The sequence below is a fragment of the Acinetobacter sp. LMB-5 genome (assembly GCF_001541635.1).
In the GTDB taxonomy this organism is placed as follows: domain Bacteria; phylum Pseudomonadota; class Gammaproteobacteria; order Pseudomonadales; family Moraxellaceae; genus Acinetobacter; species Acinetobacter pittii.
Map to the genome: position 1 here is coordinate 576,714 of NZ_LRDR01000001.1, position 57,671 is coordinate 634,384.

Below are 57,671 nucleotides of genomic sequence, written 5' to 3' on the forward strand. Positions count from 1 at the left end.
CTGGGGAGCATCAGAAGCTTCTGTTCTGCCAAGCTACAATAAGAATAAAAATGCTTTCGACCACATTATTAGACAAGCTGCACAACAACATGGTGTTTCAGAAGGTTTAATTAAAGCCGTTATGCATACCGAGTCAGGATTTAACGTAAGAGCTCGTTCGCCAGTAGGTGCTCAAGGGTTAATGCAGCTCATGCCTGCGACTGCCCGTCGTTTTAATGTCTCTAACGCCTATGACCCGCAACAAAATATTTTTGCAGGCGCTAAATATTTAAGCTGGTTACTCAAGCGTTTTAATGGAAACACGCAAATGGCACTTGCGGCTTACAATGCCGGTGAAGGTAATGTCGACAAATATGGCGGTATTCCCCCTTTCCGTGAAACACAAGATTATGTGCGCCGTGTAACAAGTCGATACCAAAACCTATATGCATCAGGTTCAGGTTTTTCATCTTTTACAAATACTTCAGTACAAACCGTTTCACATCCTTCTAATTTGGCAGAAAACACAACAGCTCAAATCACGACTCAATCACCTAAATATTCATCTTCTCGTCAAATCGTGACTTTATCTGACGGTACATATACCGATGCACCAACGGGCACTTATGTCACCAATAATGCCACCGCAATTGCCCATATACGAATTGAATAAACAGTAAAGAAGAACGGCGGCTCGCAGTTCTATTTAGGTAAGTTCAGATGTTTTAAATTGTAATGATCTATTACCTGATCTTTACCATTTTGACGAATTTAGCCAATTATTCTTTAAATTTAGGCACATTCTGCTAAATGAAAGAATGTATCAATTCCTTATTTTTTTCTTGAATTTTTCCCCCAAGCCCCGCATATTAGCTTCATGATTTCGAATTTGTAAATCAGATAACATTTTATTTATAAGAGGATTTTCTCAATGATGCGGATTGGTTTGTTTTTGCTTACCAACCTCGCGGTACTGGTTGTAGCTGGCATTATTTTGTCACTCTTCGGTGTCGGTAGTTACCATGGCGCGGGTGGCTTGAATCTAGGCAACCTTTTAGTGATCTGTTTTGTGTTTGGTATGGTGGGATCTTTAATCTCGTTATTCATGTCAAAATGGATGGCTAAGAAAACGACCGGTACAGAACTGATCGACCCGAATGCTCCTCGTAACCAAGCTGAAAGCTGGTTATTGCAAACAGTCGCTGAACTTTCTCAACGTGCTGGTATCAACATGCCAGAGGTTGGTATTTTTCCATCATATCAATCCAATGCCTTTGCAACAGGTTGGAACAAAAATGATGCCCTAGTTGCCGTTTCCACCGGCTTACTTGAGCGTATGAACAAAGATGAGCTACGTGCTGTGCTTGCGCACGAGATCGGTCACGTTGCGAATGGTGACATGGTTACCCTAGCGCTCATCCAAGGTGTTGTGAACGCCTTTGTTATGTTCTTTGCTCGTGTCGTTGGTGACTTTATCGACCGTAATGTTTTTGGTCGTCAAGATGATGAGGCCCCAGGTATGGGTTACTTCATTATTACCATGGTATTGGATATCGTCTTTGGTATTCTCGCTTCTGCCATTGTGATGTGGTTCTCTCGTTATCGTGAATACCGTGCTGATGAAGCAGGTGCACGTTTAGCAGGTAAACAAGCAATGATTTCTGCATTACTACGTCTCCAAGCTGAGACAGAAATGCCAGATCAAATGCCAAAAGAAATGAAAGCCTTCGCAATTGCGGAAGGTAAAGAACAAGGTTTCAGCTTAGCTGCTTTGTTCCAAACCCACCCAACAATTGAACAACGTGTGGCAGCTTTACATCAATTAGATTGCCCATAAAACGTTTAATGTAAAAATAAAGCCTCCAAATGGAGGCTTTATTTTTTATTACATTGTTTGATAGAGACCCCACAGGTAACTTGCGCCCCACCAAACAGCTAAGCCAATTAAAAGCAGTACTAATGCACCTACTAAATCGGGAATATGCAACCATAACCAACTGACAACAGGATTTCGCCAGAAAGCTGAGTTCTGCTGCTTCTTTTCAAGCTTTTCATGCAAATAGGGATGAACAACATGGATATCGCTCTGAATCGCATATTCTTCGCGTATATGCGTGTGAACTACATCTAGTGCTTTTCGACTTGGTCTTATAAAAATATCAAAAATAGTCCCAGCCACAGGAACAAATCCGACTACGGCATCTACAACAGCCAGTTTGATGACTGGCGTTAGCTTATGTTGAGGCACACCAATTTGTTTGGCTTTATAAATGGCATAACAGGTCAATGCAAAACCAGCGACATCACCGGCAATCGGAATAGTACTCAGTGCAGCATCGGCACCAATACCCTGCTTTGTAAAAGGAATACGAACTGCGCTATCCATCATGGTTGCAAACTTGGCCAGATCTCGTTCTAGTGCGATCACCTGTTGCTCTGTTAATTTTTTTTCTTGAGGCATTTAAATCAAATATATAAAGAGAAAGTTAATCTTAATATACTTGATTTAATACCTCTTTTTAAATTGTTTACTTTTAACTAGTAGCTTTCGATCTGAACAAGGAACGCAGCAACACGTACATGACGGGAATAAAGAAAAGAACCAGTACTGTACCAAACATAACCCCACCTAAAATACTAATACCGATTTCTTGACGGCTTACAGCTCCTGCACCTTGTGCAAATACAAGAGGAATCACTCCTGCACCAAAAGCCAAAGATGTCATTAAAATCGGTCTTAAACGTAAGCTCGCCCCTTCTAAAGCTGCTTCAATTGCACTCTTACCTTTTTCCTGAGCCAAAGCAGCAAACTCAACAATTAAAATTGCATTTTTACATGACAAGCCAATCGTGGTTAACAGTGCGATCTGGAAATACACATCATTGGGTAGTCCGAAAATATAAGAGAAAATGACACTTCCTCCAACACCTAACGGAATAGAGGTCATTACAGCGGCTGGAATACTCAAGCTTTCATATAGAGCAGCTAAACATAAGAAAATAAAGCCTGCCGAAATTAAATATAACCAGACGGCCTGATTTGTCGACTTCTGCTCTTCAAAAGATAGACCTGTCCACGCCAAGCCAACATCCTTTTGCTGATTTACAAGTTGTTCAACATCTTTCATTGCCTGACCTGAACTGCTGCCACTCGCAACATCTGCCTGTAACTGCAAGGCACTATAACCCATATAGCGCTTTACGATTTCAGGAGCGCCGCCCCAGCTAAAGTTAGCAAATGAACTAAAAGGCACCATTTCATTTTGGTTGTTACGCACAGACCAGTTATATAAATCTTCTGGTTTTGATCTGAACTGGGCATCACCTTGAATCATAACGCGCTTGATACGACCACGGTCAATAAAGTCATTCACATACGTTCCACCCCACGCACTCGATAAAGTGTTGTTAATCGCAGGAAGCTCTAATCCATTTGCTAATGCTTGTTTCTGGTCAATTTTGATATTGAGGTTTGCTTTACTATTAGTAGATTGCTTATCAAAGTTTTCAAAACTTGAATAGCTTTTACTCTGCGTTTGCAACTGACGGAAGGTGTTATCTAGAAAATCTTGCCCTTGCCCATTCAAATCTTGAATCCATAAATCCAGACCATCTGTTTGGCCCAAACCATTGACTGAAGCAGGTAATGTCACATTAATTTGTGCATTACTAAATTGACTGAAATATTTCATCGCACGCTTTTGTATAGCGTCAGCCGAATTTTCCTTACCTGTACGTACATCCCAAGGTTTTAAGGCAATAAATCCCTGAGCCAAGTTCTGGCCTGTACCAGAATAATTTCGGCCATAGCGAATCAAAACCAGATCCACATTCTTATCTTCTTGAGTTAAGAAATATTGACGGACTTGTTCTCCAATTTTCTGACTTTGCGAGATTGGCGCACTATCAACAAGTTTAATTTGAACACTTAAAATGCCTTGATCTTCTTTAGGAATAAATCCACTTTTTAAACCACTATAGAACAGTGCAAAAACAGCAATCAAAGCCACAAAAATCACGATAACCGATTTACTATACCGAATGCTTGTCTGGACGATCTTGATATATTGATTTTTAAGTTGATCAATTTTTTTGTTAAACCAAACTGCCCAGCGCATAGGCTCTGGATTCGGTTTTAAAATTAAGGCACATAAAGCGGGTGTTAAGACTAATGCCACAACGAGTGATAACGCCATAGCGGCAACCAAAGTAATAGAAAACTGACGGTAAATCACGCCAATTGAACCACCTAAAAACGACATTGGAATAAAAACAGCAGTTAAAACCAATGTAATTCCCACTAAGGCACCACTAATTTCTCCCATCGACTCAATCGCTGCTTCTTTCGGCGTTAAATGCTGTTCATGCATGAGCCGTTCAACATTCTCAACCACCACAATCGCATCATCGACTAGCAAACCAATGGCGAGCACCAATGCAAACAGCGTTAAGGTGTTAATACTAAAACCGAGTACATATAAAACAGCAAAAGTTCCTAAAATAACAATAGGAACGGTAATACTCGGAATGAGTGTAGCGCGCCAGCTTTGCAAGAACAGGAACATCACCAAAATAACTAAAATAATGGCTTCAATAAGCGTCTTTACAACTTCTTTAATAGACTCTTGAACAAACGGCGTATTATCTCGTGGATAAACAATTTTATAGCCAGCAGGTAGCTTAGTTGTAAGCTGATCTAGAGTTTGATGGATGAGTTTCGAGGTCTGAATCGCGTTTGCACCAGAAGATAGTGAAATGCCTAAACCAGCAGCCGGATAACCATTAATAGTGTTAAAAGACTGATAATTTTCTGCACCTAACTCGACTCTAGCAATATCTTTTAAGTAGACATAGCTCGCTGTTTGATTTGCTTTCACTACAATATTTTTAAAATCTTCGACTGTTTTTAGTCGAGACCCTGCGGTGACTTTAGTATTTAAATATTGTCCATCAATGACAGGTAAATCACCGATTGCACCTGCAGCAACTTGTGTATTTTGAGCAGTGATTGCACTGGCAACATCACTTGGCATTAAATTGTATTGTTTTAATTTTTCTGGATTTAGCCAGATTCGCATTGCATATTGCGAACCGAAAACATCTGACTCACCCACCCCTTCAATACGGTTCAGGTCATCTACCACATGCGTAGTTAGATAGTCCGATAGCTCAATATTGCCCGATTTACCAGTTGAGTCATATAAGCCTACCACCATAAAAGTATCGCCGAGTGACTTACTCACGGTCACCCCTTGGCGTTGTACTTCATCGGGTAAACGTCTTATGACACCACTAATACTATTTTGTACTTGGACCTGTGCTGTATCTGGATTTGTTCCATTATCAAAACTAATGGTAATTCGGCTACGTCCTGATGAATCACTGGTAGAGCTGAAATAAAGTAAATTATCAATACCTTGTATTTGTTGTTCTAAAATCTGAGTAACACTTTGCTCAACCGTTTGTGCATCCGCACCACTATAACTTGCCGAGACTGTAATTTTAGGAGGGGCAATATCAGGATAGCGCTCTACGGGTAAATTCAGCACCGAGAAAATACCAAATGCCATAACAATAATTGCGAGTACACTGGCAAAAATGGGACGCTGAATAAAAAATTTAGATAGCATGGCTGCTCAGAATTAGGTCGTCAATTAACAGATGGCAATACCAAATTTGCCCTCTTGATCATCAACGAGTGATATAAAAAAGACAAGTAGAATTAACACAATAAATGCAATTAGAACAAAAACAAAGCAAGAACTGGCATTTCCTACAAACCCATAAACAAGGTTTTAACAAGTGTCACTGAAAATTCATGAATTCTTCATGATCACGTCAAGTTCAATCATCAGACTAAATGCGCTTCGACTAAAACAATATGAGTAGAATTATGTTTAAAAGAGCACTTTTATGCTTAAGTTTAATTAGTTTGGTTGGTTGTAATGATGACGATAAAACGGAAAACTCACCAACCACACCAGAATATCAACTTCCTAAAATTTTAGTGGTAGGACACCGCGGTGCGAGCGCTTTACGTCCTGAACACACATTAGCTTCATATCAAAAAGCGATTGATGATGGCGCAGATTTCATTGAACCTGATCTAGTCTCTACAAAAGATGGCGTATTGGTTACTCGCCATGAAAATGAGATTGGTGGAACAACCAATGTAAGCACTTTAAGCCAGTTTGCAGACCGTAAAACTACAAAAAATATTGATGGTAAAGACTTAACAGGCTGGTTTACAGAAGACTTCACTTTAAGTGAATTACAGCAGCTTAAAGCGCGTGAACGCATTCCAGAGTTCCGACCAGCAAACACAGCCTATAATGACCTCTACCCTGTCCCGACTCTAGAGCAAGTGATTGAACTGGCTGAAGCAAATTATAAGAAAACGGGAAAAATTATTGGTTTATATATTGAAACCAAACATCCGACTTACTTTAAAAATCAGAAACTGGCAATGGAAGATACCCTTCTTAAAACCTTAGCCAAATACGAATATACACGTGATATTGCACCTGTCTATTTACAGTCTTTTGAAGTGAGTAATCTAAAATATTTAAAAGATCAGCTCGGCCTTCATAAAACGATTAAACATGCACAAATTATTCAATTATATGACGCTAAAACTTCGCAACCAGCCGACTTCGTTGAATCTGGTGAAACTAAAACTTATGCCGATTTAGCCACCGCACAAGGCTTAAAAGACGTGGCTAAATATGCAAACGGTGTAGGTCCAAGTAAAGGCTATATTCTTAACTTTAATGACAGTGGCTCGGTTCAAACGACTTCGTTTATTACTGATGCACATACAGCTGGCTTGAAAGTACATCCTTATACTTTCCGCCCAGAAAATAATTATTTACCAACGCCTTTAAAGTGCAGTCAAGATAAACCAGCAGAGCGCTGTCCATCTGGTGCTTTAAAAGAGTTTGAAGCCTATTTTAAAGCTGGTGTTGATGGTGTCTTTACAGATGACCCGGCACTTGGCCGTGAAGCCTTTATTAATTATGAAAAAGCCACAAAATAAATAAAGTTTTTAATAAAAAAACAGGGCAATAAATGCCCTGTTTTTTTATTTCTCTACAACATTATCAAAATAAAGTGGGATCCACTGATATTGCTCAGCATTTACTTTATAAACATGGCCAATGCCCGGAAATGGTAAATGTGGTGCGGCAACCCATTGTTGCTTATTTGAAATTTCAGCAAACATTTTTAGACGGGTATTAATTGCCTGCTCAGAATTCACATCAAAATCTACCCCAGTTTTTGGAGCATCAAATTGCAATGAATGTGAGTGGACAATGTCTCCAACAAAAATGATTTGCTGATCATTACTTTTTAAGCGGAAGCTATGATGACCTGGTGTATGACCACGAGTATCGATTACCTCAAAACCTTGAATGACATCGCCGTCTTTAAATGTCTTGAATGCTTTTTTTACTTGGTATGGAGCAAGAGCAGTTTTTACGTTTTTAACAGTACCTAAATAATTTTCTTTTTTGTCTGCTGGCACTGTTTTTTCAGAAGCTGGATTTAACCAGTAATCAGCTTCACGCTCATGTGCATATACAGTTGCATTTGGAAATACAGCTTTTCCATTTTGAGCAATACCACACACATGGTCTGGGTGTAGATGAGTAAGTAAAACAGTTTTTACATCAGCAAGCTTATAACCTGCTAATTCAATATTTTTTGCAATCGAGCCAAGTTGCGGGCCAAAACAACTTGCTGCCCCACTGTCTACAAGCGTTAAACTTTTTCCATCATCAACTAAAAATGCATTTACCGAGGTTTGAATCCCTTTCTCATTAACAGCAGCATATTTCGTTAAGATTTTAGTTTTCTGGGCCTGATTTAGATTTTTGAATAAATCAGGATTTAAATAAATCGTACCATCAAGCAAAGAAGTTACACGGTAGTTTCCAAATTGATGGTGATAATATCCTGGTACTTGCGGGGTTACTGTTGGCTCAGCATAACTTCCATGGATGCTTCCAATTGCAAGGCCCAACGCTACACATAATTTTTTCATCTTTTCTTCTCTATTGAGTTATAAAGTCGAAATCTTTAAAAAAGATTTAATAATTTTTTAAGACCCAAATTATATAATGCATGAAAAGTGTCAGAAATATAAGTATATGAATAGCTATTCTCCCTATAAGGGTAAAAGCGGTCTTAAGCGCATATTAAATGCAACGGGCTACTCTATTTCAGGATTTAAAGCAGCTTATAAAAATGAGGCAGCTTTTCGCCAAATTGTTTTGATTAATATTATTTTGATTCCGGTTAGTTTTTTTCTTGATGTGAGCCGTAGTGAGCATGTGTTACTGATTATTGTATGTCTTTTTGCAATGATCGTTGAGCTATTCAACTCTGCTATTGAGGCTGTGGTTGACCGAGTCTCACTTGAAAAACATCAGCTTTCTAAAAATGCAAAAGATATGGGAAGTGCTGCCCAATTTGTTGCACTCTCTATCATTGCAATTACATGGTTAATTATTTTATTAGGCTAAAAAAAACCATGCCTACAAGTAAATAAGCATGGTTGTAACAAAAGAGGAACTTCTAGCTGCTGTTCCTGTTTTTAATATAAATAATGGAACTTAATTATTTCTTAAAATTACGTGAAAAATAAAAAAAATCCCTGCATAAGCAGGGATTTTTTTGGTTAAAGCGTTGATGCGTTATTACATCATGCCGCCCATACCACCCATACCGCCCATATCTGGAACAGCTGGTTTATCTTCAGGAATGTCAGTAATCATACATTCTGTAGTTAACATTAAGCCAGCAACAGAAGCTGCATGCTCAAGTGCAGAGCGAGTTACTTTAGCTGGGTCAAGGATACCCATTTCTAACATATCGCCATATTCACCAGTTGCAGCGTTGTAACCAAAGTTACCTTCACCACCTTTAACTGCATTGATCACTACAGATGGCTCATCACCAGCGTTTGCAACGATTTGACGAAGTGGAGCTTCGATCGCACGACGTAAAATGTTGATACCTGCTGTTTGGTCTTCATTAGCGCCTTTTAAGCCATCTAATGCATTAACCGCACGTACTAGAGCAACACCACCACCAGCAACAACACCTTCTTCAACTGCTGCACGAGTTGCATGAAGCGCATCGTCTACACGGTCTTTCTTCTCTTTCATTTCAACTTCAGTTGCTGCACCGATTTTAATTACAGCAACACCGCCTGCTAATTTAGCAACGCGTTCTTGTAATTTTTCACGGTCATATTCTGAAGTAGATTCTTCAATTTGAGCACGGATTTGTTGAACACGCTCAGCAATACCAGCAGCATCACCAGCACCATCAACAATAACAGTGTTTTCTTTAGAAACAGTGATTTTGTGCGCAGTACCTAAATCTTGAAGAGTTGCTTGCTCTAAAGACATACCAACTTCTTCAGAAATAACAGTTGCACCAGTCAAGATTGCGATGTCTTGAAGCATTGCTTTACGACGGTCACCGAAACCAGGAGCTTTAACAGCACATACTTTGATAATACCGCGCATGTTGTTTACAACAAGTGTAGCAAGCGCTTCACCTTCAACATCTTCAGCGATGATAAGAAGTGGTTTACCAGTTTTTGCAACTGCTTCTAAAACAGAAATCAATTCACGGATGTTGCTGATTTTCTTGTCTACAAGAAGAATGAACGGGTTTTCAAGTTCAGCAGTTAAAGTATCTTGTTTGTTTGCGAAGTATGGAGAGATATAACCACGGTCAAACTGCATACCTTCTACAACGTCTAACGCGTCTTCGAAGCCAGAACCTTCTTCTACAGTAATTACGCCTTCTTTACCTACTTTTTCCATCGCTTGGGCGATAAGTTTACCAACAGTAGTATCAGAGTTAGCAGAGATAGAACCTACTTGTTCGATCGCTTTAAAATCATCAGCTGGTTTTGCATTTGAACGGATATTTTCAACTACAGTTTTTACTGCGATATCGATACCACGTTTTAAATCCATTGGGTTCATGCCTGCAGTTACAGATTTGATCCCTTCATTTAAAATTGCTTGAGCAAGTACAGTTGCAGTTGTAGTACCGTCACCAGCGATATCGTTAGTTTTGCTAGAAACTTCACGAACAAGTTGAGCACCCATGTTTTCAAACTTGTCTTTTAATGAAATTTCTTTAGCAACAGTTACGCCGTCTTTAGTGATGTGCGGAGCACCGAAAGAACGGTCAATAACTACGTTACGACCTTTAGGGCCTAAAGTCACTTTAACCGCATCTGCAAGTACGTTTACGCCTGCAATCATTTTTGAGCGAGCTGAATCACCAAATTTTACGTCTTTAGCTGACATATTAAACTCCGAATCTTTTTAAATACTGAATCTGATAATGAATTGAGTTATGGATTGATTAGCCTTCCAACACAGCTAAAATGTCTGACTCTTTCATGATTAAGAGTTCTTCACCACTTACTTTCACTGTTGTACCTGCATAAGTACCAAACAATACTTTGTCACCAACTTTAACATCCAAAGCACGTACGCCATTCTCAGTGATTTGACCATTACCTACTGCAATTACTTCACCTTGAGATGGTTTTTCAGCAGCAGAACCTGGAAGTAAAATACCACCAGCAGTTTTGGTTTCTTCTTCTACGCGACGAATTACAACGCGATCATGTAATGGACGAATGTTGCTCATAATTAACTCCATCAGACTAAGTCTTTTTGATTAATCGTTATTGCTTTAATCCAGAGCAATAACAAAATATTTAGATGTCACTTTTGTGGGGATGAAAAAAAAGGCTTCAAGGGGAAAATGAAAAAAAACTTATCTTTTTTGGTCATTTTTTAACAGGTTGTGAAGAGTTTTTATTAAATTTAAAGCACAAAATAAAAGAAGCTATTTTCATAGCCTCTTTTATAAAGATAAATTTTAATGTTAAACAAAGAGTTGCTGGTTATTTAACAATTCATCTAATGTTGTATTTACCTGATTTAAAGTTATCAAAGACACACTACTAAACATTGTACCTTCGCCATCTCGGTCAATACTAATAGTCGTGTTTCCAGCATCTTGCTCTACAGTAATAAATTTCGCTAATGTGCTCACATCTTTAGAATAGTCAATTAATAATTCACTTAAATCAATTTTATCTGCTTGAGCATCGGTTCTTACATCACCTAAAGTAAAATCTAACACCGTGTCATGTCCATTTCCGCCAGTCGCATCTTGGCTATTTAGCAAGTGGAACAAAATGGTATCAGCACCGTCATGAGTCATATAGGTATCGTTACCTTCACGCCCATTCAAAACGTTATTACCAGAGTTACCTGTCAAAAGATTATCTAAAGCATTGCCTGTTGCATTTAGATGAGCAGAACCAACCAGCTCCAAGTCTTCTACATAACGACCGCTTTCCAAAAAGGAATCTACAGTTGTGGGATCATTTACTGTTTGATATAAACCAACCAAACTGTAATTAACAGAACTGATAATTTTATCATGTCCTCCTAAATCTAGATCTTTAGGTTCAGACCCAACTGGTTGTGTTCCCAAATAACCACTTTGAACCCACACATTTTCGTAATGACTCGTATCTATCCAAGTCTCTTCATTATGACCATCAAACACATATTGTTGCTCATAATAGCCTTGCTCAATCCATTGAGATTCATAATGCCCATCTTGAACGAGCTGTTGTTCAAAATGTCCAATTTCTTCAGTATAAGGACCCGTTAGTCCATATCCTGACAGCCACTGATTTAAATTATAATCATAATAATTATTCATATATTCATTATACGAATTATCATCTAAATAGTAGTTTACGCCATTTTGATCAGTATAAACATCTCTTGTGCCATCAACGATCCACGTATCTTGATAATAGCTAGTATCAATCCAAATATCTTGGGAGTAACTTGTATCTATCCAAACATTTTCAAAATGGCTTGTATCTACCCATATATAATCAGTATATCCAGAAATTACCCATTGCTCTTCGTAATAACTGGTATCTACCCAGACTTCCTCAAGTATCTCAATAATATCAACCGTATACTCTTGAATAAAATCACTCGCATGATCAACTACATAGGTATTATCAGTAGCATCACCTTTAAACTGATCAATGGTTATGTTCGGTAAATCATTAATTACTTGATTAATAATTTCGCTACGATTTCCCGCACGATCAATAACAGTAAGGTCAAATGATGTTGTATTTACATAGGCATCAATAGAGAAAGTTCCATCTGCCAAGACGATAGTACTCGTTACAGAAGGTTCTTGATCAGCAAAATAATAAGTGACTTCAACAGTAGCATTGCTTTCGGCATGACCTACCAGCAGCCTACCCCATTCATTTATGGCAAGCTGTGTGGCTACATTCGGTGCTGTTGTATCATTTATAGCAACAACCGTTGTACCCACACTCACATTTTGATTGGTATCAACTACTTTTACCGTCAATGTTTCACCATGCCAATATTGTGACCATAAGTATGTTGTGAAACTTCCATCATTTTTGACAGTAGTTTGACCAACTAAATTATTATCATCAAAAATATTAACAGTTGAATATGCTTCCGCTTGTCCTGAAAGTACATTTCCATCTTCTAAGACAAGCTGAGTTGCTGCATTTGGCGCGACGATGTCTATGGGTGCCTTAATTTCGGTGTAAGTGCTTAGATAGCCATTTTGTTCCACAACAATGCGTAAGGTCTGTCCACTCACCTGAGGTGAGTACAACTGGATATTAAAGTGTCCTGTTTCATCTACAGAACCACCACCAATATGATTAGTATACACATCAAAAATATATACATAACTACTTGCTAAGGCAGTCCCCTCAATAAAAAAACCATTTTCAGAAACAACAATATGCTCTGCTGATGGGGGTGCATTAGTATCTGCATTAAAAGTAATATTCAATGGTGTACTTATATTTTTGGCTAAATCTATTACCGTGATAAATAATTGATCTCCACGTAATAGTGGTGGATAAATATTAGCATTGAAATATCCTAATTCATCCGATTGAGATTCTGCTCGTAAATACCCATCCGCATCCATTACCTGAATGATTGCTTTTGAATCAGTGTGGCCTGAAATTCCCTGACCATCATTGTTAATCACCACCTCGTCAATCACTGGAGCAATATTGTCTAAGGGGGCAATAATTTCAGAGATTGGGCTATATTGATTTGTATTTTGGTCATAAACTCGAACTTGTAATATCTGTCCCTTTAGATAATAGTCATTTAACTCAATAGCAAAACTACCATCTTCGTTCACGACACTGTTCCACCCCCAATTAATGCTTTGACCATCCGCGGATGTAACAACAATCGTCATTCCTACTGTCGCTTTACCTGTAAGAATATGGCCATCAACATCCAATTTTAGCTCTGTTGCAGCAATTGGTGAGTTCGTAAATACAGGTACTAACTGATGAGCAACTTCACTTCGGTTGCCAGCAATATCTTTGACAACAATACTCAAATTTTGTGTCTGATATTGACTCAGATTGATCCATTGATAAAATTTTCCATCATATCCAACATACATTGTTGTGATAACTGCACCATATTGATCAATAATTTCAACAGTTGTATTTGGTTCAGCCTCACCAAAAAGCAATCCGTCTGAGGCTAATGTAATATTTGCAGCAGCTGGCGGTGCGACATCATCAATTAAAGCATTTTGTTTAACCTCAATACTTCGGTTACCTGCTATATCTACAACGATGAAAGTTAATTCCTCTCCATGTAAGTAGACTTGATTAAAATAACCTGACACATTACCAGCACCATCTACATAACCAGAACCTATCACCTCACCCGCAGCATTTTTGACTTCAATCCGAGTATTTAATTCTGCTTGCGCCGTAAAGTTTTGACCGTGTGAGTGAAGCACAATATTCTCAATCGGATTTGGTGCGATAACATCAATCAAAGCATTCTGCTTGATCTCTGTACTGCGGTTACCCGCTCGATCAACGACAACAAAAGTGAGCTCTTCACCATGTAAATAGACCTGATATAAGTAACCAGAAACATTACCCATGATATCGGTTGAACCAGATCCTACAACCTCACCAACAGCATTTTTAACTTCGATTCGACTACCAGCTTCCGCTTGCGCTGTAAAGTTTTGACCATTTTCATTTAAGATGATGTTTTCAATCGGATTTGGTGCAATATCATCAATCAAAGCATTTTGCTTTAATTCAACACTTTGATTACCTGCTTTATCTACAACGATAAAAGTGAGTTCCTCACCTTTTAAATAAACCTGATTGAAATAGCCTGTCACATTACCAGTGCTATCGACATAACCATAACCGACAAACTCACCCGCAGCATTTTTGACACCAATAAAACTATTGGCTTCTGCTTGTGCCGTAAAATTTTGCCCATTTTCATTGAAAATGATGTTTTCAATTGGATCTGGCGTAATGGTATCCACCAAAGCATTTAACTTAAGTTCGACACTTTGATTGCCCATTCGATCTATGACAACGAAAGTTAATTCTTCTCCATGTAAATAGACTTGATAGAAGTAACCTGTCACATTACCTTCGTTATCTGTAGAACCAAGCCCTATTAACACACCCTCAGCATTTCTGACTTCTATATTACTATTTGCTTCTGCCTGCGCTATAAAGTTTTGACCGTTCGGATCAAGTACAATATTTTTAATCGGATTTGGTGCAACATCATCAAGTGGAGCCTTAACTGAAACAACATCACTCACATTTCCAGCTCGATCTTTAACAATAACTGTGAATTCTTCACCATGTAAATTAGAGCTACCCAAGAAAATAGTGAATGTACCATCAGCATTTACACTCTGACTCCACGTATTCACCTGTTGACCATTCTGATCAAAAATCTGGATGAAGGTATTTGGCTCAGCTACACCAGAAAGGGATGAACCATCTTCACTAAACGTGAGATTACTTGCAGCCACAGGAGCAATATCATCAAGCGGTGCTTTTACAGTAACCCCACCACTCAAATTACCAGCCCGATCTACTACAACTACCTTTAACTCTTCGCCATGCAAGTAGTTACTGTATAAAGAGATGTTAAATGTTCCATCCCAATTAACATTATTATTCCACTGATTTACCAATTGACCATTCTGATCAAATATCTGAATCGTAGCATTTGGCTCAGCCATACCAGTTAGATATGAACCATCTTCGCTAAATACTAAATTAGTAGCATTTTCCGGTGCAGTATTATCAAGAAAAGCTGTTTGTTTTACTTCAACGCTGCGATTACCAGCTTGATCAATCACAACAAAAGTAAGTTCCTCACCTTTTAAGTAAATTTGATTCAAGTAACCTGAGACATTACCAGCACTATCTACATAACCTGAACCTACAAGCTCACCCACAGCATTTTTAACTTCAACTTGAGTATTTACTTCTGCTTGCGCTGTAAAGTTTTGACCATTTTCATTGAAAATGATGTTTTCAATCGCATTCGGAGCAATATCATCAATTAAAGCATTCTGTTTGACCTCTGCACTGCGGTTCCCCGCTTTGTCAACTACAACAAAAGTGAGTTCTTCTCCATGTAAATGAACCTGATATAAGTAACCAGAAGCATTACCCATGCTATCGGTTGAACCAGAACCTATGACTTCACCAGCAGCATTTTTGACTTCAATTTGAGTGTTTGCTTCTGCCTGAGCTGTAAAGTTCTGTCCGTTCGCATCAAGTAAAATATTTTCAATTGAATTTGGTGCAATATCATCAGTTAAAGCGTTTTGCTTAACTTCTGTACTACGGTTACCAGCTCGGTCAACGACAACAAAAGTGAGTTCTTCTCCATGTAAATAGACTTGATATAAATAACCTGACACATTACCAGCGCCATCTACATAACCTGAACCGATGATCTCACCTGCAGCATTTTTAACTTCAACTTGAGTATTTGCTTCGGCTTGTGCTGTAAAGTTTTGACCATTGAGATCTAATACAATATTTTCAATTGGATTTGGTGCTACATCATCAGTTAAAGCATTTTGCTTAACTTCTGTACTACGGTTACCCGCTCGGTCAACGACAACAAAAGTAAGCTCTTCGCCATGTAAATAGACCTGATACAAATATCCTGAAACATTGCCTGTGCTATCTGCTGATCCATAACCAATAATGTCACCATTGGTATTTTTAATTTCAATCTGGCTATTTGCTTCAGCCTGAGCTGTAAAGCTCTGTCCATTGATATCTAATACAATATTTTCAATCGGATTTGGTGCGACATCATCATTCAAAGCACTCTGCTTGACCTCTGCACTACGGTTACCAGCTCGATCAATCACGACAAAAGTAAGTTCCTCACCATGTAAATAAACTTGCTGAAAATAACCAGATACATTACCTAAGCTATCGGTATAGCCAAAACCAATCTTATTTCCAGCCTGATCTAATATTTCAATAGAGCTTCCAGCTTCTGCCTGAGCTGTAAAGCTTTGGCCATCTTCGTTGAAGATGATATTTTCAATCGGATTTGGTGCAATGGTATCAATTAAAGCATTTTGCTTAAATTCGATACTACGGTTACCAACTCGATCTATGACAACAAAAGTAAGCTCTTCACCATGTAAATAGATTTGATTGAAAAAGCCTGAGACATTACCAGCACTATCTGTAGAGCCCCAACCCGTCTGATTACCTAATGAATCAAAAACTTCAATCTGACTATTTGCTTCTGCTTGTGCTGTAAAGTTTTGACCGTTTGCATCAAGTAAAATATTTTTAATTGGATCCGGTGCAATATCATCAAGTGGAGCATTTATTGAAACAGCTTCACTCACATTTCCAGCTTGGTCTTTAACTGTGACCGTGAATGCCTCTCCATGTAAATTATTGCTACCTAAGAAAATAGTAAATGTACCGTCAGAGTTAATGGTGTTATTCCATATATTCACTAGCTGACCATTATGATCAAAAACCTGAATCGTAGTATTCAGTTCTGCTACACCCGTAAGATATGAACCATCTTCTGAGAAAACCAAATTGCTGGCTGATGTAGGAGCAACCGTATCAGCGGTAATTACAGTATCGGTGCTTACTTGCCCACGAGCATCCTTAATTGATAAGAAAAACTGCTCGCCATCAACAAGAGGGCGGTCAAGCTGGAGTTTAAAATAACTTGATCCATTCCAACCGTTATCTTCACCAACTTTAATTTCAGCTACGACTTCACCTTTGGCATCTTTAACAATGAGAGTACTATTATTTTCAGCTTGCCCACTTATCACTCCGTCCGAAGTAAAGCTATCTACATAGGGGGAAAAAGCATAATTAGGCGCCTGTATCTGAGCTGCTAAACTTACATTTCCATTTACATCGGTAGCCGTGACATAAACCGCCTCAGCATTAGTTAAAAACACACCTAGTTCTATCGAGAAACTTCCACTCTCATCGGTCCAGTTATTCCAGAACCATTTATTAAGAATGTTTCCTTGCCCATCTTTAACTAAAATTTCAGAGAAAGGTTCTGCATGGCCATAAACTAAATCACCAGCATCATTGAAATTTAAATCTGTTGGAACAGGTGGAGGAGTCAGATCTACAATGATATTCTGCTCAGGACTCATCAACCCTTTATTATCAATAATTTGAACGGAAATTTGCTCTCCATCAATTAAAGGTCGGTTTACACTCAAGCTAAAATGACTAAATTCATTCCAACTATTGTCATCACCTAATGTAACCTTTCCTAATTCATTACCGTCAGCATCACGCACGATTACTGTACTATTATCTTCAGCAAACCCAGAAATTAAGCCTGCTTGTGTAATACGTTCAACATATGGAATATAAGCAAAGTTTGGAACTTCGATTAGGGCTTCACTCGTATTTTGATTTTTATCTACTACTTGTACGGTAACCGACTCACCTTCTTTTAAAAATTGGAACACCTGTAAACTTGCAAAGCCTTGTTCATCGGTAAAACCTGTAGCAATTAAATTGCCCTCTCCAGAAAATGCACGAATAAAGCTGTTCGGCTCATTAACATGTACTGATAAAGTTTCACCACTGATATCAAACTGTGGAGTTTCTAAAAATACTGCGGGCGTATAGTCTGCAGTAATATATTGTGGATGGCCTGAAATATTATCTTTATCTGTAGAAATAATAATTTGAGTACCTTCCTCCAAAGGTTGGTCGAGAGACAAAGTAAATGGTCTGACTTCACCTAATGCCATTGCATTAAAAGGCGTAATACCTGAACCCTCAAATGCAATGGAGTTAAACTCTTGCAGAATATTTCCATTCTGATCTTTTACAATAAAATGACTGCCTTCGGTCGCATAACCAGTGATCACACCTTCTGGACTAATTCTTGTAATACTAATTGCAGGAACTTCAGTAACTTGGCCAATTGACGAATTTTCACTGCTGTATCCATTATAAGTAGCGACAGCATAAACTTCTTGATTTGAGTTAATTGAAAGGTCTTGTAAAGTAAATTTACCTTCGTCATTAGTTATGGTACTTGCAAGCCAATCACCACTTTTATTGTAAATATCAACTTTACTTCCTTTATATGCGCTACCTGAAATGATAGCTCCATCTATATTATTGAAAGTTAGTGAATCTAGAGTTGGCGAATTTGGAGTATGATCTACATTATAATTTTGGGTCTGTTTAATAATGGCTGTATTGCCAGCTTGATCAGTAAGACTAATATCAATTGATATATTGGTTTGCGATTCTTCTGACCACAGAAACACTGCTGGAATTTCGCTAACCCATTCTTGGGTGACTTCATCAAAATGAAAGTTATAAACAACATCGTTTAAAGTCGTATTTACTGAGGTCAGTGAGCTATTTAAATCTGTTGGTAGATTATCTACTTCCAGTCTTATAGAAATAACTTGATCTTTTTCAACTAGGCTTATTGTATTGTCTTCAGTAATTGACTTTACAGTTACTGTAGTTGATTCAATATTTAAAGAATTATCTATAATTACCTTTTCCACACCAGTTTCTGATGTGTTGCCTGCGAGGTCTGTCACTACAGCTTTATAGAGGTAACTTCCATCAGCTAAATCTTTTTGATCAGCTGTTGTCTCCTGCCAAGTTTTTCCTTCATCGGTAGAGACTTCATAGTGGTCTAATAAAGCAGCTTGCTCTCCGATTACAATCGGTTGAGCTAGCTTCAAAGTAAAATTATTATCTTGCGTAATTTGATCTGTTGCTGAAACACCCGTATCGCTTAAATCAGATAAAGTTAATTCACCTGCTTGCGGCGCTGTTGTATCGACAACGACTTTTTGTATGGCGGCTTCTGATGTATTGCCTGCAACGTCGGTTACTACAGCTTTATATTGGTAAACACCATCGGTTAAATCTTTTTGAGCTACTGTGGTTTCCTGCCAAGTCTTTCCTTCATCTTTCGATATCCAGTAAGTGATTTGGCTATTTACTTCTTGTCCGCTAATCTTTAAATCAAAAATTTTATCTTGCGTAATCTGATCGGTTGCCGAAACACCTGTATCACTTAAATCAGATAAACTCAGTTCACCTGCTTGCGGCGCTGTTGTATCCACAACAACTTTTTGTATAGCGGTTTCTGATGTATTGCCTGCAACGTCTGTCACTACAGCTTTATAGAGGTAACTTCCATCAGCTAAATCTTTTTGATTTACTGTCGTTTCCTGCCATGTTTTTCCTTCATCTTTCGATATCCAGTAAGTGATTTGGCTATTTACTTCTTGTCCACTAATCTTTAAATCAAAAGTTTTATCTTGTGTAATTTGATCAGTTGCCGAAACACCGGTATCACTTAAATCAGATATAGTCAGTTCACCTGCTTGCGGTGCTGTTGTATCCACAACGACTTTTTGTATAGCGGTTTCTGATGTATTGCCTGCAACGTCGGTTACTATTGCTTTATATTGGTAAACACCATCAGCCAAATCTTTTTGAGCTACTGTTGTTTCCTGCCAAGTCTTACCATCATCGGTAGAAACTAAATAAGTTACTTGGCTGCCACTTTCTTGTCCTTCAAGCTTTAAATTGAAGTTTTTATCTTGCGTAATCTGATCAGTTGCCGAAACACCTGTATCACTTAAATCAGATAAAGTCAGTTCACCTGCTTGCGGCGCTGTGGTATCCACAACAACTTTTTGTATAGCAGTTTCCGATGCATTTCCAGCTCGGTCCGTTACTACGGCTTTATAGAGATATACACCATCAGTTAAATCTTTTTGAGCGACCGTTGTTTCCTGCCAAGTTTTTCCTTCATCGGTAGAGACCAAATATGTTACTCGGCTTCCACTTTCCTGTCCTTCAAGCTTTAAATTAAAGTTTTTATCTTGAGTGATCTGGTCGATTGTAGAAGCCCCTGAATCCAAAAGATTTTTGAGATTCAAAGTACCTGGCTCAGGAGGAGTCGTATCTTTAGAATCGTTCCGAGACAATAAAGCAATTGTTCCTGCTCCTGCTAAAGCGCTGACTACCCACGACCAGAGGGGTACAGAAGATGAACTATCAATAAGCTTTGGCGTATCTTTTAATTCTAAATAATTAACAGTGGTCTGTCCGCTAGCATCTTCTCCCAGATTAGCAGCCCAATAACTCTGCCCTTCATTTAAAAGAATTTGCGGGTTTTCGCTAATAAAATAGTTTTCTAAAACAATTTCAGTTCCATCTTTTAGATGAACAATTGCACTGTTTCCTTCTCTTGTTATTGAAGAAATTTTTTCTGGATTTATATCGATTTTTGCGACTTCTTTAGAATTTACTACAATATTTTTTGTCTGGCCTACATTAATATCAACTGTATTATTTTTTGAAGCATTATTTGCCATTAATGATACTTGTACCATTTTTCCACCATGAAATTTTAAATATTATTAAGTTATTCTAAAATATTAAGATAAATAGATACTCATTTAATCAAATATTATTAACTATCATAAAATACTAAACCCTTATTGTAGCTACTTAAAATCGTGGCTTTTTATATAGTTAAAAATTTTTTATGTATCCATTAATATTATTTTTAAAATGATAAAACATTTAGAATGTTTTCCTATTCCCCATATATAGAATTTAAAGCTTAGGCATTGTAATGGATAAAATTTTATCAATCTACTCTTAAGTTAAATGTCTTATATAGTTTTTATAAATTAAATTAATTGAAAAATTTTTAAATCGTAATTAAACCAATAATGATTAATTTTTCCTTCATTTGAAATGACATTAAAACTATTTGGAACATGATAATGCAAACGGCTAGAAGTTGCGGTTCCTGCATGAATATCATAAATAGGATGATCTATCTTTAATTGATAAATTTGCGTTAAATCATATACAGCAGTTTTATGTAAATGCCCGTGTAACATTCCAAATAGTCCCGTTGTACTCCATTTTTCGAGTGCCATTTTTCCTAATACAGGACAATCTTTAATACCATGCTCATCATCAGGTGGAGTATAAAAAGGTTGATGGAAAACAACTAATTTGATTTTATTCGGTGGCCCTTGCTGTAATCGCTCATATGTAGTTTGAATTTGCTCAATCGAAATATGTCCACGAGTATGATAACGACGGCGAATACTATTCACCCCAACAATATAAAAATGTTCAGTTTCTAAAGTTGGTTCAAGCTGGCCAAAAAAATATTGGTAGCGAGTAAATGGTGAAAAAAAACGGTTCCAGACATGGTACAACGGAATATCGTGATTACCAGGAACAACAATATAAGGAATATTAAGGCTATCTAAAAACTGACGGCATTTATAAAACTGTTGATATCGGGCACGTTGAGTAATATCACCACTCACCACAATGACTTCAGGTTTATGTTGAGTGCAAAAAAGTCGGATTGCATCTAAACATGCCTCAACTTCTGTTCCAAAATGCAGATCAGACAGATGTAACAACATTTGGCACCATAATATTTAAAGCATTCTTTTCTACAGAGAAATTTAAAGGTGCTTTCATCTCTAATATTTCACCATCTAAAGCTACAGTAAGTTTTGATTTTTTTGCACAATCTACCACCACATGATCTGCACAAAAACTATAAACATCTTGGGTCTCTTCTACTTTGCCTTGAATCCACTGCCACAACATGTTTAATAAACTAAGCCTATCACTTTTCGTAATGACTACTCCAGCGACCCGACCTTGTGCTGCACATTCGGCAATTCTTAGTTTCATATCGCACAACTGCAACTGATTATTACCAAAGAAAATTAGAGGGGTTTTGACTGGATATTTCTTGCCATCAACTGTGACGGAAAGTTTCATGGATTTATTTTCTCTTAATAAAACATCCAGAGCTGAGGTATAGGCATGCAAAGGTAAGCGTCCTAAGTATTTATTATAAAGCTCACGTTTTTTTATAAATAATGGATAAAGTCCTAAACTTGCATTATTTAAATAAACATGGTCATTAATTGTCGCAATATGTACAGAGCGTGGTGTACCTGTAGCGATGACTTCAGCAGCTTCTAACAAATCCAAAGGAATATCTAAAACTTTAGCGACATAATTAAAAGTTCCCAAAGGTAATATTCCCATTGGAATATGAGTATGTCTAAGTTTTGATGCTACCGCATTTAACGTTCCATCCCCACCCGCTGCAACAACAACACCTAAATTTGCATTTTGGCTATGCCGATGTATCACTTGACTCATCAAATCATCAAAAGAAACATCTTCCGCTAATTCAAAAACTTGTATTTCAAAACCAAATTCGGTGAACACAGTCATTAACTGTTCATACATATCTTCATGTTTTGACGCATGAAAACCCGACTTTTGGTTATAAATGATAGAGAGAGGTTTTAAAGTCCGCATTTTTATTATCTTAGAGGGATTCATCCTGAATATTGTATATAAAAACGCCTAATAAAAGTCTCTTTATGTAAATTTTGAATGAAGATCATTTGTTTAATCAATAATAATTCTCAAGAAAAAAATAAGAATCAAGATATTGATTTTTAAGGAAATAAATAATATAAATAACATACATACAACATAAAAATATTGAGAATAAGATATTGTAAAAAACTACAAGTTAATGATTTAAATGAGAAAAATATAAAAAAGTAAAATATCTATTTCTTAGTCTTTAGTCTTATTTTTTTTATGATTTTGTGCTTTAATACAGCCACTTTTTTATTTGATCTTTCATTGTACCTCTCAATGAATGACTTGTACGTTGTACATATTTTGAATAGGCCTCACCATGACCACAGTGAACGCACCAGAATTCGTTCGTCATCCTAAGCTTATCGCATGGGTTGAAGAAATTGCAAACTTAACCAAACCAGCAAAAATCGAATGGTGTGACGGAAGCGAAGAAGAGTATCAACGTCTAATCGACTTGATGATCGCTAACGGCACCATGCAGAAATTAAACCAAGAAAAACATCCTGGTTCTTATCTTGCAAATTCTGACCCATCTGACGTTGCACGTGTTGAAGACCGTACTTACATCTGCTCTCAAAATAAAGAAGATGCTGGTGCGACAAACAACTGGGAAAACCCAGCTGTTATGCGTGAAAAATTAAATGGTTTATTTGAAGGCTCAATGGAAGGCCGTACAATGTACGTTGTTCCTTTCTCAATGGGTCCTTTAGGTAGCCATATTGCTCATATCGGTATTGAGTTAACTGACTCTCCTTACGTTGCTGTTAGCATGCGTAAAATGGCACGTATGGGTAAAGCAGTTTATGACGTATTAGGTACAGACGGCGAGTTTGTTCCTTGTGTACATACAGTAGGTGCTCCACTTGCTGAAGGTCAACAAGATGTTGCTTGGCCATGTAACCCTGAAAAATATATCGTTCATTACCCAGAAACTCGTGAAATCTGGTCTTTCGGTTCTGGTTACGGCGGTAACGCATTACTTGGCAAAAAATGTTTAGCTCTTCGTATCGCTTCTGTCATGGGACGCGAACAAGGTTGGTTAGCTGAACACATGCTTATTCTTGGTGTGACTAACCCTCAAGGTGAAAAACACTACATCGCTGCAGCATTCCCGTCTGCATGTGGTAAAACAAACTTTGCAATGTTAATTCCACCAGCAGGTTATGAAGGTTGGAAAATCGAAACTGTAGGTGACGATATTGCTTGGATCAAACCAGGTGAAGATGGTCGTTTATATGCGATTAACCCTGAAGCTGGTTTCTTCGGTGTAGCTCCTGGTACAAACACCAAGACTAACCCGAACTGTATGGCAACTCTTCATAAAGATGTTATCTATACAAACGTAGCGGTAACTGAAGATGGTCAAGTATGGTGGGAAGGTCTTTCTAAAGAAGTTCCAACAAACTTAACTAACTGGAAAGGTCAACCTCACGTAAATGGTGAAAAAGCAGCGCATCCAAATGCTCGCTTCACTGTTGCAGCTGGTCAATGCCCTTCTATCGATGCTGACTGGGAAAATCCAGCAGGCGTTCCAATTTCTGCATTTATCTTCGGCGGTCGCCGCGCAGATACAGTTCCTTTAGTTTCTGAAGCTTTCGACTGGGTTGACGGTGTATATAAAGCGGCAACTATGGGTTCTGAAACTACTGCTGCTGCTGTTGGTCAACAAGGTATCGTTCGTCGTGACCCATTCGCGATGCTTCCATTTGCTGGCTATAACATGGCTGACTACTTTGATCACTGGTTAAGCCTTGGTCAACAAGTAAGCACAAAAGCTGAAGCAGCTGGTAATAAATTACCAAAAATCTTCAATGTAAACTGGTTCCGTCGTGATGCTGAAGGCAACTTCGTATGGCCTGGTTTCGGTCAAAACATGCGTGTTCTTGAGTGGATCATTGATCGTTGTGAAGGTCGTGCAAACGCTGTTGAAACACCAATTGGTCTTGTTCCAACTTATGACGACTTGAACTGGGAAGGTACTGAATTCTCTAAAGAAGAATTTGACCTAATCACAGCTCAAGATAAAGATCAGTGGATTACTGAAATTGAAAGCCACACTGATTTATTTAATAAACTCGGTGATCGCTTACCGAAAGCATTAAAAGAACGTCAAGCAGCTTTACTTGAAGCTGTAAAAACTGGCTTCTAATTGCTATATATAAAAAAGGTCGCCATGTGCGACCTTTTTTATTATGCGGCATCGTCTTTTTGTCGACGCTCAGATAAATAAGCTTCTAATATTTTTACCTGTTTTTCATCAAATGCTAGACCTAGTTTTGTTCTACGCCACAATATATCCTCAGCAGTAGTCGCCCATTCATATTCACATAAATATTTGACTTCGCACTCAAATAAATCATTTCCAAAATTCTGGCCTAATTGCTCTATTGCATTTTTCTCTCGGAGCATATTACAGACTCTTGTGCCGTATGCATGCGCCCAACGGTTAACAAGTGATTCAGGCACTCCACTTACACGTGACTGAATCTGATGTGTTAAATCATCTAGTGTTGTCCAGTTTTCAGCACCAGGTAATGGCTCATCTGCAGTCCACTCTTCTGCCATGTCATTAAAAAACGCAGACAAATGCTCTAAAGCAGCTTCGGCTAATTTTCGGTAAGTTGTGATCTTGCCACCAAACACAGATAACAATGGTGGCCTTCTCTCTTCTGCTTGTAGCGCCAAAGTATAGTCACGTGTAATCGCTGAAGGATTATCAGACTCATCATCACATAAAGCACGTACACCCGAATATTGGCTTACAATATCAGCCCGAGTTAACTGCTTTTTAAAATGTGAATTGGTCACTGTTAAGAGGTAATCTATTTCTACATCGGTAATCTCTACCTTTTGTGGATCACCTGTATATTCCTGATCGGTCGTGCCAATTAGTGTATATTTTTCTAAATATGGAATTGCAAACACAATGCGTCGATCTTCGTTTTGCATAATGAAGGCTTTATGACAGTCATATAATTTTGGCACAACAATATGACTTCCTTGGATCAGCCTAATTCGATATGGCGATTTTAGATTCAGATTTTCACTAATAATTTCTTCAACCCAAGGGCCTGCTGCATTCACTAAAGCTCTTGCACGTATCTGGTAAAACTCTGCTCCACTTTGTAACTCCAGATGCCACAGCTCTTGTTCCCTATAAGCTTTAATACAACGCGTACGCGTTACGACTTTGGCACCTTTCTCTTTGGCCTGTAATGCATTTAACACCACAAGACGTGCATCATCTACAGTACAGTCAGAATATTCAAAGCCACGTGTGATAGCTGGTTTTAAAGGACTATCTTCTTTAAAGTAAATCAGATTTGATCCTAATAGTTTTTCTCGTTTTCCCAAATGATCATAAAAAAACAGTCCAGCACGAATTAACCATGCAGGGCGTAAATGTGGTCGATGAGGCATAATAAAGCGCATGGGTTTAATAATATGTGGAGCTTTAGCCAACAGCACTTCACGCTCTGCTAGAGCTTCTCCAACCAATCTAAATTCTTTATGCTCTAAATAGCGTAGACCACCATGAATTAATTTACTGCTAGCAGATGAAGTGTGACTAGCCAAATCATCTTTTTCACATAAAAATACCGATAGTCCACGACCTGCAGCATCATTAGCAATACCAACACCATTAATACCGCCACCGATCACGGCAATGTCATATATTTTTGAATAATCATTAGGCTGTACTGTCATTTTTCATTTTCTTTTTATTGTTGATCTTATAAAAATTAAAACATCAAATTGAGGAAACAACAATCAAAAAAGTAGAATAATCAATTTTAAATAACTAAGTGTTTAACCGTTAATTGATTACCCTACTAGTGAATTCAACCAGTTAAAGAACGAACTAATCCTCAGCCCAACTTTGACTACGTTTAACTGCCTTGAGCCAACCCTTATAAATCATCTCAGATTGCTCAGAAGACATTTTTGGCTCAAATACCTTTTCTATGGCAGATTTATTTCTTAACTCATGTAGATCTTGCCAGAAACCCGTCGCCAGCCCAGCAAGGAAAGCTGCACCCAAAGCAGTAGTTTCTTTCATTATTGGACGTTCTACTGGTGTCGCTAAAATATCAGCCTGAAATTGCATTAAGAAATTATTTTCCGTTACTCCCCCATCAACACGGAGTGTACGGAGCTCTTCTTCTGCATCTTGCTGCATTGCATCTAAAACATCTCGGGTTTGAAAAGCAATAGACTCTAAAGTTGCACGAATAATATGTTCAATACTAGCCCCGCGAGTAAGTCCGAAAATTGATCCTCGCGCAGTTGGGTCCCAATACGGTGCGCCCAACCCTGTAAAAGCAGGTACAACATATACACCGTTACTATCTTTCACACGTGTTGCATAAAGCTCAGAGTCTTTAGCATTCTTAATGACTTTTAATTCATCGCGTAACCACTGCACGCAAGAACCACCATTAAACACGGCGCCCTCTAAGGCATAGTTCACCTCACCACTCGCACCACATGCAATAGTAGTTAGTAATCCATGTTCTGACCGGACAATCTTCTTACCTGTGTTCATTAATAGAAAACAGCCTGTGCCGTAGGTATTTTTTGCCTGACCAGACTCAACACACATTTGACCAAACAGTGCGGCTTGTTGATCACCTGCGATTCCTGCAATGGGGATACCAACTTCTTGCCCACTTATGGTATGTGTATATCCATAAACCTCAGATGAGCTACGTACTTCGGGTAACATTTCTCGAGGAATCTCTAAAACTTGTAAAAGTTTTTCATCCCATTCTAGCTTTTCGATATCAAACAGCATGGTTCGTGATGCGTTGGTAAAATCAGTCACATGAACAACACCATTGGTTAGTTTCCAGATTAACCAAGTGTCCACCGTACCGAACAACAACTCTCCTCGCTCAGCACGCTCACGGCTTCCTTCAACATGGTCTAAAATCCATTTAATTTTTGTGGCCGAAAAATACGGATCAATCACCAAACCCGTTGTTTTACGTATGTATTCTTGCAATCCTGCTTTATGTAGTTGATTGCATATCTCAGTCGTTTGTCGACTTTGCCAAACAATCGCATTGTAAATCGGCTTGCCCGTTTTTTTATCCCAAACAACTGTGGTTTCCCGCTGATTGGTAATCCCAATTGCTGCAACTTGTTCACTCTTAATGCCTGCTTGAGCTAAAGCTTCTACCCAAACAGCACTTTGCGTAGCCCAAATTTCCATAGGATCATGCTCAACCCAGCCAGGCTGAGGATAAATCTGAGTAAATTCTTTTTGAGCAATACTGACAACATTAGCATCATGGTCTAAAACAATTGCTCTTGAGCTTGTTGTTCCCTGATCAAAAGCAACAATATATTTTTTCGGGCAATTTGACATCTGAATGTCCCTTTCATTATTCACACACATCTAGTCCACAATGCCAAGACATCATGCCTAACTATATTTACTTAAAATTTTCTTTGGAATATATCATTATTTTTAAGGGGTATAGGTTTTCTTCGCCCAAACTCTACTCATTCTTTATCAATTTTTACTACTTGGAAAAAATAATATGCCAAAGATCCCAACAATATTATAAACGTGAGCTGATCGGCTAATTTGAAATCACATAAATATTCAACTTATTCCTTTGCTTAAATAATAAACATTGTTTTACAGACATAAAAAAAATAAAGTGAAATACTCCTCTAGAAAATATGTAAAAACGGAATAAATCTTCTCTTTTTTAGCATTCAACCCAAGCGAAACATGGAGCGACTCATGGTTGATCAACCTTCTACCGCAACAACTCCACATTCTAATTTAGATACAAAAACTCGTCTAAAATCAATTTTAGGCGGTTCTGCCGGTAACCTTGTCGAATGGTACGACTGGTATGTATATGCCGCATTTACGCTCTATTTTGCTCATGCTTTTTTCCCAAAAGGTAGCCAGACGGCTCAACTCCTTCAAGCGGCCGCAATTTTTGCTGTAGGCTTTTTAATGCGCCCGATCGGTGCATGGATTATGGGAATCTATTCCGACCGTAAAGGACGTAAAGCAGGTCTTACCCTTTCCGTCACTTTAATGTGTATAGGTTCTCTTCTTATTGCCGTGACACCAAGTTATGAAAGTATTGGTGTATTTGCCCCTCTTCTTTTAGTTGTCGCTCGTTTAATTCAAGGCTTAAGTGTAGGAGGAGAATATGGAGCTAGTGCTACCTATTTAAGTGAAATGGCTGAAAGAAATCGACGTGGTTTTTTCTCTAGCTTCCAATATGTAACATTGATTGCTGGTCAGCTCACAGCCCTATGTGTTCTATTAATATTACAAATGGTATTAACTGAAGAACAATTACATGATTGGGGATGGCGTATCCCATTCTTTATCGGAGCTTTACTTGCTATTGTAGTTTTCCGTATTCGACGTGGCCTCTTAGAAACTCAATCTTTTAAAAATGCTCAGGCAGAAACAGACCAGCCAAAATCAGGCATGTTTGCTTTATTTAAACATTATCCGAAAGAAGCTTTCACAGTATTGTTTTTAACAGCTGGCGGGACTTTAGCTTTCTATACTTACACGACTTATCTGCAAAAATATTTGGTCAACACCTCTGGATTCACCAAACCTGAAGCTACTCAAATTACAACTTTAGCGCTATTTATTTTTATGTGTCTACAGCCTGTAGCGGGTGCTTTATCGGATCGCATTGGTCGAAAACCCCTTATGATTTTCTTCGGAATAACAGGTGTTTTATTCACTTACGTTTTATTTGATGCACTCGCAAATACACATAACTACTGGACAGCTTTCTGGTTATGTTTTGGAGGTCTAGTGATGGTGACTGGCTACACTTCAATTAATGCTGTAGTGAAGGCCGAGCTTTTCCCTGCACACATTCGCGCTTTAGGTGTTGCATTACCTTACGCAATTGCTAATACGTTATTTGGCGGAACAGCAGAGTTCTTTGCTTTAAGTTTTAAAGAAGCTGGGCATGAATCTTGGTACTTTATTTATGTAAGTATTATGATCTTCATTTCTCTCATTATTTATATTTTTATGAAAGATACCAAGCATCATTCAAAAATCAAAGAACATTAATACTTTACTAATAAGGGCTAATATCGTTCGCCGATGTTAGCTCAAATCATGAGATTAAGCCCCAACAACCTTTGTATTTTATGAGATACTAGCTATAAGAAAATAAGGACGATACTGATGAATAGAAGTATTTTATGCTTGGCATTAAGTAGTATGTTTGTTTTAACTGCTTGTCAGACTACCCCTCGACAATATAATGGTTCAACTGGATACCAGATTGAAAACCAAACAAAAACTTCGGCGACTTTAGCTTATACTTTAGCTGGTCGTAATAACCAGCAACTCGATGAACGTAAATTACAACGCGCTTGTCAAAATGTGCTAGGCGCTCAGAAAGTTTATAAATTGTCAATTTTGAGTATCAACGAAATTCCTAATCCAGCGAAAGATGAGCATTATGGAATTCAACTCGGCGAAACTCGTGCTTCTTTTGGCTTATCCAATACACCTAGTTTAAATAATGGTGAAGACTATGCGACTCGCCAAGCGCTTGAAGCACGTCCAAGCACACTAAAAGTTGTTCGTTATACTTGTTCATAAAATAAAAAAAGACGCTGTTCTTTTACAGCGTCTTATAAAAACTTACATTTCTAAACTCTTTAGCTTCATCTAGATCAGGCCATGTAGAAGCACTTCTTTCACCAATCTTTTGATATTTGGGGTGACTAAAATTCTTAACACGACTATCAGCCACCCAGACTTCTGGCGCAAACTTTAAAAATTCATCTAAGAAAAAGCGGTTACATTGATCGTATAAAACATCAGCTGCCAATAAAACATCAACTTGCTCAGCCTTATATAAATCATCTAAATATTCTAGCTCAACATTATTAAGTAAAGCGTTTTCACGGCAAGCATTCAAACTAACTTGATCGATATCACAGCAGATGACTCGTTTCGCTCCTGCCATTTTTGCAGCAATTGCAACTACACCAGAACCTGCACCAAAATCGAGAACAACTTTATCTTTAACATGTTGCGGCTCTGCAAGTAACCACTGTGCCATCGCTAAACCAGATGCCCAACAAAAAATCCAATACGGCGTGTCATTCCAAATACGGCGAATAACTTCATCATCTAAGCGATCAGTTGGAAAAACTGGTGGAATCAACCATAAAGAAATAGGCGTTTCAGGCAACTGTTGTGCCATCAATTCACAATTGGGAATAACTTCATGTAAGGCTTGAAGTAAATGTTCAGGGGCTTTGGACAGTTGAAAGGTGCAGCTCATCAGATTTCTTTTAATTCATTTTTATAACAAGCATAACAGAGTCATTCCATTATGATTTGAATTTTTAGAATAACCTTCGGTTGGACCTACTTTTCTTTCGGGAAAAGTAGGCAAAACCATTGTCATCCGCAAAACTCGGCAGATACTCTCTAGAATCGAAAGCATCGCAGAAACATTAAATTTTTAACGTATTTCTGCCTCAAACAATTGCGGATGACGGTTACGCGTATCAAATAACAGCCTAGCGTTAATTAAATTAACCTAAAGCTTTTTCAGCAGCTTCTACAGTTTGACGAATCAAAGTTGTAATAGTCATTGGACCAACACCACCCGGTACTGGTGTGTAAGCAGAAGCAATTTCTTCAATACCTTGTAGTTGAATATCACCTACACCACCGCCATCACGAGGATGGAAACCAGCATCTACAACCACTGCACCTTGTTTAATCCAATCTTTTTGGATAAGTTCAGCTTTACCAACTGCACCGACAATAATATCGGCTTGTTTCACAAGCTCAGGTAAGTTTTGTGTGCGTGAATGGCAAATCGTTACTGTTGCATTCGCTTGCAAAAGCATCATTGCCATTGGTTTACCTAAAATTGCTGAACGACCGACTACAACCGCATGTTTACCAGCAATTTCGATATTGTTTTCTTTTAAAATGGTCATGATGCCTGCAGGAGTCGCTGAACCATATGCAGCTTCACCCATAGCCATACGGCCAAAACCAAGACAAGTTACACCATCAACATCTTTAGCTAATGAGATTGCATCGAAACATGCACGCTCATCAATTTGCTCTGGAACTGGATGTTGTAAAAGAATGCCGTGTACATCTGGGTTAGCATTAAGTTTTTCAATTTCAGCTAATAATTGTTCTGTTGTCGTTTCTTGTGGCAATTCAATTTTTAAAGAGTCCATGCCTACTCGACGGCAAGCATTTCCTTTCATGCGTACATAAGTTGCAGATGCACCATCATCCCCAACTAAAATAGTCGCCAAAATTGGGGTACGACCTGTTTTAGCTTTTAAAGCTTCAACACGTACTGACAAATTTTCTTCAATTTGCTTTGCTAATGCGCGACCGTCTAAAACCAATGCCACAGCACATCTCCAAGGTAGACATGAATTTAATGTGCCAATAATACATGATTATTTGGACAAATTTATTCTAGATGTTGCTTTTATGTTCATCTTATCTCAAAACAGTATTGTTTTTTTTGTAAAGGTTGCTAATATGTGCATCACCAAATGTAGGCGGGGTGGCAGAGTGGTCATGCAGCGGACTGCAACTCCGTGGACGCCGGTTCGATTCCGACCTCCGCCTCCAAATTTGGTAAAGCCCGGGTGGTGAAATAGGTAGACACAGGGGATTTAAAATCCCCCGCCCACAAAGCGTGCCGGTTCGAGTCCGGCCCCGGGCACCATTTTCTAGTACAGAAATTGGTGTCGTAAAGAATCCAGCGAAAGCTGGTTTTTTTATGTCTAAAAAAAGGATACTTATTAGCATCCCTTTCTCGCCCCATATATTTAAGCAGTTTTTTGCTTATCTTTTTCAGGTGTTAAATTCGCATCCAACACCAATTGATAACCTCGACTAGAATCTACTTTATATTCTGCATTTTTAATTGAATCTACAAAAATCCAATCCGACAGCACCTGCTTATCATCTAGTGTAACCATCAAATAACCACGCTGATTTAAATTACAATATGCCAATTCATCGATAAGCGTCGTAAAGGCAAATTCAAATTGCTGCAACTGAGCTAGCGGAATACTTAAATATTTTTCAAGACCTGGTGAAGAAACCGAACTTGTCGCCAGTTCAACACCGACATATTCACCCTTTTGGCTATATAAGTAAGATGTCCACGCATTATGGGTATCGCCCGCCAAAACAATAATTTTCTTATTAAACTCAGCCAATTTGCCGTACAAAAACTCTCGCTCAGCATAATAGCCATCCCAAGCATCAAGGTTATATGGAACTAAAGTTGTGACTCGCGCTTTTTCTTGAACAGTTAAAGTTGGATCACCCTGCTCTAATCGTAATTTTAATGTGACTAATTCTGTAATTTGAGCAGTCATTTTAGCTAACGTATCAGGCGAAGTTCCGCCTGAAGTAATTTGCCCCAGCGATACCAATAACTCAGCTGGAATCCACATTTTACTCATTAAGACTTGCTGACCAATCACATTCCATGTTGCTGTAGATTGCTTTAATTTATCGACCAGCCAATCCCTTTGCGTATATCCCATTAAAGTACGCTTTGGATCTGTTAAATCAGCCTGAAACTTTTGAGCATCTAAACCAGAAGCTATCATATAGTCTTTATATTCGAGCTGTTTATCTCGCGCAATAATACGTGTATCTAACATGGTTAATTGAACCAGCGAACCAAAGTTAAACTGACGATAAATATTTAAATGATCGGTACTAGAGATTGGGCGAATCGGCATCCATTCAAAATAAGCTTGTAGAGCAGCTAATTTACGCTCCAAGAAAGGACCCTCATTACTTTGATGATTCTCTGCACCTTCTCGCCAAGTATCATTCGCTAACTCATGGTCATCCCAAATTACAATAAAAGGATGACGCTGATGAACCGCCTGCAAGTCTTTATCTTGACGATAGAGCGCATAACGTTTGCGATAATCATCTAATTTAATAATTTCTTTATTATTATCGGACGGTAAAGTACGGCCCAGCTTTGCAGCATCTTCTGTCGCATATCCATCAGCCCCATATTCATAAATATAATCGCCCAAATGAATGACTACATCCACATTCTGTTTTGCCATTTCACGATAAACGTAAAAATAACCCGCAGGATAATTAGAACAAGAACATACTGCGAAGCTGACCTTATTGGTAGTTACAGGTAATGTTTTTGTTTGCCCTACTGGCGAGACTTTGCTACCAAATCGAAAGCGATAATAATAAGTCGTACCCGCTTGTAGACCTGTTGCATCCACCTTCACGGTAAAATCGTCAGTTTTAGTCGTTTGAACCGTACCAGTCTTTAAATTCTGCTTGAAGTGATCATCGGTAGCAATTTCCCAAGTAACTCTAAGACGCGCATTAAGGTCTAATGGTGTTAATCGTGTCCATAAAATTATTTTATCTTGCAATGGGTCGCCGCTCGCAACTCCATGTAAAAAATCTGCTTGTGTTTCTGAACCCTCCTCATCGGAACCATCATTACACCCCGTAAAAGCTACAGGCAAAGATAGCGCGCCAAAACCGAACAGACTTTTTTGAATTAATTCTCGGCGTGAAATTTTTTCTGACATAAAATTACCTAAGTTTTAAGCAATGAGTGTCTTAAATTTAGGAAGATAAGATGAACAACTGATCTCAGTTTAATGAACAAATCATGACATAAATTGGTTAATTTATATAAATACCACAAGAACTGATTGAAAATAAAGCAAACTCTCTGATTTTCTCTTGCCAATCGCGCACTTGTCCTCTATTATTGCGCACATGCCCGGGTGGTGAAATAGGTAGACACAGGGGATTTAAAATCCCCCGCCCACAAAGCGTGCCGGTTCGAGTCCGGCCCCGGGCACCATTTTCAAATATTGAATTTGGTGCTACAAAGAATCCAGCGTATGCTGGTTTTTTTATGCCTAAACAAAATGAATTTTATGATAAGAATATTATTACTCGTTTACACTACCCTTTTTATAACAAAGGTTTATGCCACTGATCTTTTCTCTGGGACCCTTTCTTTCAAAGACAACCATTGGTATTTTTCACGTTGCTCTATTACCAAAGATGATTATTTAGTTAAAGCACCCGAACAGATAATAGATAAATTTAAAACGCTGGAACAAAAACGAGAAACTTATTGGGTCAGTTTGTTAGCGGACGCAGATTATCAAGAGAATGGTGTTTTAATTTTAAAAGTTAAAGAAATAGACGAAATACATTTAAAGGCATCTTGCCACTTATTAGATGCATTTGAAGATATTGAAAATCGAGAGTAATCACCACTCTCGATTCATAACCAGCTCTTCCATTTCTAGATCTAAATATCCAGCTTCCTGTGCTACCATCATCATTGCTTCAGCAATATAGTCAGCAGCACTATCATCTAACGAAGAATCTAGATCTTCGAACTGAGGTTTCATCTCATTAATTTCAATCACAGTTTGATGAGCATATCGATAGATATCCTGCTCAGCTAAGGCAGGCTTCTGAACTTTTTTAGCAAATTGTTCAATGAGCTGCTTTAGTTCAGCGACCAAAATATCTGGATAATATTCATCATCAAACATCGGGAGAAGTAAGTCTTCGAACATACAAAAGTTTACACAACAGCAAAAACTTGCCGCTTATAACATATTTTCAAAAGAATAACGATATTTTTCCCTGACTCAATCATCTAGCTCATTAAATTAATGAGCTACTACCTGATTTTTATAAAGCCTACTTTATTAAGCTTGTATCATCGCCTTCCAAACTAGAATTGCATCAGTCATTGCTTTGACATCATGCGCTCTAACAATGGATGCTCCTTGCTGAATACTAAGTAAATGCCCCGTAACGCTTCCTACCGCACGCTGGTCTGCAGTTGCACCCTTTAATGCTTCACCAATAAAACGTTTACGAGAAAGGCCAGATAAAATCGGATAACCCATTTCACCAAGCTTCCAAAATTCTTTGAGTAGTCTTAAGTTTTGCTGCGCATTTTTTGCAAAACCAAACCCAGGATCAATAATAATATTATGTTTTTTCACCCCCGCATTTAAAGCTTCATTCACGCGCTGCTGGAGCTCCGCTATAACATCTAAGGTTACGTCCGCATATTGGTCTAACTGATTCATTGTAGTCGGTTCACCACGCATATGCATGATCACTACGGGTATATCCAGATCTGCTGCCGTTTTTAAAGCATTGGGACGAGTAAGCGCACGTACATCATTCCAAATATGTGCTCCTGCTTCTTTCGCTGCACGAATAACATCAGGCTGACTTGTATCAATTGATAGAACAATATTATGTTTAGCTAAAGCTTCAACTACGGGCACAACTCTTCGTATTTCTTCTTCTACGCTTACTTCAGAGGCTCCTGGACGGGTAGACTCACCACCAATATCAATAATGGTAGCGCCTTGCTCTACCATGGCTAGCGCATAAGCAATCGCTTGATCTACTTGATTATGCTTTCCACCATCACTAAAAGAATCTGGTGTGACATTTAATATGCCCATAACGTGAGGCTGTGATAGATCTAACTGAAGCTGTCCACACTGTAAAATCTGTTGAGGCAAAGGCATTAGTTGCATAAAAAGCTCCAGTTTAAAATCAGGCTGTATTTTAGCAATTATCATCTATATATGGTGTTGATTTGTTTTTAGCTTTTAACAAACTCAAACCCATAAAAAAAGCCACATGACTGTGGCTTTTTTAATTAACTAATTATTAGTTCATTGCTGGCAATGGTGGTGGTGTAGATGGACCATCTTTTGGTGGTTCAAATGCAGCCACTGGATTTTCAGCAACATATACTTTAGGCGGTTGTGGCTCACGGCCTTCCATAATGTCACGGATTTGATCACGATCAATAGTTTCCCATTCCATCAAAGCTTTTACCATCGCATGTGCAATATCTTTATTACCTTCTAAGATATTACGTGCAACTTTATATTGCTCATCAAGAATACGGCGTACTTCTTCATCTACTAACTGTTGAGTTGCTTCAGAAATCGTACGGCTTCCTACATTACCAAAGAAACCATTTTGGTTTTCATCTTCGTAAACCATTACACCCATTTTGTCAGACATACCATACTTCGTAACCATTGCACGCGCCATTTTAGTAGCTCGCTCAAAGTCATTTGAAGCACCAGTAGATTGCTGTTGGATAAATACTTCTTCAGCAATACGACCACCAAACAAAATTGCAATTTCGTTTAGCATCTTGTCTTTATAGTGGCTAATTTGGTCTTGTTCAGGTAACTGCCAAGTTACACCTAAAGCCCAACCACGCGGCATAATCGTTACTTTATGAACAGGATCTGTACCCGGTAAAATCTCGGCAACAATCGCATGACCAGCTTCATGATAAGCAGTTGCACGACGTTCTTCTTCACGTAAAACCATCGATTTACGCTCTGGTCCCATGTAGATTTTGTCTTTTGCATCTTCAAAGTCATGCATGTCGACCGTGTTCTTATTACGGCGTGCAGCAAATAATGCAGCTTCGTTAACAAGGTTTGCTAACTGTGCACCAGAGAAACCTGGAGTACCACGAGATAGAACTTTAACATCCACACCCGTAACTGAAGGTAATTTTTTCAAATGTACATTCAGAATCTGCTCACGACCACGAATGTCAGGCAAACCTACCATTACTTGACGGTCAAAACGACCTGGACGCAATAATGCTTTATCCAAGACATCAACACGGTTCGTCGCAGCAATTACGATTACACCTTCGTTACCTTCAAAACCATCCATTTCTACGAGCATTTGGTTTAAGGTTTGCTCACGTTCATCATGACCACCACCTGTACCTGAACCACGGTGACGACCTACTGCATCAATCTCGTCAATAAAGATAATACAAGGCGCATGACGCTTCGCTTGCTCGAACATATCACGGACACGGGACGCACCCACACCCACGAACATTTCGACAAAGTCAGAACCTGAAATGCTGAAGAAAGGAACTTTAGCTTCACCAGCAATTGCTTTGGCTAATAACGTTTTACCAGTACCCGGAGGACCAACCATAAGTACGCCACGAGGAATAGTAGCGCCCAAACGTTTGAATTTTGCAGGGTCTTTTAAGAAATCTACAATTTCAACAACTTCTTGTTTTGCTTCATCACAGCCGGCAACATCAGAAAAATTAACTTTGATTTGGTCTTCAGAAAGCATTTTTGCTTTCGACTTACCAAAACTCATCGGTCCATTTTTTCCGCCTGCACCACCACCCATGTTACGCATAAAGAACATGAATAACAGAATGATTAACAGTACAGGGAAACTAGCAATGAGAAGTTGCATCAAAATGCCTTGACGTTGAGGAGCTGTTCCCTCTACAACAACATTTTGCTTATTTAAGCTCGGCATAAGCTCAGTGTCTTCAACTTGCGGACGAACAGTTTCAAACTGTGATCCGTTAGTTTTTTCACCATTAATATTTAAACCGTCAATTGTGACTTGCTTAATTTGGCCAGCATTCACCGCTGCAACGAAATCTGAGTATTTCATCGCAGTAGGCTTATTGCGGTCACTGATATTACTGAAAATTAAAATCAGAACACCAAGTATTATTAGCCACAATACGGCATTCTTGAAGTAATCGCTCAAAGCTTTATTCCCATATCGATCTAATTTGATCATGCCCAATCTTGGCTGATCGTCATAAAAACAGCAACTGTATTGCTTGCGGATAACCTAAAAGTACAAAATGCACAATTTTTAGGAGCTTGGCAAGTAAACTTTATTGCAATGCTTTCTTACGCCCTTGTCCAACCAAAAAAACTTCTTTAGAGCGCGCCCGAGAAGCTGCTGGTTTTGCTGTCTTTAACACATCAAAACTATCAACCACTTGTTTACGAAACTCATCAAATCCTGCGCCTTGGAACACTTTAACCACAAACTGTCCATTAGGACCAAGAACCTTTTGAGCAAAATCTAAAGCCAGTTCACATAAGTAAATCTGTCTAGGTTGATCAACAGCCCTATTACCTGATGTATTGGGGGCCATATCAGAAATTACAATGTCTACTTGTCGCCCATTTAAAATATTTAACAATTTTTCAAATACAGCTTCTTCTCTAAAGTCGCCTTGTAAGAAAGTGACATCAGGCAAAGCATCCATCGGCAAAATATCGGAAGCAATCACTAAACCTTTGCTACCCACAAGTTTTCCAGCAATTTGAGACCAGCTACCAGGAGCTGCACCCAAATCGACTACCGTCATGCCGGGCTTGATCAACTTATATTTTTCTTGGATTTCAAGAAGTTTATATGCTGCTCGCGCACGATACCCTTCCTTTTGTGCTTTTTTTACAAAAGGATCGTCTAGATGTTCCCTCATCCACGCACGACTACTTTTCGACAATTTCTGGTTTGTAATGCGTGTTGCCATAACTCACTAAATATCAAAAAAACTTCTGATCGTTCATTGTACGTGAAAATTACTCTCATTACAGTACGGATGTAGCGTAATCTCACCAAGTTTTACAGTTTTTTTCCAATAATGTTGATCGATTATTTATACAGTTTTTCGTACATCTGAATTTAAGTTTTTTGCTATACTAAGTCGTTTTTAAAATCAGGTATTTTTAATGGCCGCTTTATCTATCCATGAACGTAAACGTTTACGTCAAATTGGTCATGTGCTTAATCCGGTTGTCATGATTGGTGGACAAGGCTTAACAGATGCTGTTATCGAAGAAACTCTTCGTGCTTTAAACGACCACGAACTTATCAAAGTTAAAGTTGCTGGTGAAGACCGTGAAGCACGTACTGCTGTAATTGATGCAATTGTAGAAGCGACTGGCGCAGAAGCTGTGCAAAAGATTGGTAAAATTGTTTTACTTTACAAAAAAGCAGCTAAGCAAAACCAGCATTTGTCTAATCTTGTTCGCCACGCTCATTTAGCAAACTAAGTTGATTTGACAAACTATGGCAAGTTACGAACTTTCAGCTTTTGATCGTTTTCATGCTGTTTCTGTTGTTGGCGCAATTGAACAGCAAGCACCGCACACCTTAAATGTCGGTTTTTGGATTCGTGATCCAAATCAACTCATTGTCTGGCCCCAAGAAGTCGCGGCTCATCCTCGTCAGGATTTTTTGTGGGAAGAAACTTGTTTCGAAATTTTTGTTGGCGTGCATGATGAAGATTATTATCGGGAAATTAACCTTTCCCCTTCTCAAGCATGGCAGTCTTATCAGTTTGAAGAATATCGCTATCCAGAAAGTATGCCTCCCCTTGCTGCTTACGATATTGAACTGAACCATCTCAAGCGTACTCATTATGGCTTAAATGTTAGTCTTGATTTGGGACAATTTATGCAACAGCATCGCTTGAAATGGGCAAACCTTTATTTAGGTTTAACTGCAGTTTTAAAAACCAAAGAAGGTATGCAGTACTATGCAATGCAGCATAGTGGAAAAAGTGCAGATTTCCATAATAAGCGTGACTGGTTACATCAGTTTTAAAAGTAAAAAAGCGAGAAATTAATTCTCGCTTTTTTATAGCTAGCTAAAAGCTAAGATCATTAGTTATCTCTTGCTTTATTCCAAGCTTCAACTGCATTATTTTTAGTACGCTTAATACTTTCACTTAAAGAATCTTTGTGCTTCAAAGAAATCTGGCTAATATCCCCTTTAAGTTCTTTACTGACTTTAGTCAAATCTTCGATAAGCGCGTTAATTTCTGCTTTCAAAGCATTTTTAAGTTCAGATAATCCTTCTTGTGAGGTGCTAAACTGAGCTTTAATCACATCAAGACGTTGTAGAATATCTTGTTTAATTTGAACAAATTGATTTTGAATATTCTTGTTTAACTCATGAGTTTCAGCTTCAATTTTTTCTTGAGTTTCGCTTAAAACTTCTTTGACCTGCTCTTGAGTTTCAGTAATAGCTTCTTTCACCTGAGTTTTCGCTTCTGTAGCAACTTCTTTAATCTGCTCAGTTTTCTCGGCAACACTTTCTTTTACTTGCGCAGTTTTAGCAGTTACTGTTCTTTTCGCTTTAGTTGTAGTAGCAGCTACGGTTTCTTTCACTTCATTCACCTCAGCTTTTACTGAATCAACGACTGCTTGAGCTTTCTCGCTCACATCTTTTGAAACTTGATCATTACTCATGCTATTTCCTCATATTGTTTATTTTTTTAACTAGCAATACAATAAATCCAGTTCTAAAAATTCAGCCAGCAAATTGTTAGACAATTTATCAAAAGTAACTGATTCGGATGAGCGGATAATTTTTTTGTAAAAATCAAGCAATGAATTATGTTTTTTAGCAGAAAATAAATAGACTTTTTGAGGTTCCATGCGTATAATGCGCTGTTAAGTTACAAGCGAGCAGACCGATAGGGAGGGGCATGTTTTATCACAACATCGCCTATCTTTTTTGGGTCTACTCGCTTTTTTACAGCCGAAATTCAGGAGCTTTGGTTTGAGCACCCCCGCCATTTTAGCCCTCGCAGATGGAACGATCTTTAAAGGAACGTCAATCGGCGCAACGGGAAGTACGACTGGAGAAGTCGTTTTTAACACAGCCATGACAGGCTATCAAGAAATTTTGACTGACCCAAGTTATGCACAACAAATTGTGACATTAACTTACCCTCATATCGGAAACACTGGCTGCAACGCAGAAGACGTTGAATCTGGTCGTATCCATAAAGTATGGGCGAATGGTTTAATTATTCGTGACCTTCCTCTACTACACAGTAACTTCCGTGCTGAGCAGTCTTTGAGTGAATATTTGCAAGAACACAATGTTGTTGCAATCGCGGATATTGATACACGTAAATTAACACGTATTTTGCGTGACAAAGGTGCACAAAATGGTTGCATCCTTGCTGGCGAAAATATTACCGAAGAAGAAGCAATTGCCAAAGCTCGTGCTTTTGGTGGCTTAAACGGTTTAGACCTTGCAAAAGAATGTTGCGATCCAACTGGTTTTGAATGGTCTGAAGGTTCATGGACTCTAGGCCAAGGCTTCTCTCAACCTGAATTAAAATATCATGTAGTTGCATACGATTACGGTGTCAAAACCAACATCTTGCGTATGCTTGCAGACCGCGGTTGCAAATTAACCGTTGTACCTGCAGAAACTCCGGCTGAAAAAGTATTGGCACTTAATCCGGATGGCGTATTCCTTTCAAATGGCCCTGGCGATCCAGCTGCTTGTGATTATGCAATCGAAGCTGTAAAAACTATTGTTGAAACCACAACATTACCTGTATTTGGTATTTGCTTAGGCCACCAAATCTTGGCACTCGCTTCTGGTGCAAAAACTGTAAAAATGAACCATGGTCACCACGGTGCTAACCACCCTGTACAAAATCTTGAAGATGGTACAGTGATGATTACTTCACAAAACCATGGTTTCGCTGTAGATGCTGAAACTTTACCGGCTAACTTAAAAGCAACGCATAAATCATTGTTCGATGGCACCTTACAAGGGATTCACCGTACAGACAAACCAGCTTTCAGCTTCCAAGGTCACCCTGAAGCAAGCCCAGGTCCACATGATTGTGCCCCATTGTTCGATCATTTTATCGAACTTATCGAAGCATCTAAACAGTAATTAAGGAGCGAATAATGCCTAAACGTACGGATATTAAAAGCATCTTAATTATTGGTGCTGGCCCGATTGTGATTGGTCAGGCATGTGAGTTTGACTACTCAGGTGCTCAAGCGTGTAAAGCGCTTCGTGAAGAAGGCTACCGTGTTATTTTGGTTAACTCGAACCCAGCAACCATTATGACAGACCCTTCAATGGCTGATGCAACTTATATTGAGCCAATTACTTGGCAAACAGTTGCACAGATTATTGAAAAAGAACGTCCAGATGCAGTATTGCCAACTATGGGTGGCCAAACTGCGTTGAACTGTGCACTTGCACTTGATGAGCACGGCGTTCTTGAAAAATATAATGTTGAATTAATTGGTGCAACTAAAGACGCAATTGAGAAAGCCGAAGACCGCAAACTCTTCGATATCGCTATGCGTAAAATTGGCTTGGAATGTCCAAAAGCTGCCATTGCCGAAACAATGGAAGAAGCTTTAGAAATCCAGTCACGCTTTGGTTTCCCGGTAATTATCCGTCCATCATTCACAATGGGTGGTTCGGGTGGCGGTATTGCATATAACCGTGAAGAATTCCTTGAGATTTGTGAACGTGGTTTTGACCTCTCTCCTACTCACCAGTTATTGATTGATGAATCTTTAATTGGTTGGAAAGAATACGAAATGGAAGTTGTTCGTGACAAAAACGACAACTGTATTATCGTATGTGCGATCGAAAACTTCGACCCGATGGGCGTACACACTGGTGACTCAATCACTGTAGCTCCAGCTCAAACATTAACTGACAAAGAATACCAATTGATGCGTAACGCTTCGGTTGCAGTTCTTCGTGAAATTGGTGTTGAGACAGGTGGTTCTAACGTTCAGTTCGGTATTAACCCGAAAGACGGCCGTATGGTTGTTATCGAGATGAACCCTCGTGTATCTCGTTCATCTGCACTTGCTTCTAAAGCAACAGGTTTCCCGATTGCTAAAATCGCAGCAAAACTTGCTGTTGGTTATACACTTGATGAATTGAAAAATGACATCACTGGTGGCGTAACTCCTGCAAGCTTCGAACCATCAATTGACTATGTTGTAACGAAGATTCCTCGTTTTAACTTCGAGAAATTCCCGCAAGCAGAACCAGTTCTTACCACTCAGATGAAATCTGTTGGTGAAGTCATGGCAATTGGCCGTAACTTCCAAGAATCTGTGCAAAAGGCATTACGTGGTCTTGAAGTTGGTGTAAGCGGTTTTGATGAAAAAATCGAAGCCGGTGCAACAAATGCAAAAGAAATTATTCTAAAAGAACTTAAAGTTCCGGGTCCTGAGCGTATCTGGTACGTAGCGGATGCTTTCCGTCATGGTTTCTCTTTAGATGAAGTTTTTGAAGCGACTAAGATTGACCGCTGGTTCCTTATCCAAATTCAAGACATCATTAAAACTGAAGCTCAAGTGAAAACTTTAGGTTTTGGTGACTTAAACGCTGACAACATCCGTTCGTTCAAGCGTAAAGGTTTATCTGACCTTCGTATTGCTCACCTCATGGGCATTTCACAAAAGCAATTCCGTAAACAACGTTGGAACTTGGGTGTTTATCCAGTTTACAAACGCGTTGATACATGTGCAGCAGAGTTTGAATCTGGTACTGCATACATGTATTCAACTTACGATGAAGAATGTGAAGCAAATCCATCAAACCGTGACAAGATCATGGTCATTGGTGGTGGTCCAAACCGTATTGGTCAAGGTATCGAATTTGACTACTGCTGTGTACACGCTGCATTAGCTATGCGTGAAGACGGTTACGAAACAATCATGGTGAACTGTAACCCTGAAACTGTTTCTACCGACTATGACACATCTGACCGTCTATACTTCGAGCCTGTAACACTTGAAGATGTACTTGAAATCGTACGTACAGAGAAGCCTAAAGGCGTAATCGTACAGTACGGTGGTCAAACTCCGCTTAAATTGGCACGTGCTTTAGAAGAAGCAGGCACTCCAATTATCGGTACATCACCAGATGCGATTGACCGTGCTGAAGACCGTGAACGTTTCCAACAAATGATTCAACGTTTACAGCTTCGTCAACCAAACAACAGCATTGTAAAATCTGCTGAAGAAGGTATCTCTGAAGCTGCAAAAGTAGGTTATCCGCTTGTTGTTCGCCCATCTTATGTATTAGGTGGTCGTGCAATGGAAATCGTATATAACGAAGAAGAACTTAAACGTTACCTTCGTGAAGCAGTTCAGGCATCTAACGAAGCCCCTGTTCTTCTTGACCGTTTCCTAGATGACGCAACTGAAGTTGATGTTGACTGTGTATCTGACGGTAAAGACGTTGTGATCGGCGGTATCATGCAGCATATCGAACAAGCGGGTATTCACTCAGGTGACTCTGCATGTTCAATTCCTCCTTATTCTTTATCAAAAGAAATTCAGGATGAAATGCGTCGTCAAACGATTGCGATGGCAAAAGAACTTGGTGTTGTCGGCTTGATGAACGTTCAGTTCGCTGTAAAAGGTGACGATATTTACGTTCTTGAAGTTAACCCACGTGCTTCACGTACAGTTCCATTCGTATCGAAGTGTATTGGTGATTCTTTAGCGAAAGTTGCTGCGCGCTGTATGGCAGGTCAATCTCTTGAGTCTCAAGGATTTACTAAAGAAATCATTCCAACTCACTTTGCTGTGAAGGAAGCCGTTTTCCCATTCGCTAAATTCCAAGGCGTAGACCCTATGCTTGGACCTGAGATGAAATCTACAGGTGAAGTGATGGGCGTAGGTAAAACATTTGGTGAAGCATTCTATAAAGCTGTTTTAGGCTCAAATGAACGCTTACCTGGTTTACCAACTGAAGGCGAAGTAAAACATGCTTTCTTATCAGTACGTGAATCTGACAAGAAATATATCGCTGATATCGCTAAGAAATTAGTTGAATATGGCTTCAAGCTTGTGGCAACAGGTGGTACTTACCAAGTGCTTAAAGAAGCAGGTTTAGAATGCGAATCTGTAAATAAAGTTACTGAAGGTCGTCCACATATTGTTGACCGCTTGAAAAATGGTGAAATACACCTTATTGTCAATACCACTGAAGGTAAACAGGCTCAATATGACTCTGCAATGATTCGTCGTGCTGCCCTACAAGGCAAAGTGTATTACACAACGACTATCAATGGCGCAGAAGCTGTTTGCCAAGCCTTTGCTGTGAAATTGCCAATGGATGTATACCGCTTGCAAGATTTAACTGTAGGTTAATTTTTTTACCGATAAGTCCCGTCACCTTATCGGTGGCGGGATTTTTTCATTTTTTTAACTGTGTTTTCTCAACTTAAGAGGGACCGAAATGCAACGTTATCCAATGACCCCTGAAGGTAAAATCGCCTTAGAGAAAGAATTACAACATCTGAAATCTGTTGAACGTCCACGTATTACTCAAGCGATTGCTGAGGCACGTGAACATGGGGACTTAAAAGAAAATGCAGAATACCATGCTGCTCGTGAACAGCAAGGTTTCTGTGAAGGACGCATCCAAGATATCGAAGGAAAATTGGGTGCTTCACAAGTCATCGATGTTAAGGACTTAGAACAAAACGGTCGTGTTGTATTCGGTGTTACGGTAACGATTGAGAACCTTGATACTGAAGAACGCAAGACTTATAAAATTGTTGGTGATGATGAAGCTGATTTTAAAATCAATAAAATCTCAGTGAACTCACCAATCGCACGTGGCCTTTTGAGCAAGAGTGAAGGTGATGAAGTAAAAATCGTTACTCCTCAAGGCGAAGTGGAATATGAAATCGTAAGTGTAGAATATCTTTAATTTATAAATAGATATACTGAAACTATAAAACCCCTCAATTGAGGGGTTTTTTATATTTCAAACAATTATTAAAAAAGTTCACTATGCATTTTTAAAAAGCCTGATGCAAAGATTTTAAAAGCATTTAAGGCTTCAGGAAGTACCTGTTCAGGATATTCACTAGAAGCTACCCATAATGCTGCGTTCATGGCAGCCCCATTTAAAAGCACTGCTGCCGCTTCTGGGTCTACAATTTTAATTTGTTCTGCTGTCAATAGCTGTTCAACGCACTTACGGGTAGACTGCAGACATCTGTTTTGACTTGGCCAATGCGCTGGATCGCCCAGCACTGCAGGTCCATCACGTAACACAATACGCTGAAACTCAGGATTTAAAGCATTTTGAATATAGGTCTGCCCTTCAAGTAGCAATCCTTCCCAAAGATCATCAGGCTGCTCTAAATGCTGCTGGGCATATTCTGCCATTTGTGAATCAATTTGATCGACCACTGCAGCAAATAAACCGCGCTTATCACCAAAATGATGGTACAGCGCCCCACGGGTCAACCCTGCTTCTGCCGTGAGTTTATCCATTGAAGTATCTGCATAGCCATATTCAGCAAATGCACGACGTGCTACTTCAATCAGTTTCTTGCGGGTTTCCGCCATCTTTTGTTCACGAACAGACATGTATTTCACCAGCTAATCATCACAAAAAATTTTAATTGACATACGCCTCGTATGTCAAGTATGTTTACATACGTGGCGTATGTGAAACCTGAGCGACATTTACTGATTGGTATTTAAATACTGAAGGAGAACAAACCTGATGAGAACTGCAATATTTCCTAAAGACCGCCATACCTTATATGAACAGCATGGTTATTCAGCCGCAATTCAATCGAAAGATTTACTCTTTGTTTCAGGACAGGTTGGTAGCTTGGAAGATGGCTCACCTGTACCTGATTTTGAAAAACAGGTGATCCAAGCTTTTAAGAACTTAGCAGAGACACTGAAAGCAGCTGGTTGTACTTTCCATGATATTATTGATGTCACCACCTTTCATACCGATCCAGAACGGCAGTTTGAAAGCATTATGAAAGTTAAAAATCAGATCTTTACACAAAAGCCTTATCCTAATTGGACCGCTGTGGGCGTAACTTGGTTAGCAGGCTTTGATTTTGAGATTAAAGTTATTGCACGTATTCCTCATAATAATTAGTTCAAATTAGCCCCTCTTTTAATATTCGATTCACTGGCTGGGCTGAGATTATGGGTTCAGCTTGAATCGCAATTCGGTATAATGGCGTATTCTCTTTTTATATTTCCCTTATGGCTGAAAAGTTAATTGGCTCCCCTGTTCGTCATTGGTGCGAATTTGAGTTTATTTCCAAAACTGTGAGAAATCCAAATATCCATATTAAAGGAAATTATTCTTACTATTCGGCCTATTGGGATCAAGGCTTTGAGCGTTGTGTAGTACGTTATTTACATGACAAGCTCTCTACTCCAGACAAGCCAATTGATCAACTTTATATTGGTAATTTTGTTTGTTTTGGTGCTGAGTGCGTGATCATGATGGGTGGCAATCAGCTTCATAGACCCGACTGGATTTCAACTTTTCCTTTTGATACTCGTAGTTTTTTGGCGGCTGGTGATACTATTATTGCTGATGGCTGCTGGATTGGTAGCCGTGCAATGATTATGCAAGGTGTCAAACTAGGTGAAGGCGCAGTGGTCGCCACTGGAGCCGTAGTAACTAAAGATGTTCCTCCCTATGCAATTGTAGGTGGAGTGCCTGCGAAAATTATTAAATATCGCTTTCCTCAAGAACAAATCGACAAACTACTTGCTTTAAAACTTTATGATTTAGATGAGAAGCAAATTTTGAAAATACGTGAATATCTTCAAACTGACGATATTGATGCTTTATCTACACATATAGAAAATTTGCGCAATTTATAAAAATTTATCTAAAAAATTTGTTGTTATAAAATCACAAATGATTACGTGCTTGAATTTAAATCGTCAAAAAATAAGTATAAAGTATTAATAAATAAGCATCATTACAATAAGGAAAATACTCATGTTATATCAACATATTTTGGTACCAATTGACGGTTCTGAAACTTCTATGGTCGCCATGAAAGAGGCCATTAAGCTGGGAAAAGCGTTAAATAGTAAAATTACAGTTGTACAAGTGATGGCACTTGACCCATTTATTGCTGATGTCTACGTAAAAACTGGCCAAACTAATGATTTGATTGAACGCACAAGAACTTATTTACTCGATATTTTAGAACACGCAAAACAAGAGTTTGCCAACGAAGGCATTACCGTTGAGACTAAACTGCTGGAAGGTTTTGTTGTACATGAGGAAATCATTCAGGCTGCCCAAGACTTAAATGCAGATTTGATTGTAATGGGCTCTCATGGGCGCACAGGAGTCCGAAAACTTGTGTTAGGAAGTGTTGCACAAAAAGTTTTAGGGGAAAGCCATATTCCTGTGTTAATTGTTCGCTAAAGTGAGAATGCCTGTCTGGCTAAAGTGAGCAAGATAGGCTTCTATTTCTTAAAAGGCATAACCTCTTCACGCGATTGCTCAACCGTTATCGTTTTTTTACTTTTGAAAGCTTCCCAAGAATAATTTTTATAATTTAATTGCCATAAATAATATGGTTGCCCCACATCTTTAAATTGAATGTTTAGTATCATCCATGCCTCATCATGACAATGGGGCGATTTTTTATAATCTTGTTCTGAAAAACATGCTCGAATCATTTCTCGTGAAGAAAAAGCAATATCTTTTAGTGCAACTTGATACTCCCCATGAGGTTTGAGCTTAATGAAGTCAGCATTTTCCTCAAAACGCCCTCCTCCTGAGTAACCAGTAAACCATCTATTAACTACTGCGATTGCAAACTCATTTTTATTTAATGGATATAAAGCTGGAAAGATTTGTAATCCATCTGGTGCCAAATCATCGGTGTGAGGCTCTTTATTATGATGTTGATAATCTTTAAATTCCCATTGATCAACTACTTTATATTGATTATTTTGCTTCTTAACCTGAACAATTTGTGGACTTTCATCTATTAGGTAATAAATCGAATCTTGCGTATTTTTTCCCTTCCACAGGATAGCTTCACCACTGCATTTCTGTTTCAGTTGCTTGCATATCAAATCTATGTCTTGCTGAGAAGCCTTTATATTTGCAAAAGGTTGAGTTGAAATATCCTTTTCAGCATAACTCACCTGTGCCATCAAACTTAAAAGTAATACTGCTCCGCTACACCATTTATTATTCTTTTGCATGTGTATTTACTCTCTAACTTAAATATTAAGGCTGCCAAGCAAACTGCTTTAAGTCAACTTTACCATTTAACAAATAGACACCTTCAGCTTCCAATTTTAATTGCTGAATATTTTCACCTTTTTCATTAAATTTACTTAGGCTAATTTTGCCTTGAGAATTAATTACACGATACCAAGGAACTTGATGATCAGCTTCAAGATGTTTCAAAACATAGCCGACTAATCTTGCATGTTTTGGTAATCCTGCCATACGAGCCACTTGTCCATAGGTTGCAACTTTTCCGTAAGGAATCAAAGCAATGACTTCTAAAATTTGCCGATGTAGTTCATACTGAGTTGTCAAAATGGACTCCATAAAAATTGACATCATTCATATCATATAAAAAATTTTGAACAAAACTAAATGCAATCCAAGGTGGGCTTGAGGGAAATCTGCATGAAAAAAACATTACTGGTGATTACTGGCACTTTACTATGCGTTTCTTGTACTACACGCCCTCCTCTTCCTTTAGGAGAAACACCTAAAGTCTCTACAGATGGCCTTCCTATTATTCCAGTCACTTTTGTTTTTACAACCAACTCTCCAGAAGCTACAAAGTTTGATAATTATCAACAGATGCGTAAGGAAATTAAAATATTAAATAAATACTATGTAGATGATAAAAATAATAAAATTTTTAAATTTAAATTACATCGTTATATTCCTTATGAAGAGTTTTCAAAATTACATTGTGATTTAAAACAACAGATTAATCAGCCCTACCCAATTACTATTGAAACCATTCCTGCCAGTGTAAATACGTGTTTTCCGAAACGAACTGCAAGTAAAGAAGTGATTGTTTTTATTTATGATGCCTACTCAACGAAATGGAAATTTGAAGATGTAACAAGTAGAGCTTTTCGCAATAATGGCAAACCCTTTATTTTATTAGACTGGAACCGCCTCAATTATAATATTCAGGCTGGTAGCGTGCATGAAATGGGACATGTATTTGGACTAAAACATGTTTGTGCACCGAATGCTACAAAACGTACTCCAACCAACATCATGGCAAGCGCCGAATGTAAATTAGGCAGTGGTGGCTTAAGAAATTTAGGATTTACGCCAGTACAACTTCAAACGATTTTATCGACATACAAACAATATCCCTAAAATTTAATTTCAATATATGCCCCTAAGTTATCTTGGGCAGCGATGTAATTTTCAGGGGTCAGTAAAGATGTCATGTAAGTACTCGCCTTTAAGAAATCTTCAGCATCGACTGGATACGGCTGCCAAAATGTTTTCAAATTATTGGTGTAAATTGGATAAAGGCGAAGTAAGTCTTTTGATAAATCTAACCTTGCTATACAGCCAAATGGTAAAGCATTGTGTTTTTCATATTCGCCATTGCTATTAAACACAGCATTGCCAATACCAAATACGACTGGCTTTTGGTTGATGATCTGGACAGGTTGAATAGTATGAGCACCATGGCCAATGATCAGGTCAGCGCCAGCTTGAGTAAGAATCGTAGCAAGCTTACTCTGTTCTTTTGTAATTGGCTTAAAGTCGACACCCCAATGGCAAATAACAATAATTTTATGTTCAGGATGAATCAGCCTATAGCGACCTATTTGTTCAAGCAAAACACCATTTAAACACGCGACCCCACTCTTATGACCTAAAGCATAAAAATCATAATCGAGATAGGCAGTGTCTCTGTGCCAGTATCCGTTAAAAATAGCATAACGCTTATTTTCAATAGAGAGTTGAAAGTAGTTATGAGCATCTTTTTGGTTTATACCTGCCCCGATATAAGAAATGTTAGCTTGATCCAACTGTTGTAATGTATAGGTCAGCCCACGATCTCCATAGTCTTTTAGATGGTTATTTGCCAACACCACATGATGAAGGTGAATATTTTTGAATGCTGCTAATGTTTTTTCAGCATCAGCTTTAAGAATAAAAGGCTTTTTATGATCTAAAGGAGATTGGTTTTCTAAAGAAAATACCGCTTCAAAGTTAGCAATATTTAAGTCATGTTCACCTAAAAAAGCTTTTATTTTTTTAAAAGAATAGTCATATCCATACTGTTGCATAGCATCTATTTGCCCTCTAGCCTTACGTTTTTCAGTGTAGATTTCCCCAAAGTAGGTATCACCTAAAATGTTAATAATGCCACTTGGAGCAGAGCAAACTTTAGGTTGTACGTTCTGTGCTTGAAAACAATGATAATAAGGAACCAGGTGCTCAGCACGATGAATATCATCTAAGAATAAAAAGAAACCTATAGTTTGGTTTTCTTCAAAGAAAGTGAGATAAATTTTTCTAAATGAGTTTGTAAGATATAAGACCTCTACTACGTTCTGTGCCATTAATAAGGTCTGAGGAAGATAGGACTTTCCTTTAAAAATAAGCTCTTTTATAAAGAATAGTTTTCTGATTTCAGCTGGATGGCTATAAATATTTTTAGCTAATAAAAACAAATGCTTTAACTGATTTTGGGTACCTGCATTTTTTAGGGTTAAGTTATGGGTAGCGGCTCTTTTAGAGAAAATTAAAGATGCTTTCTCATTTGTACCGCAGAGCATCTTACTTAAAGCATCTTTTACATCTGCTGCTTGGGTGAAAATTAGCAACTGCAATAGTTCAATGAAGTTGTAATGTTCCGAGGGTTTTAAGCCTAGATTTTGCTGACCTAATTGCTCAGATAGATGTTCAGGGACAACATAGTCATCTTGAGCTTGTACACTTTTTTGCTGAAATTGCTCTAATGCGTAGTCAATTAGCAGTAGCGTTGAAATATCATCGTCAAATTCGAATTGCCATAAAGCTTCATCAAAACTTGTCGTATCGATATGTGCTAATAGCTTGATCTCAACGGGTTGATATTTCATGGCTCATCACCTTTATAATCTTTAACGTAAGCGATGTAACCCGATAAGTTGTGTTCTTGGTCATCAATCCGTACTCGAAAACGATCATGACGAATATAAAACGCATGTAAAATTTTATCTGGCCGAGCCATATACATCGCCATTTCCGGATAAAAAAATCCTGTAGTTTGAAAATCAGCTCTAAACTCAATTAGCTTTTGAAGCTCAGGCATATACGCCTGCTCAAAAAGTGCTGTCCGTCCCTGCTCTTTTAAACGGTTCACCATTTTATAAGCAGCCATTAGCATTTCTAATAAAGTTGCATATGTTGTTTTTCGATTTTTAATAAAAATAAAATGTTTTAAATAATTATTTAAACCAAAAATAAAATATTTATCTTCAGGGCATATTTTAGTGAGTTCATTTGTACAATAACTTAACCAATGATCATGGTATTTTTCATATCTTTTCTCAATAAAACATTCAAACATTAATTTAACAGTTTCTAATAATCTAGAATCTTGGTTAATTTGATATAACCTTAATAAAGCTAAAGCAGCTTCACCATCATAATAAATAATTCTGAATTTTTCTTTTAAATCATAATCTGGATAATTTAATACATGAGTTGTTGAGCCATTTGAATCTATTAATTTTAAAATACCATTTGCTAGTTTTTCTGCATATTTTTGATAATCAGTTTTTTGAGTAATTTCTTGATATTTAGTTAACATTAAAATAGCAGCCGCATTGGCACCTAATTTAATTTCAAATTCCCCTTCTTTACCATCAATCATAAATGCAGTTTCTGAGTCTTTTTCTTTATAAAAGTTGCTCAGTGCATATTGGATAGCAGCATGTATCTTGGGCCAATATTCTGGTTTGCTCTGCACTTCAAATGTTTCTAGTAAGGCATACACTGAGGTACAGTGGCGTACCGTATTATAGTTACGAATGTCACGATCATAAGCAGAAAAATAGCCATAGATAAATTTGCCATTTTCTTGAATTTGATCATGCAAAAATGCCGAATTTTTTTCAATTAACGACTGAAAATGCTGTTTCTTATTGCTTGAAATCGCTCTAATACCATTCGCATCATAACCGTTCGCTAAATTAATGAATTGCCCATTTTCATAAAATGCTGCATAGGTATCAAAAGTCCAAATGTCTTGTAGCTCTTGTAGTTTAATCTGTGGTTTAGTCGCGTTATATTTTTGCTTAATTGCATAATTCAGATTTGTTTCGTCAAAAAAGTTGGGTTTGTCATAGCTCAAACCTCGAATAATTGCCTTTCCATAAATCTCTTGCTCCAGAAAAACCACTGAACAGTGTTCATCAAATCCAATACCTTTACGGTAGTGGTTATTGTGAAATTGATGATGGACCTGCTGCTCTACTACTGTCCAAACTTGTTTCGTTAAATTATATGCAACATCAATTTTTATATAATCAACAAGTGACTCATGTGCAAACTGGTCATTAATGAAAGCTAATAATTGTATTTTTGCTTGAGAAAAGTTTGTTTTTTCACTATGCCATACGTTACATCTTTGGTCTTTAGGCCCATAAGATATAAATAAAATTGTTTCATCCTGAAAAGCGGAAGCATGTGGAGCGATATGTTCTAACCAAAGGTTCAGTTGTCTTTGGAAGTTTAAAAATGCTGTCACTCGAAATCAGTCCCTATCCGTTATTTGTTGTTCTATAAAGTTTTCAATCCATCATAGCATGAACATATAAAAAGCTAACTTAACGTATTGTTTAAACATAAAAAAAGAGCCCGAAGGCTCTTTTTTCTATAAGTCGATTGTCAGATTAGAAAATGATTTGACCATTGTTGATCAAGTCATTCAATGTGACTGGACCAGTAAGGTTAGTCAATTGAAGCAATGGTGTTTCAGTGTAAGTACCTTCTACAAGTAATCCACCATCACGGTCTACGCTGATTGTCGCAGTTTGAGTACCAGCATCATAACTTACTGTCACATATTGACCAATTGTTAAGTTAGTTTGAGAACCAATTAACAAGTTACTTAAGTCAATCTTATCAGCCTGATCATCGGTTGCAGTGTCACCTACGTGGAAGTCAGTCCATACATCTACACCACCAGCTGTTGTATTACCACCAGTTGCGTTAGTTACGCTTGCAGCTGTTAATGTGTTGTAAATCAAGGTATCAGAGCCATTTCCAAGAGCAAATGTATCATTTGCCGCAGTACTTACTGCAAGGCTATTCAACTCTTGACTCAAGTTAATCGTCAATGTAGAGGCATATTCACTACCATCGATCACTGAAACCAACTTGTAATCAATCGCATCAACAGTCGCATTTGCCGCGCTGTCTAATGGTTTGTAGAAGTAAGAACCATCATTGTATAGATACAACGTACCTTCACCTGTATTGACTCCTTGACCAGCAGCTAGTTCATAAGTACCAGTTGTTGAGTTCATTACATAGAGCTGTGTACCTTCTACCACATCATTAGTAAGAACGTTACCAGTAATCCAGTCGGTTTGACCATCTGGTGTGTATTGGTCTAGATGAGTCGCTGTGGTTGTAATTACTGTATCTAAAGTAACTTGGCCAATAGCAACTAGAGCACTAATGTTGAATACGATTTGGTACGTACCTGCAGACAGATGTGGCACATCTGTCGAGTAGGCTGGAGCACCCAACACGCCAGCTAAAGCCGTCGCTGAACCTGAATAAACCGTATCTACCCATACACCGCCTACAAACTGCTGAATCTTATAAGCTACAGTTGGTAATGCCGATAAGCTTAATGATGCAGTGTAGTTCAACTGTATATGAACATCACTAACAGTGTTCGCACCAATTACAAATTGGCTAGAAGTGACTGTACCCGTAGTACCGTAGATCGGAGTACCAACAATTGGAACAGTACCAATCTGAGCAAATTGTAAGTCACCACTCGCCACTGAAGCGGCAGGATCTACCACTGGTTCCATACTGATTGTCGCATCATCTGTATCAGCTGTTACAGATGGTGTTGGAAGCGTAGCATCTGCCGAAGGATCTGCTGTATTCCAAGTGACATCAACATCTGGCGAACCAACTTGAACATGTAATGTAGCGGTATCAGTTCTACCAGTTACAGGATCTGTCACTGTGTAAGTAAAGCTATCAACTTTACCTACATTCGCCATATCCGCAGTTGCCTGATAACTATAAGTACCATCTGCATTAATAGTCAGAGTTCCGTATACCCCAATAACCGTTGCTGGAGTACCCGCTACAACTGTAGTTGTATTACCATTTTCAGCTGTAACAGCAGTTACTACTGAAGTTGTTGTAATGTAGTCCGGCACATAGTTTGTACCGTAAACAGCAGAGTTATCATCAGCGAGTACATTACCAGTTACAGGGTCAACAACCAGTACAGGAGGTTGAGTGATATCACCGTGATTCAGTGTGATATCCGCAGTAACACTACCTAGAGCTGTAAGTAATGTGTTGCTTTCCATGAACAACTCATAAGTACCGGCACTTAAGTTATCAATCTTGAATTGAACTTCAGAACCAAAGATACCTAACAAATCGATCACGCCAGTATCAGAGCTATCTGCAACTACAGTACGAGTGCCATCTGGATTTAATCGTGTTAATACCACATGTAAACCGTCGACAACCGTAGCAACCGAACCAAAGTTCACTGCAATAATCGCATCAGTCAGATTACCTGGATCAACTGTAAATGTCGCTGTTCCTTCTCTAGAACCGATAACAACTCCACCTACACCGAGTAACCAGTTATAGCTGATCGCATTATCAAGTACCTCAGTTGTTACTGGATACACCATGTCTATTTCAGCCGAAGCAACGTTATCCATTGCATCTACTGGAAGCGGGCTAGTAATTACAGCTGGTTGAGATGGATCTGCATCGTTCCAAGTCATATCTACACTGTCACTATCGAGACGAACATAAAGTGTTGCCTCAGAAGTGTTACCTGTTACAGGATCAAGCAAGGTGTAGGTAAATTGATCTACCTGACCTAGGTTTGCTCCGTCTACAGTTGGGGTATAAGTGTAGTTACCATCTTGGTCGATCACCAATGTACCGTATGTACCATTGATTGTTGCACCAGCAACTGGATCAACCGCAACACCATTCACTTGAGAGATCACAGCACTGCTGCTTGCTGCATCAACTTCACCAGTGAGGCTCGCATCTTTGATGACATTCCCAGAGATAGGTTCAACAGAGTAACTAGCCACGATGTATGGATTGTAGACATCCATCGTACCAGTTAATGTTCCGCCTAAACCTACACCGACTAAACCTTCATATCCAATGAATGCACGGTACTGACCAGCATCCAATCCTTCAAGTACAGCTGTTGGTGTTCCACCGATAAGTGATAGATCGATGAGTGATGCTTCTGGGTTAGTACCACCAATCGATACCCATTGGCCTGTTGCTTCATCAAATTTCTGAACAACAATCGCATAATTACTGAGTAAATCTGCTGTGATTATGGCATCGAAAGTAAACGTTGCTGTGCCTTCACGGTTTGGATCAACAGTAAACTCAATTGCATCGTTACCAAGCAATTGTAAATCCAGACCAGCTAACGATACAGCTACAAGATAACTCGCACTACCTAACGCAACATCATCTGCAACAAGCAACGGTTCTGGGTTGATCTCTGCAGTTACAACATTATCCACTGCTTTCACAGAGCTCAATTGAATATTGAGGTTTGCTTGAGCCGTATCACCAGTTACAGGATCAGTTAATGTGTAGACAAATACATCTGTTTGACCTACACCTGCTGCACTTGCAGTAGGGGTATAAGTGTATGTACCGTCTGGATCGATTACCAAAGTACCGTACAACCCGTTGATCACAGTATCTAGCGCTGTAACAGGCTGACCATTTACTGCTGTAACTACAGTCGTAGCGGTTACAACGTCTGTTTCGCCACTGGTATTGATATCAGTAATCACATTCCCATCAGCAACTTCGGTGTAGTATCCACCTACTTGTGTTGTGTCATAAACATCCATTGTGCCTGTTAAGGTACCCAGTAAACCGATACCTAGAAGACCGTTGTAAGTCATGAATGCACGGTATTGTCCTTCTTCTAGACCTTCAAGAACCACACCAGGAGTTGAACCTAGTAAAGTAAGATCAAGAATATCTGCTTGGCCACCACCATAGACCGAAGTCCATTGGCCTGTTACTGGGTCAAGTTTCTGAACTACTAGA

At 38.5% G+C, this 57,671-nt stretch carries 41 protein-coding genes, 3 tRNA genes and 1 pseudogene (2 of these 45 cut by a window edge); 20 read left to right on the top strand and 25 right to left on the bottom strand.

Annotated features, from left to right (window positions below; all coding sequences use genetic code 11):
• Positions 1–652 (top strand): annotated as a pseudogene (locus AW165_RS02630) (lytic transglycosylase domain-containing protein); its annotated part reaches 140 nt to the left of the window's first position; the annotation flags it as partial.
• Positions 653–910: 258 nt separating this feature from the next.
• Positions 911–1,816, top strand: a complete 906-nt coding sequence (gene htpX / locus AW165_RS02635) for a protease HtpX (protein WP_017399628.1) — start codon at positions 911–913, stop codon at positions 1,814–1,816.
• Between the two features lie 48 nt (positions 1,817–1,864).
• Here the strand turns inward: htpX and AW165_RS02640 are convergent, their stop codons facing one another.
• Positions 1,865–2,440, bottom strand: coding sequence for a DUF4112 domain-containing protein (locus AW165_RS02640; RefSeq protein WP_060464891.1), 576 nt, complete (start codon positions 2,438–2,440; stop codon positions 1,865–1,867).
• Positions 2,441–2,513: 73 nt separating this feature from the next.
• Positions 2,514–5,609, bottom strand: a complete 3,096-nt coding sequence (locus tag AW165_RS02645) for a multidrug efflux RND transporter permease subunit (protein ID WP_060464892.1) — start codon at positions 5,607–5,609, stop codon at positions 2,514–2,516.
• 263 nt (positions 5,610–5,872) lie between these two features.
• Here AW165_RS02645 and AW165_RS02650 point away from each other — a divergent pair, with 263 nt between their 5' ends.
• Positions 5,873–7,015 (top strand): glycerophosphodiester phosphodiesterase, encoded by a 1,143-nt coding sequence (locus tag AW165_RS02650; RefSeq protein ID WP_060464893.1) that lies wholly within the window; start codon positions 5,873–5,875, stop codon positions 7,013–7,015.
• 45 nt (positions 7,016–7,060) lie between these two features.
• Here the strand turns inward: AW165_RS02650 and AW165_RS02655 are convergent, their stop codons facing one another.
• Positions 7,061–8,023: an MBL fold metallo-hydrolase gene (locus AW165_RS02655; protein ID WP_060464894.1), complete on the bottom strand. Its 963-nt coding sequence runs from the start codon at positions 8,021–8,023 to the stop codon at positions 7,061–7,063.
• A gap of 106 nt (positions 8,024–8,129) precedes the next feature.
• On the opposite strand from AW165_RS02655, the gene AW165_RS02660 reads away from it, so the two are divergent.
• The gene (locus AW165_RS02660) at positions 8,130–8,504 is read left to right on the top strand and encodes a diacylglycerol kinase (protein WP_002118962.1); all 375 of its coding nucleotides are present in this window, start codon (positions 8,130–8,132) and stop codon (positions 8,502–8,504) included.
• A gap of 174 nt (positions 8,505–8,678) precedes the next feature.
• On the opposite strand, the gene groL is transcribed toward AW165_RS02660, so the two are convergent.
• The 5 genes from groL to AW165_RS02685 all read right to left on the bottom strand — a co-directional run bounded on the left by groL (position 8,679) and on the right by AW165_RS02685 (position 22,804).
• Positions 8,679–10,313 (bottom strand): chaperonin GroEL, encoded by a 1,635-nt coding sequence (groL, locus tag AW165_RS02665; RefSeq protein WP_002120607.1) that lies wholly within the window; start codon positions 10,311–10,313, stop codon positions 8,679–8,681.
• 58 nt (positions 10,314–10,371) lie between these two features.
• The gene (locus AW165_RS02670; RefSeq protein WP_002120604.1) at positions 10,372–10,662 is read right to left on the bottom strand and encodes a co-chaperone GroES; all 291 of its coding nucleotides are present in this window, start codon (positions 10,660–10,662) and stop codon (positions 10,372–10,374) included.
• Between the two features lie 240 nt (positions 10,663–10,902).
• Positions 10,903–20,823, bottom strand: coding sequence for a biofilm-associated Ig-like repeat protein Blp1 (blp1, locus tag AW165_RS02675; RefSeq protein ID WP_060464895.1), 9,921 nt, complete (start codon positions 20,821–20,823; stop codon positions 10,903–10,905).
• Positions 20,824–21,126: 303 nt separating this feature from the next.
• Positions 21,127–21,885: a metallophosphoesterase family protein gene (locus AW165_RS02680; RefSeq protein WP_060464896.1), complete on the bottom strand. Its 759-nt coding sequence runs from the start codon at positions 21,883–21,885 to the stop codon at positions 21,127–21,129.
• Positions 21,866–22,804 (bottom strand): diacylglycerol/lipid kinase family protein, encoded by a 939-nt coding sequence (locus AW165_RS02685; protein ID WP_060464897.1) that lies wholly within the window; start codon positions 22,802–22,804, stop codon positions 21,866–21,868. The genes AW165_RS02680 and AW165_RS02685 overlap by 20 nt, the downstream gene beginning before the upstream one ends.
• Positions 22,805–23,195: 391 nt before the next feature.
• Here AW165_RS02685 and AW165_RS02690 point away from each other — a divergent pair, with 391 nt between their 5' ends.
• On the top strand, positions 23,196–25,028 hold the full coding sequence (locus tag AW165_RS02690) for a phosphoenolpyruvate carboxykinase (GTP) (RefSeq protein ID WP_002115528.1): 1,833 nt from the start codon (positions 23,196–23,198) through the stop codon (positions 25,026–25,028).
• Between the two features lie 41 nt (positions 25,029–25,069).
• Here AW165_RS02690 and glpD read toward each other — a convergent pair whose 3' ends face one another.
• Positions 25,070–26,587, bottom strand: a complete 1,518-nt coding sequence (glpD, locus tag AW165_RS02695) for a glycerol-3-phosphate dehydrogenase (protein ID WP_060464898.1) — start codon at positions 26,585–26,587, stop codon at positions 25,070–25,072.
• A 154-nt stretch (positions 26,588–26,741) separates the two neighbouring features.
• Positions 26,742–28,250 carry a glycerol kinase GlpK gene (gene glpK / locus AW165_RS02700; RefSeq protein WP_060464899.1) on the bottom strand — a complete coding sequence of 503 codons (1,509 nt, stop codon included), beginning with the start codon at positions 28,248–28,250 and terminating at the stop codon, positions 26,742–26,744.
• A 372-nt stretch (positions 28,251–28,622) separates the two neighbouring features.
• On the opposite strand from glpK, the gene AW165_RS02705 reads away from it, so the two are divergent.
• Complete coding sequence (locus AW165_RS02705) at positions 28,623–29,954, top strand: MFS transporter (protein ID WP_005803945.1); 1,332 nt, start codon at positions 28,623–28,625, stop codon at positions 29,952–29,954.
• 117 nt (positions 29,955–30,071) lie between these two features.
• Complete coding sequence (locus AW165_RS02710) at positions 30,072–30,494, top strand: hypothetical protein (RefSeq protein ID WP_002115580.1); 423 nt, start codon at positions 30,072–30,074, stop codon at positions 30,492–30,494.
• Between the two features lie 22 nt (positions 30,495–30,516).
• Here the strand turns inward: AW165_RS02710 and AW165_RS02715 are convergent, their stop codons facing one another.
• Positions 30,517–31,185, bottom strand: coding sequence for a class I SAM-dependent methyltransferase (locus AW165_RS02715; protein WP_060464900.1), 669 nt, complete (start codon positions 31,183–31,185; stop codon positions 30,517–30,519).
• A gap of 256 nt (positions 31,186–31,441) precedes the next feature.
• The gene (gene folD, locus AW165_RS02720) at positions 31,442–32,290 is read right to left on the bottom strand and encodes a bifunctional methylenetetrahydrofolate dehydrogenase/methenyltetrahydrofolate cyclohydrolase FolD (RefSeq protein ID WP_002115552.1); all 849 of its coding nucleotides are present in this window, start codon (positions 32,288–32,290) and stop codon (positions 31,442–31,444) included.
• A 152-nt stretch (positions 32,291–32,442) separates the two neighbouring features.
• Here folD and AW165_RS02725 point away from each other — a divergent pair.
• Positions 32,443–32,516: transfer RNA gene (locus AW165_RS02725), tRNA-Cys, on the top strand.
• 11 nt (positions 32,517–32,527) lie between these two features.
• Positions 32,528–32,613, top strand: a tRNA-Leu gene (locus AW165_RS02730).
• 103 nt (positions 32,614–32,716) lie between these two features.
• Here the strand turns inward: AW165_RS02730 and AW165_RS02735 are convergent.
• Entirely contained in the window at positions 32,717–34,480 is a 1,764-nt protein-coding gene (locus tag AW165_RS02735; RefSeq protein WP_060464901.1) for an alkaline phosphatase D family protein, read from the bottom strand.
• Positions 34,481–34,675: 195 nt separating this feature from the next.
• Here AW165_RS02735 and AW165_RS02740 point away from each other — a divergent pair.
• A tRNA-Leu gene (locus tag AW165_RS02740) sits at positions 34,676–34,761 on the top strand.
• Positions 34,762–34,801: 40 nt separating this feature from the next.
• Positions 34,802–35,179, top strand: a complete 378-nt coding sequence (locus tag AW165_RS19610) for a hypothetical protein (RefSeq protein ID WP_416202383.1) — start codon at positions 34,802–34,804, stop codon at positions 35,177–35,179.
• Here the strand turns inward: AW165_RS19610 and AW165_RS02750 are convergent, their stop codons facing one another.
• From AW165_RS02750 to rlmE, 4 genes are all read right to left on the bottom strand, one after another.
• Positions 35,180–35,494, bottom strand: coding sequence for a DUF5713 family protein (locus tag AW165_RS02750; RefSeq protein ID WP_005067609.1), 315 nt, complete (start codon positions 35,492–35,494; stop codon positions 35,180–35,182). It abuts the gene before it with no gap.
• A 135-nt stretch (positions 35,495–35,629) separates the two neighbouring features.
• Positions 35,630–36,481, bottom strand: a complete 852-nt coding sequence (gene folP, locus AW165_RS02755) for a dihydropteroate synthase (protein ID WP_060464902.1) — start codon at positions 36,479–36,481, stop codon at positions 35,630–35,632.
• A gap of 136 nt (positions 36,482–36,617) precedes the next feature.
• A complete protein-coding gene (gene ftsH, locus AW165_RS02760) occupies positions 36,618–38,513 on the bottom strand; it encodes an ATP-dependent zinc metalloprotease FtsH (protein ID WP_005803954.1) in 1,896 nt (631 codons plus the stop codon).
• A gap of 133 nt (positions 38,514–38,646) precedes the next feature.
• Positions 38,647–39,297 carry a 23S rRNA (uridine(2552)-2'-O)-methyltransferase RlmE gene (gene rlmE, locus AW165_RS02765; protein WP_000235573.1) on the bottom strand — a complete coding sequence of 217 codons (651 nt, stop codon included), beginning with the start codon at positions 39,295–39,297 and terminating at the stop codon, positions 38,647–38,649.
• Positions 39,298–39,496: 199 nt separating this feature from the next.
• On the opposite strand from rlmE, the gene yhbY reads away from it, so the two are divergent.
• A complete protein-coding gene (gene yhbY, locus AW165_RS02770; protein WP_002115576.1) occupies positions 39,497–39,820 on the top strand; it encodes a ribosome assembly RNA-binding protein YhbY in 324 nt (107 codons plus the stop codon).
• Positions 39,821–39,836: 16 nt separating this feature from the next.
• A complete protein-coding gene (locus AW165_RS02775) occupies positions 39,837–40,373 on the top strand; it encodes a DOMON-like domain-containing protein (protein WP_002115550.1) in 537 nt (178 codons plus the stop codon).
• Between the two features lie 59 nt (positions 40,374–40,432).
• Here AW165_RS02775 and AW165_RS02780 read toward each other — a convergent pair whose 3' ends face one another.
• Positions 40,433–41,020, bottom strand: a complete 588-nt coding sequence (locus AW165_RS02780) for a hypothetical protein (protein WP_005072962.1) — start codon at positions 41,018–41,020, stop codon at positions 40,433–40,435.
• 30 nt (positions 41,021–41,050) lie between these two features.
• Positions 41,051–41,209: a hypothetical protein gene (locus tag AW165_RS18995; protein WP_002115567.1), complete on the bottom strand. Its 159-nt coding sequence runs from the start codon at positions 41,207–41,209 to the stop codon at positions 41,051–41,053.
• A 124-nt stretch (positions 41,210–41,333) separates the two neighbouring features.
• Here AW165_RS18995 and carA point away from each other — a divergent pair, with 124 nt between their 5' ends.
• From carA to greA, 3 genes are all read left to right on the top strand, one after another.
• Positions 41,334–42,473: a glutamine-hydrolyzing carbamoyl-phosphate synthase small subunit gene (gene carA / locus AW165_RS02785; protein ID WP_005067597.1), complete on the top strand. Its 1,140-nt coding sequence runs from the start codon at positions 41,334–41,336 to the stop codon at positions 42,471–42,473.
• Between the two features lie 14 nt (positions 42,474–42,487).
• Positions 42,488–45,718 (top strand): carbamoyl-phosphate synthase large subunit, encoded by a 3,231-nt coding sequence (carB, locus tag AW165_RS02790; protein ID WP_032057423.1) that lies wholly within the window; start codon positions 42,488–42,490, stop codon positions 45,716–45,718.
• 88 nt (positions 45,719–45,806) lie between these two features.
• Positions 45,807–46,283: a transcription elongation factor GreA gene (greA, locus tag AW165_RS02795; protein ID WP_002115570.1), complete on the top strand. Its 477-nt coding sequence runs from the start codon at positions 45,807–45,809 to the stop codon at positions 46,281–46,283.
• 68 nt (positions 46,284–46,351) lie between these two features.
• Here the strand turns inward: greA and AW165_RS02800 are convergent, their stop codons facing one another.
• On the bottom strand, positions 46,352–46,951 hold the full coding sequence (locus AW165_RS02800) for a TetR/AcrR family transcriptional regulator (protein WP_060464903.1): 600 nt from the start codon (positions 46,949–46,951) through the stop codon (positions 46,352–46,354).
• A gap of 139 nt (positions 46,952–47,090) precedes the next feature.
• On the opposite strand from AW165_RS02800, the gene AW165_RS02805 reads away from it, so the two are divergent.
• From AW165_RS02805 to AW165_RS02815, 3 genes are all read left to right on the top strand, one after another.
• On the top strand, positions 47,091–47,483 hold the full coding sequence (locus tag AW165_RS02805) for a RidA family protein (RefSeq protein ID WP_081410500.1): 393 nt from the start codon (positions 47,091–47,093) through the stop codon (positions 47,481–47,483).
• Positions 47,484–47,593: 110 nt separating this feature from the next.
• A complete protein-coding gene (locus AW165_RS02810; RefSeq protein ID WP_060464905.1) occupies positions 47,594–48,226 on the top strand; it encodes a CatB-related O-acetyltransferase in 633 nt (210 codons plus the stop codon).
• Positions 48,227–48,347: 121 nt separating this feature from the next.
• Positions 48,348–48,785 (top strand): universal stress protein, encoded by a 438-nt coding sequence (locus AW165_RS02815; RefSeq protein ID WP_060464906.1) that lies wholly within the window; start codon positions 48,348–48,350, stop codon positions 48,783–48,785.
• A 41-nt stretch (positions 48,786–48,826) separates the two neighbouring features.
• Here the strand turns inward: AW165_RS02815 and AW165_RS02820 are convergent, their stop codons facing one another.
• Positions 48,827–49,576, bottom strand: a complete 750-nt coding sequence (locus AW165_RS02820) for a hypothetical protein (RefSeq protein ID WP_060464907.1) — start codon at positions 49,574–49,576, stop codon at positions 48,827–48,829.
• Between the two features lie 25 nt (positions 49,577–49,601).
• Entirely contained in the window at positions 49,602–49,931 is a 330-nt protein-coding gene (locus tag AW165_RS02825) for an MGMT family protein (protein WP_002115572.1), read from the bottom strand.
• 81 nt (positions 49,932–50,012) lie between these two features.
• Here AW165_RS02825 and AW165_RS02830 point away from each other — a divergent pair, with 81 nt between their 5' ends.
• Positions 50,013–50,729, top strand: a complete 717-nt coding sequence (locus tag AW165_RS02830; protein ID WP_060464908.1) for a hypothetical protein — start codon at positions 50,013–50,015, stop codon at positions 50,727–50,729.
• On the opposite strand, the gene AW165_RS02835 is transcribed toward AW165_RS02830, so the two are convergent.
• The 3 genes from AW165_RS02835 to AW165_RS02845 all read right to left on the bottom strand — a co-directional run.
• A complete protein-coding gene (locus AW165_RS02835; protein ID WP_060464909.1) occupies positions 50,726–52,456 on the bottom strand; it encodes a CapA family protein in 1,731 nt (576 codons plus the stop codon). The two genes, AW165_RS02830 and AW165_RS02835, sit on opposite strands and share 4 nt — an antisense overlap.
• Entirely contained in the window at positions 52,453–54,108 is a 1,656-nt protein-coding gene (locus AW165_RS02840; RefSeq protein WP_060464910.1) for a hypothetical protein, read from the bottom strand. The genes AW165_RS02835 and AW165_RS02840 overlap by 4 nt, the downstream gene beginning before the upstream one ends.
• 145 nt (positions 54,109–54,253) lie before the next feature.
• The coding region annotated (locus AW165_RS02845; RefSeq protein WP_060464911.1) for a BapA/Bap/LapF family large adhesin crosses the window boundary (this coding region is incomplete at its 5' end): on the bottom strand, positions 54,254–57,671 show 3,418 of its 4,130 nt. Its footprint extends 712 nt past the window's final position.

Bases quoted from the DNA above. Each gene is read 5' to 3' on its own strand.
- htpX (WP_017399628.1), top strand. From the start codon at position 911: ATGATGCGGATTGGTTTGTTTTTGCTTACCAACCTCGCGGTACTGGTT.
- AW165_RS02640 (WP_060464891.1), bottom strand. From the start codon at position 2,440: ATGCCTCAAGAAAAAAAATTAACAGAGCAACAGGTGATCGCACTAGAA.
- AW165_RS02645 (WP_060464892.1), bottom strand. From the start codon at position 5,609: ATGCTATCTAAATTTTTTATTCAGCGTCCCATTTTTGCCAGTGTACTC.
- AW165_RS02650 (WP_060464893.1), top strand. From the start codon at position 5,873: ATGTTTAAAAGAGCACTTTTATGCTTAAGTTTAATTAGTTTGGTTGGT.
- AW165_RS02655 (WP_060464894.1), bottom strand. From the start codon at position 8,023: ATGAAAAAATTATGTGTAGCGTTGGGCCTTGCAATTGGAAGCATCCAT.
- AW165_RS02660 (WP_002118962.1), top strand. From the start codon at position 8,130: ATGAATAGCTATTCTCCCTATAAGGGTAAAAGCGGTCTTAAGCGCATA.
- groL (WP_002120607.1), bottom strand. From the start codon at position 10,313: ATGTCAGCTAAAGACGTAAAATTTGGTGATTCAGCTCGCTCAAAAATG.
- AW165_RS02670 (WP_002120604.1), bottom strand. From the start codon at position 10,662: ATGAGCAACATTCGTCCATTACATGATCGCGTTGTAATTCGTCGCGTA.
- blp1 (WP_060464895.1), bottom strand. From the start codon at position 20,823: ATGGTACAAGTATCATTAATGGCAAATAATGCTTCAAAAAATAATACA.
- AW165_RS02680 (WP_060464896.1), bottom strand. From the start codon at position 21,885: ATGTTGTTACATCTGTCTGATCTGCATTTTGGAACAGAAGTTGAGGCA.
- AW165_RS02685 (WP_060464897.1), bottom strand. From the start codon at position 22,804: ATGCGGACTTTAAAACCTCTCTCTATCATTTATAACCAAAAGTCGGGT.
- AW165_RS02690 (WP_002115528.1), top strand. From the start codon at position 23,196: ATGACCACAGTGAACGCACCAGAATTCGTTCGTCATCCTAAGCTTATC.
- glpD (WP_060464898.1), bottom strand. From the start codon at position 26,587: ATGACAGTACAGCCTAATGATTATTCAAAAATATATGACATTGCCGTG.
- glpK (WP_060464899.1), bottom strand. From the start codon at position 28,250: ATGTCAAATTGCCCGAAAAAATATATTGTTGCTTTTGATCAGGGAACA.
- AW165_RS02705 (WP_005803945.1), top strand. From the start codon at position 28,623: ATGGAGCGACTCATGGTTGATCAACCTTCTACCGCAACAACTCCACAT.
- AW165_RS02710 (WP_002115580.1), top strand. From the start codon at position 30,072: ATGAATAGAAGTATTTTATGCTTGGCATTAAGTAGTATGTTTGTTTTA.
- AW165_RS02715 (WP_060464900.1), bottom strand. From the start codon at position 31,185: ATGAGCTGCACCTTTCAACTGTCCAAAGCCCCTGAACATTTACTTCAA.
- AW165_RS02735 (WP_060464901.1), bottom strand. From the start codon at position 34,480: ATGTCAGAAAAAATTTCACGCCGAGAATTAATTCAAAAAAGTCTGTTC.
- AW165_RS19610 (WP_416202383.1), top strand. From the start codon at position 34,802: ATGCTGGTTTTTTTATGCCTAAACAAAATGAATTTTATGATAAGAATA.
- AW165_RS02750 (WP_005067609.1), bottom strand. From the start codon at position 35,494: ATGTTCGAAGACTTACTTCTCCCGATGTTTGATGATGAATATTATCCA.
- folP (WP_060464902.1), bottom strand. From the start codon at position 36,481: ATGCAACTAATGCCTTTGCCTCAACAGATTTTACAGTGTGGACAGCTT.
- rlmE (WP_000235573.1), bottom strand. From the start codon at position 39,297: ATGGCAACACGCATTACAAACCAGAAATTGTCGAAAAGTAGTCGTGCG.
- yhbY (WP_002115576.1), top strand. From the start codon at position 39,497: ATGGCCGCTTTATCTATCCATGAACGTAAACGTTTACGTCAAATTGGT.
- AW165_RS02775 (WP_002115550.1), top strand. From the start codon at position 39,837: ATGGCAAGTTACGAACTTTCAGCTTTTGATCGTTTTCATGCTGTTTCT.
- AW165_RS02780 (WP_005072962.1), bottom strand. From the start codon at position 41,020: ATGAGTAATGATCAAGTTTCAAAAGATGTGAGCGAGAAAGCTCAAGCA.
- AW165_RS18995 (WP_002115567.1), bottom strand. From the start codon at position 41,209: ATGGAACCTCAAAAAGTCTATTTATTTTCTGCTAAAAAACATAATTCA.
- carB (WP_032057423.1), top strand. From the start codon at position 42,488: ATGCCTAAACGTACGGATATTAAAAGCATCTTAATTATTGGTGCTGGC.
- greA (WP_002115570.1), top strand. From the start codon at position 45,807: ATGCAACGTTATCCAATGACCCCTGAAGGTAAAATCGCCTTAGAGAAA.
- AW165_RS02800 (WP_060464903.1), bottom strand. From the start codon at position 46,951: ATGTCTGTTCGTGAACAAAAGATGGCGGAAACCCGCAAGAAACTGATT.
- AW165_RS02805 (WP_081410500.1), top strand. From the start codon at position 47,091: ATGAGAACTGCAATATTTCCTAAAGACCGCCATACCTTATATGAACAG.
- AW165_RS02810 (WP_060464905.1), top strand. From the start codon at position 47,594: ATGGCTGAAAAGTTAATTGGCTCCCCTGTTCGTCATTGGTGCGAATTT.
- AW165_RS02815 (WP_060464906.1), top strand. From the start codon at position 48,348: ATGTTATATCAACATATTTTGGTACCAATTGACGGTTCTGAAACTTCT.
- AW165_RS02820 (WP_060464907.1), bottom strand. From the start codon at position 49,576: ATGCAAAAGAATAATAAATGGTGTAGCGGAGCAGTATTACTTTTAAGT.
- AW165_RS02825 (WP_002115572.1), bottom strand. From the start codon at position 49,931: ATGGAGTCCATTTTGACAACTCAGTATGAACTACATCGGCAAATTTTA.
- AW165_RS02830 (WP_060464908.1), top strand. From the start codon at position 50,013: ATGAAAAAAACATTACTGGTGATTACTGGCACTTTACTATGCGTTTCT.
- AW165_RS02835 (WP_060464909.1), bottom strand. From the start codon at position 52,456: ATGAAATATCAACCCGTTGAGATCAAGCTATTAGCACATATCGATACG.